The organism is Terrabacter sp. NPDC000476 (assembly GCF_040300125.1).
Lineage (GTDB): Bacteria > Actinomycetota > Actinomycetes > Actinomycetales > Dermatophilaceae > Terrabacter.
In genome coordinates, this window is sequence record NZ_JBEPDF010000001.1 from 115343 (window position 1) to 173013 (window position 57671).

Genomic DNA, 57671 nt, shown 5'->3' on the forward strand with positions numbered 1-57671 from the left:
GGCCTCGCCAAGGTCGAGTGCGGCCTCAGCAACACGAGCCTCTCGCTCTGCGACCCGAAGGTGCCCGGCCTGCTCGAGGGCGTCGACCTCGTCGACGCCGGCGTCGGCGCGCTCGTCGACGGCGTCGTGACGAAGGTCCAGGGCGGCATCGGTGGCACCGACGACAGCCCGAAGGACGCCACCCTGCGGGGCGGGGTCAACGGACTGCAGGACGGTGTCGACCTGCTCGGCCTCGGCGGGCTCGACCTGCTCGACGCCCTCGACCAGCTGACCGACGGCGCCGACCAGGTCCACGGCGGCACCTCGCAGGTGGCGGCCGGCGCGAAGGACCTCGCGGGTGGCACCGCGCAGGTCGCCGGCGGCGCGAAGGAGCTGGCGGGTGGCACCGCGCAGGTGGCCGGCGGCGCGAAGGAGCTGGCGGGTGGCACCGCGCAAGTGGCCGGCGGCGCGAAGGAGCTGGCGGGTGGCACCTCGCAGGTGGCCGGCGGCGCCGAGGAGCTCGCCGGCGGCACCGGCCAGCTGGCGGACGGCACGTCGCGCCTGCGCGACGGCACTCAGCAGCTCGCCGGCGGTGCGGGCGACCTCGCCGACGGTGCGGGCCGGCTCGACACCGGCCTCGGCGCGCTGGCCGACGGCGCGGGCAAGCTCGACGCCGGTGCCGGCAAGCTCGCCGACGGTGCGGGCCGGCTCGCCGACGGGCTCTCCGACGCGGCATCCGGTGCGAGCCAGATCTCCGCGGGCCTGACCGACGCGGCCGCAGGTGCGCCGAAGCTGCGCGACGGGGCGCAGCAGCTCTCCGACGAGGGCACGAAGAAGCTCGTCGTGGCGGGCAAGGAGACGGCGTCCGACTACGGCGCCAAGTACGCCCTGCTCGAGGTCGGCGCCCAGCGCGCCAAGGCCGAGGGCATGGCGTACGGCGCGCCCGAGGGTGCCGTCGGTGCGACGGCGTACTCCCTCGAGCTCGCGGGCGTCGACGGCGAGGGCTCGGCCAACCTCGGCCGTGCCGCCGGGGCCGCGGGCGTCTTCGCGCTCGCAGGCGGCGCCGTCCTGCTGCGACGTCGTTTCCTCTGAGCCGACCCCGACGGTGGCCACGGACCTCGGTCCGTGGCCACCGTCGCGTCGTCAGGCCCTTCGTCGGCGGCAGCGAACCGCCGGCGCGCTCGCGCGTAGTGCCTGGCCGCGCGCCGGCAGCGCTACGCGGGCTTGCGGCAGACGAAGATCGCGGTGCCCGGGATGACCCGCCCGCGCAGCGGCGACCAGCCGCCCCACGGCTCGTCGTGGCCCGCCGGCCACTCCGGCTCGACGAGGTCGAGCAGGACGAGCCCTGCCGCGGTGATCTCGCGCACCCGGTCACCGAGCGTGCGGTGGTGCTCGACGTACGTGGCGCGGCCCTGCTCGTCCTGCTCGACGTAGGGCGTGCGGTCGAAGTACGAGTGCCGCGCCTCGAGACCCGCCGGGCCCGGGTCGTCGGCGAAGGCCCAGCGGATCGGGTGCGTCGTGGAGAAGACGAACCGCCCGCCGGGGCGCAGCACCCGGGCGGCCTCGCGGAGCACGACGTCCGAGTCCGCCACGAACGGCACGACGCCGTATGCCGTGAACACCGTGTCGAAGCACGCGTCGGCGAAGGGGAGCGAGCGCCCGTCGCACTGGAGGAACGGCACCCGCGCGGCGGGATCGACGGCGCCGTTGACGGCCACCCCGGTGGCCACCATGCCGGCCGAGAGGTCGGAGGCCACGACCGTGGCGCCGTGGGCTGCGAGCCAGCGCGAGCACTGGCCCGAGCCGGCACCGATCTCGAGCACGCGCTGACCGTGCGGGTCGCCGAGCAGCCGGGCCTGCGCCTCGCGGAGCCGTTCCGGGCCCCAGACGAAGTCGGTGTCACCGAGGAACGAGCCGTGCTCGACGTAGTACGAGCCGGCCTCGCCGTCCCACCAGGTGCGGTTCGCCGTGGCGGTCTCGGCCGGCTGGGCGGCGCGGCGCGTGGCCTCGGTCGGGGTGCTCACGGCATACGTCCACTCTTTTGACCCGGTGTGAAGGGCGCGGATAGGATGACTGGGCGCATGCGTATGCGCATCATCACCGTTGCACCTGTCCACAAGACGATCGGGACGCCGGACCAACCGGTCCGTCGCCGCGGTGGTCTCAATCTAACTGTCCACAATCGGAGTTCCTACTACATGACTGCCAACACGGTCGAGAAGACCGCGCCTGAGATCGCCATCAACGACATCGGCTCTCAGGAAGACATCCTTGCGGCGATCGACGCCACCATCAAGGACTTCAACGACGGCGACATCGTCGAGGGTCGCATCGTCAAGGTCGACCGGGACGAGGTCCTGCTCGACATCGGCTACAAGACCGAGGGCGTCATCCCCTCGCGCGAGCTGTCCATCAAGCACGACGTCGACCCCGGCGAGATCGTCAAGGTCGGTGACGAGGTCGAGGCCCTCGTCCTCCAGAAGGAGGACAAGGAAGGCCGTCTCATCCTGTCCAAGAAGCGTGCGCAGTACGAGCGCGCCTGGGGCACGATCGAGAAGGTCAAGGAGGAGGACGGCGTCGTCACCGGCACCGTCATCGAGGTCGTCAAGGGTGGTCTCATCCTCGACATCGGCCTCCGTGGCTTCCTGCCCGCCTCGCTCGTCGAGATGCGCCGCGTGCGCGACCTCCAGCCGTACGTCGGCAAGGAGATCGAGGCCAAGATCATCGAGCTCGACAAGAACCGCAACAACGTGGTCCTGTCGCGCCGTGCCTGGCTCGAGCAGACGCAGTCCGAGGTGCGCACGACGTTCCTCAAGGAGCTCCAGAAGGGCCAGGTCCGTTCGGGCGTCGTGTCCTCGATCGTCAACTTCGGTGCGTTCGTGGACCTCGGCGGCGTCGACGGTCTCGTTCACGTCTCCGAGCTGTCGTGGAAGCACATCGACCACCCGTCCGAGGTCGTCGAGGTCGGCACCGAGGTCACCGTCGAGGTGCTCGACGTCGACATGGACCGTGAGCGTGTCTCCCTCTCGCTGAAGGCGACGCAGGAGGACCCGTGGCAGCACTTCGCCCGGACCCACGCCATCGGCCAGGTCGTCCCCGGCAAGGTCACCAAGCTCGTCCCCTTCGGTGCGTTCGTGCGCGTCGAGGACGGCATCGAGGGCCTCGTGCACATCTCCGAGCTGGCCGAGCGCCACGTGGAGCTGCCGGAGCAGGTCGTCAACGTCGGCGACGAGATCTTCGTCAAGGTCATCGACATCGACCTCGAGCGTCGCCGCATCTCGCTGTCGCTCAAGCAGGCGAACGACCAGGCCGTCGCGGCGTCGGAGTTCGACCCGACGCTCTACGGCATGGCCGCCGAGTACGACGAGCAGGGCAACTACAAGTACCCCGAGGGCTTCGACCCGGAGACGAACGAGTGGCTCGAGGGCTTCGACGCCCAGCGCGAGAAGTGGGAGCGCCAGTACGCCGACGCCCACGCCCGCTGGGAGGCCCACAAGGCCCAGGTCGACGCCGCGATCAAGGCCGACGCCGAGGCTGCCGCCAACGCCGGTTCAGCCACGTCGTACTCGTCCGCGACCGGTGACGTCGCCGACTCGGGCGACACCGACCGTGGCGAGCGCGCCCCGCGCAACGCCCCGGCCGTCGCCGAGGGCACGCTGGCCTCGGACGAGGCGCTCGCCGCGCTTCGCGAGAAGCTGACGGGCAACTGACGCCAGTCACCCCGAGCTGACCGCTCTGGAGGAGCCCCGGACCCCATGGGTCCGGGGCTCCTTCGTCGTCCTGCGGGCACCCGGACTGTTCAGACACGCGAGGAATGCTCGACACCTCAAAGCAACATCCGGTGCACCGGCCCGGCTAGGTTGGCCGGGTGCAGTCATCGGTGACCGAAACACGCAGCGCTCCACCCGACTCCGGCGGACCCCCACCGGCCGTCGGGACCCCGCCGAGGCGGTCGAGCGGTCGGGCCTGGGAGTGGACGCTCGCAGCGCTCCTGATCCTGCCCAACCTCGTGCTCCTCATCGTCTTCACCTACCGGCCGCTGCTCGACAACATCCGGCTGTCGTTCACCGACTGGAACATCTCCTCGCCCGTCGCCAACCCGGTGGGCCTCGCGAACTACGTCGAGTGGTTCGGTCGCGACGACACCCGAGTCGTCGTGCGCAACACGCTCGTCTTCACGGTCGCCACCGTGGGCATCTCGATGGCGGTCGGCCTCGGGCTGGCGCTGCTGCTCGACCAGAAGCTCAAGGGCCGCAACCTCGTGCGGTCGGTCGTCTTCGCGCCCTTCGTCATCTCCGGTGCCGCGATCGGCATCGCGTTCCAGTTCGTCTTCGACCCGAACTACGGCCTGATCCGCGACCTGCTCGTGCGCGTCGGCATCGGCGTGCCGGACTTCTACCAGGAGCCCGGCTGGGCGCTCTTCATGGTCACCGTGACCTACATCTGGAAGAACATCGGCTACACGTTCGTCATCTACCTCGCCGCGCTGCAGGGCCGGCGGGCCGACCTCGACGAGGCGGCCGAGATCGACGGCGCCTCGGCGTTCACGCGCTTCCGCCGCGTGCTGATGCCGCAGCTGCGCCCGACGACGTTCTTCCTGTCCATCACCGTGCTGCTCAGCTCGGTGCAGGTCTTCGACATCATCAACGTGATGACCCGCGGTGGGCCCCAGGGCAACGGCACCGCCACGCTCGTCTACCAGGTCTACCAGGAGACCTTCGTCAACCAGCGCGCCGGCTACGGCGCCACCGTCGCCACCGTCATGTTCGTCATCCTGCTTGCGGTCACCGTCGTGCAGGTGCGGTTCATGGACAGGGGGAAGAACGCATGAGCACGCCCACGGTCGTCGGCACCCTCGACGACGACGCCCCCGCGCCCGCGCGCCCGGGCCGCAAGCGCCGGCAGGCGCACAACGTCGAGGCCTCGAGCCACCACCGCGGCCCGGTCTGGACGGTCGCCGGCTACGCCGGCATGGTCCTCGTCGTCCTCGTCGTCGCGGTGCCGCTCTTCTGGATCCTCATCACCTCGTTCAAGGACCGCGGCGACATCTACGTGCGCCCGGCGCAGTGGTGGCCCAACCCCGCGACGACGCAGAACTACAGCGAGCTGACGACCCGCATCCCGTTCTTCGACTACGTGCGCAACTCCGTCATCATCACGGCCGCCACCTCGATCGCGAAGATCGTGCTGGGCGTGCTCAGCGCGTACGCGTTGTCGCTGCTGCGCTTCCCGGGCCGCTCGATCGTCTTCCTCGTCGTCATCGCGGCGCTCATGGTGCCCAACCAGATCACCGTCATCAGCAACTACGCCCTCGTCGCCCAGCTCGGCTGGCGCAACACCTACCAGGGCATCATCATCCCGTTGGCCGGCGTCGCCTTCGGCACGTTCCTCATGCGCAACCAGTTCCTCAACCTGCCCGGCGAGATCATCGAGGCGGCCCGCCTGGACGGCGCCGGCCCGATGAAGCTGCTGTGGCGCGTCGTCATGCCGATGTCGTGGCCGACGCTCGTGGCGTTCGCGCTCATCACCGTCGTCAACGAGTGGAACGAGTACCTCTGGCCCTACCTCATGTCGGACGACGAGACGACGGCGACGCTGCCGGTCGGCCTCACGTTCCTGCAGAACAACGACGGCGTGACGAACTGGGGGCCGGTCATGGCCGGCACGGTGCTCGCCATGCTGCCGGTGCTCGTGCTCTTCCTCTTCCTCCAGCGACAGATGATCAAGGGCCTCACGGCCGGAGCCGTCAAGAGCTGAGGCGTCCCCCGCACCATCCCGACCCCTTCGAAGCGACCTCAACCAGCACAGGGAAAGGCACCATCCATGAACGAGTTCTCACGCCGGGGCTTCCTCGGCCTCGCGGGCGTCGCCGGCGTCGCCGGCCTGGCGGCCTGCGCAGGCACCGGCACGGCGCCGTCCACCGGCAGCGGCGGCGGCTCGAGCAACACCATCGAGTTCTGGAGCAACCACCCCGGCAACAGCAAGCCCGTCGAGCAGGAGATCATCAAGGCCTTCGAGGCGGCCAACTCGGGCCTCAAGGTCAAGCTCGTCGACGCCGGCAAGAACTACGAGGAGGTCGCGCAGAAGTTCAACGCCTCCCTCGCCGGCGGGCAGCTGCCCGACGTCGTCGTCGTCTCGGACGTCACGTGGTTCAACTTCGCCCTCAACAAGCAGCTGAGCCCGCTCGACGACCTGCTGTCGTCGGCCAAGATCGAGACGACCGACTACGTCGACGCGCTCTACAACGACTACAACCTCGACGAGAAGCACTACGCGCTGCCGTTCGCCCGGTCGACGCCGCTCTTCTACTACAACAAGGACCTCTGGAAGGCCGCCGGTCTCGAGGACCGCGGCCCCAAGGACTGGGACGAGTTCCTCACGTGGGCGCCCAAGCTCAAGGCGGCCGCCGGCTCCGACAAGATCGTCATGGAGCTGCCGGACGGCTCGAACTACCTCGACTGGGTCTTCCAGAACATCGTCTGGGGCTACGGCGGTGCGTACTCCAAGGAGTGGACGCCGACCTTCTCCGACCCGAACACCGTCAAGGCCGGCACCTACCTGCAGAACCTCGCCAAGGACGGCTACCTCAAGCTGTCCAAGGACCCGGCGCCCGACTTCACCGCCGGCATCGTCGGCTGCAGCATGATGTCGACCGGGTCGCTCGGCGGCGTCGCCAAGGACGCGAAGTTCCCGGTGGGCACGGCGTTCCTGCCCGGTGACGGCAACTGCCCGACCGGGGGCGCCGGCGTCGGCATCCCCGCGAACATCTCGGACGACCGCAAGAAGAACGCGCTGAAGTTCATCGAGTTCCTGACGAACGCGCAGAACACCGTGACCTTCACCCAGGCCACCGGCTACATGCCGGTGCGCAAGTCGGCCGTCGACCTGCCGGCCGAGAAGACCTTCCTCGAGAAGAACCCCAACTCGCGCACGGCCATCGAGCAGCTGGCCAAGACCCGGTCGCAGGACAACGTCCGAGTGCTCCTGCCCGGTGGCGGCGCGCGCATCGGCAAGGGCCTCGACCAGATCGTGTCGGGCCAGGACGTCGCGACCGTCTTCAAGGGCCTCGACGCCGAGAGCCAGCAGGTCTTCGACTCGCAGATCAAGAGCAAGCTCGGCGCCTGAGGCGCCGCACGACCCCGGGCGTCGACGTGCCCGGGGTCGTGCCCCCACCACGTTCGGCACGACAGCAAAGGGCATCCATGGCCACCGTGTACTTCGACGAGGCGACTCGTCGGTTCTCCAAGGACGACACCCCGGCGGTCGACCGGATCACCCTCGACATCGCCGACGGCGAGTTCCTCGTGCTCGTCGGCCCCTCCGGCTGCGGCAAGTCGACGACGCTGCGCATGCTGGCCGGCCTCGAGCCGATCGACGGCGGGCGCATCCTCGTCGACGGGCACGACCAGAAGGGCGTGCGACCCCGCGACCGCGACATCGCCATGGTCTTCCAGAGCTACGCCCTCTACCCCAACATGACGGCCGCGCAGAACATGGCCTTCGCGCTCGACAACGCCAAGGTGAGCAAGTCCGAGACGAAGCAGCGCGTGGCCGAGGCTGCGAAGATCCTCGAGCTCGAGCAGCTGCTCGACCGCAAGCCCGGCCAGATGTCTGGTGGCCAGCGCCAGCGCGTCGCCATGGGCCGCGCCATCGTGCGCAACCCCAAGGTGTTCTGCATGGACGAGCCGCTCAGCAACCTCGACGCCAAGCTGCGCGTCTCGACCCGCTCGCAGATCGCCGGCCTCCAGCGCCGCCTCGGCATCACGACCGTCTACGTCACGCACGACCAGGTCGAGGCGATGACGATGGGCCACCGCGTGGCCGTGCTGCGCGACGGCAAGCTGCAGCAGGTGGACACCCCGGAGCGGCTCTACGACCGCCCCGTCAACACCTTCGTCGCCTCGTTCATCGGCTCGCCCGCGATCACGCTCGTCGAGTCGGGCGTGCGCGAGGGTGTGGCGAGCGTGCACGGCCTCGACGTGCCCCTCGACCGCGGTCTCGCGAGCCGCGCGGGGGAGCGGGTCGTCGTCGGCCTGCGCCCCGAGTCCTGGCACGTCGCGGAGTCGGCCACCGACGGCTCGGCCCTGCCGCTCACCGTCGAGCTCGTCGAGTCGCTCGGCGCCGAGTCGTTCGTCTACGGCCGCCCGACCGGTGCGCCCGACGCCGAGCGCGTGACGGTCCGCCTCGACAAGCGCACCCACCTCACGGTGGGCGACACGGTGCACGTGCAGCCGAACCGCGACGAGCTCCACCTCTTCGACGCCGCCTCGGGCGAGCGGATCGAGGCCTGAGCGTGGGAGGTCGACCCGGCCCCTGGGCCACCGGCCGCTTCGACGTCGAGGGCCACCGCGGTGCCAAGGGGCTCGTCGTCGAGAACACCCTCGAGAGCTTCGCCGCGGCCTACGACGCCGGGGTCACCGGCGTCGAGCTCGACGTCCGGATGACCGCCGACGGCGCCGTCGTCGTCTGGCACGACCCGGTGCTGCTCCCGGGCAAGTGCCTGCCGACCGGGCCCGACCTCGTCGGGGCGCGGGTGGCCGACCTCACCCTCGCGCAGCTGCGCACCGTCGACGTCGGCAGCCAGACCCTGCCGGGCTTCCCCGAGCAGCAGGCCGCCCCGGGGGCGCGCATCTCCACGCTCGACGAGGTGCTCGCGCACGGGCGCGAGCGCGCGCCCCACGTGTGGTGGACCGTCGAGCTCAAGGTCAACCCGACCGACCCGGCCGAGTCGGCCACGCGTCGTGACCTGCTCGAGCGCGTGCTCGCCAGCCTGCACGCGGCCGGCCTCGAGCGGCAGTGCCTCATCCACTCGTTCGACTGGGCCGTGCTCGAGCTCTCCGCGCAGCTGGCGCCCGACGTGCTCCGCTCGGCCCTCGTCGAGTCGACCGTGACGTGGGCGCCGGGGAGTCCGCTCACCGGCAGCGTGCGGGTGGGGGAGACCCACGACGACGTGTGCGAGGGCGCTGCCGCGGTCGGCGCCAGGGTCATCTCGCCGGAGCACGTCCTCGTCGACGCGGACTTCGTCGCGCGCGCGCACGCCGCCGGGCTGGCCGTGCTGCCGTGGACGGTCAACGACCCGGCGCGCATGGTCGAGCTCGTCGAGGCCGGCGTGGACGGCATCGTCTCCGACTACCCGGACCGGGCCCTCGCCACCGTCGCCGGCCTGACGCCCGTCGGGGCCTGAGGCGACCCGCGGGACCGACCGTCGCCGCACCGCGCGGGCCCGGACCGACCGGTCCGGGCCCGCGCCCCTCCGGAGGGTGCGCGCGCTGCTCGTGCCAGACTCGAGCCTGCGCACCTGCCGCGCCCCGTCGCACGTCCTGGGGGAAGCGAAGGGGTGGGGACCCCTGAACCCCACCCTTTGGCTGGAACCACGTTCCAGCGAAACCATGATCTGTCCGAAAGGTACCGATGTCAACCGACCGGCCGTACGACAACACGTCGCGTGCGGAGGCCGCCCTCGCCACCCGGCGACGGATCGTCGAGGCGGCGGGCGCCCTGCTGCTCGCCGAGGGGTACCACGCGATGTCGGTCACCGGTCTCGCGGCGCGGGCGGGGGTGAGCGCCCAGACCGTCTACAACGCCGTCGGTCCCAAGGCCGCGGTCGTCAAGGCCGTCTACGACGTCATGCTCGCGGGCGACGACGAGCCCGTCCCGATGCAGGACCGCCCGGAGTTCCGCACGATGTCGCAGGCGCCCGACCGCCCGTCGTTCGTGCGCGCGTACGCGGCGCTCTGCGCGACGATCTACGAGCGCGTCGGCCCGCTCCTCGGGGTGCTGCTCGCCCAGGGCGCCGGTGGCGACACCGGGCTGCAGGACTTCGTCGCGACGATCGACCGTGAGCGGCGCGCGGGCAACACCAACGCGCTCGCCGCGCTCGAGCGGGCCCACGGGCTGCCGGGGCACTTCGACCGGGAGCGCTTCCTCGACGTGTGCTGGACGCTGAGCGCCCCCGAGATCTACGACCGCCTCGTGCGCCGCTGCGGCTGGACGCACCCGATGTATGCCGCCTGGCTCGCCGACGCCCTCGTCGCGACCTTCGAGCGCTCCTGCCCGTCCACGACCCCCACCGAGGAGTAGACCGATGCCCCGACAGATCGCCACGAACACCGACGTCGACCGGGAGGCCCTGCTCGACTTCGTGCGCCCGCGCCACTCGATGGTGCTCATGACCGAGCGCTCCGACGGCCGCCCGCAGGCCTCGCCCGTCACCGGCGGCGTCGACGAGCAGGGTCGCATCGTCATCTCGACGTACCCGGAGCGCGCCAAGACGACGAACGCCCGCCGGCGCCCGCAGGTCAGCGTCCTTGTGCTCTCCGACGACTTCGGCGGCGCCTGGGTGCAGGTCGACGGCGACTGCGAGGTCATCGACCTGCCCGACTCGGTCGAGCCGCTCGTCGACTACTTCCGCGCCATCTCGGGCGAGCACCCCGACTGGGACGAGTACCGCCAGGCCATGCGCGACCAGGGCAAGTCCCTCCTTCGCGTGACCCCGACCCGCTGGGGCCCGATCGCGACCGGCGGCTTCCCGGCCCGTCTGGCCTGAGGCCACCCGTGCTGCGCGTCGGGGTCACGGGGGGCATCGGGTCGGGCAAGTCGACGGTGTCACGCCGGCTCGCCGAGCTCGGCGCGCACGTCGTGGACGCCGACGCGGTCGCGCGCGAGGTCGTCGAGCCGGGGGAGCCGACGCTGCAGCGCATCCGGGAACGCTTCGGCGAGGGCACGGTGCGGGGCGACGGCACCCTCGACCGGGCTGCCCTCGCAGCGATCGTCTTCCCCGACCGCGACGCGCTCGACGCGCTCGACGCGATCACGGGCCCGGCCATCGCGGCCCGGGCCGCGCTGCGCCGCCGCGAGGCGCCGGGCGACGGCGTCTCCGTCTACGACATGCCGCTCCTCGTCGAGCGCGGCCTCTGGGTGCACGAGCACCTGGCCGTCGTCGTCGAGGCCGACGTCGAGACGCGCGTGCGCCGGCTCGTCGGTCAGCGCGGTCTCGGAGAGGACGACGCCCGCCACCGCATCGCCGCCCAGGCCACCGACGCGCAGCGCCGGGCGGTGGCCGACGTCCTGCTCGACAACTCCGGCACGCCCGAGCAGCTCGTGGAGGCCGTCGATGCGCTGTGGCACGAGCGTCTTCGGCCGTATGCCGGCAACCTCGCGAGCGCGTCCCGCGCGCGCCGCCCCGACCTCGCCGCCGACGTCGTCGTCGAGCCACGCACCGACTGGGAGGCCCGCGCCGAGAGGGTCGTGGCCCGACTCGCCGCCGCGCTCGGACCGACGCACGTCGTCACCGAGGTCTCGCACGTCGGGTCGACGTCGGTGCCCGGCCTGCTCGCCAAGGACGTCATCGACGTGCAGGTGGGGGTGCGCCGGCTGGAGGACGCCGACCGCGACGACGTGCGCGCGGCGTTCGCCGCCGGCGGCTACGTCTTCTCGCACGGCAACCACGAGGACACCCCGCACCCGAGTGGGGCCGACCCGGCCGACTGGGCCAAGCGCTTCCTCGGCGGGTGCGACCCGGGCAACCACGTCCACGTGCACGTGCGCGAGAAGGACTCTCCCGGATGGCGTTTCGCGCTGCTCTTCCGCGACTGGCTGCGTCACGAGCCCGCCGAGCGGGACACCTACGCGCAGGAGAAGCGCCGGCTGCTCGGGCTGCACGCCACGACGTCCGGCTACGTCGAGGCGAAGGAGCCGTGGTTCGAGGGGGCCTGGCAGCGGGCGACGGCGTGGGCCGAGCGCACCGGCTGGTCGCCGCGGTAGGACGCACCCGGCATACGGGCGGGGTGGTCGGTGTTGTGGGTGTCATGCGTGGTGAGTACAAGGTTCCCGGTGGCAAGCTCGTGGCGGTCGACGTCGAGGAGGTGGACGGGCGGCTGGCGCGGGTCAGCGTCTCGGGCGACTTCTTCCTCGAGCCCGACGAGGCGCTCGACGACATCAACGCCGCCCTGACCGGCATGCCGGTGGAGGCGGGCGTCGAGCAGCTCGCCGGGGCGGTGACGGGCGCGCTGGCCGACGACGTGTCGCTCATCGGCTTCACCGCCGAGTCGATCGGCATCGCGATCCGGCGCGCGCTCGGCAAGGCGACGGGGTGGGACGACCACGTCTTCGACGTCATCCCCGCCCGCGTGCTCGACCCTGCGCTGCACGTCGCGCTCGACGAGGTCATCGGGCGCGAGGTCGCGGCGGGGGAGCGGCCCCCCACGCTGCGCTTCTGGGACTGGGACAGCCCGCTCGTCGTCATCGGCTCCTTCCAGTCGGTGCGCAACGAGGTCGACCCCGAGGGGGCGCAGCGTCACGGGATCGACGTCGTGCGCCGGGTCTCGGGCGGCGGGGCGATGTTCATGGAGCCCGGCAACACGATCACCTACTCCCTAGTCGTGCCGACCTCGCTCGTCGAGGGCCTCAGCTTCGAGCGCTCCTACTCCTTCCTCGACGAGTGGGTCATCGAGGCGCTCGCCGACATCGGCGTGCGGGCGCACTTCGTGCCGCTCAACGACATCGCGAGCGAGAAGGGCAAGATCGGCGGCGCCGCGCAGAAGCGCTTCGCGGCCGGCGCCGTGCTGCACCACGTGACGATGGCCTACGACATCGACGCCGACAAGATGCTCGAGGTGCTGCGGATCGGCCGCGAGAAGATGAGCGACAAGGGCACGAAGTCGGCCAACAAGCGGGTCGACCCGATGCGATCGCAGACCGGCATGACGCGCGACGCCATCCTCGAGTCGTTCGCCGCGACCTTCGCACGGCGCTACCGCTCGACCCTTGCGGACTACACGCCGGCCGAGCTCGAGGCGGCCCAGCGCCTCGTCGACGAGAAGTTCGCGACGGCGGGCTGGACGCACCGGGTGCCGTGAACCGGGCGGTGTCGAGGACGGCGCGTCGGCTCCGACGTCCCGGGTGAGGCGGCAGACTGGCCGCTCACGACCCGAAGGGACAGCCCGATGAAGTACGTCATCCTCATCCACTCGAACCCGCAGCCCTGGGGGCACCCGACCGGCAATTTCGTCGCCGAGGCGCAGGCCCGGCCGCAGGACGAGCGCGACGCCGGGGGCGCGGCGTTCGACGCGATGCTCGAGGAGCTCAGCAAGAGCGGCGAGCTCAAGGGCGGTGAGGCGCTCGGCGACCCCACGTCGGCGCGGATCTACCGGTGGGCCGAGAGCGGCACGGTCGCGACGGACGGGCCGTACGCCGAGAGCAAGGAGCACCTCGCCGGCTTCTTCCTCATCGACGTGGCCTCGCGCGAGCGGGCCGAGGAGCTGGCCCCGAGCTTCGCGGGCCCCGGCGACACCGTCGAACTGCGCCCGGCCTACGTCTGGGACGAGCCCGAGGGCTGACGGACCGCCCGGCGCGGGCGGCCCGTCACAGCCAGAGGGCCTGCCGCACGGCCACCACCAGGGCCGGCGCCAAGGGCAGGCGCGGGACGAGCGTGGCCCCAACAGCGTGGTAGAGGTCGGCCTTGCCCGCCCACACCGTGTCGGTCGGGGTGTTGTGCTCGTCGAGCTGGTGGTGCCACGAGCCGTGCTCGTCGTCGACGAGCACGCGCTGGACGTGGTCCCACCACGCTGCGTAGCGGTCGGCGTAGGCCCGCCGCCCGGTACGCCGGTGCAGGGCCGCGGCCGTCGCGGTGGCCTCGGCAGCCACCCAGTGCATCCGGTCGCGCACGACCGGTCGGCCCGACCAGTCCGTCGTGTAGACGAAGCCGGGGGCCCCGTCGACGTCCCAGCCGTCGGCGACCGCGCGGTCGAAGAGCGCCTCGGCGGCCGAGAGCATGGCGGGCGGCGCGGGCTCGCCGGCGGCGACGAGCGCCGCCTCGCCGTGCAGGAGCAGCCGGGCCCACTCGAGGCCGTGGCCGATCGTCGCGCCGTAGGGCTTGAACGGGTCGTCGGGCCGGTCGGCGTGGTGCTCGAGCTGGACCTGCCAGTCAGCGTCGAAGTGCTCCGGCACACGCCAGTCGTTCGCACCCGCCCAGGCGGCCACGCGGTCGAGGATGCCGACGGCGCGCCGCCGGCAGGTGGCTGCAGCGGCCGGGTCGCCGAGCACGTGGGCGAGCACGTCGGACGCCGCGAGCATCGCCTCGGTCGTGTGCATCGCGGCGTTGATGCCGCGGTAGCCGTCGAGCTCGGAGAAGGCGGTGTCCCACGTGTCGACCGGCAGCTGCTCGTCGGCGTCCCAGAAGTGCTCGTCGAAGACGGCGAGCGCCTCAGGCAGCAGCCGGACCGCCCCGGGGCGCTCGGCCGCCGTGGCGCTCGCGGCCGCGAGCACGACGAAGGCGTGGTCGTAGCACGCCTTGCCCTCGGCCGGGCGGCCGTCGGCGTCGAGCGACGGGAACCACCCGCCGTGCCCGGTGTCGCGCAGCGGGCCGGTGAGGCCCGCGAGCGCGGCGTCGGCGACCGGCCCGGCACCCGGCACCCCGAGCAGGGCGCCGAGGGAGTAGACGTGCACCATCCGGGCCGTGATCCAGGTGTGCAGCCCCCGCTCGGGCACCGGCGCGCCGGTGTCGTCGAGCCAGGCCGCCCCGCCTCCCGGCACGGCGCACCGGGAGCCGAAGGCGAGCAGCGACCGGCAGTGCTCGTCGAGCCAGGCCCGGTGCGTCGGCTGCCGCACCCAGGGCACCGGCCCGCTCTCGGGGACGGACCCGCTCATGGGCTCGGGCGGCGCGGCGTTCACGGGCACATGGTGGCACGGGATGGGCGCTGTCGGTGGAGCGACGTACGGTTGAGCCATGCGCCCCACGACCGACCTCCAGCGGACGGTGGCACCCTTCGAGGTGATCTCCGAGTACACCCCGAGCGGTGACCAGCCGACCGCGATCTCCGAGCTGGCCAAGCGGGTCAGGGCGGGCGAGACCGACACCGTGCTGCTCGGTGCGACCGGCACCGGCAAGTCGGCCACGACCGCCTGGCTCATCGAGCAGGTTCAGCGGCCGACCCTCGTCATGGCGCCGAACAAGACGCTCGCCGCGCAGCTCGCCAACGAGTTCCGCGAGCTGCTGCCCAACAACGCCGTCGAGTACTTCGTCAGCTACTACGACTACTACCAGCCCGAGGCGTACATCCCGCAGACCGACACCTACATCGAGAAGGACAGCTCGGTCAACGACGAGGTCGAGCGACTGCGGCACTCGGCGACGAACTCCCTGCTGACCCGACGTGACGTCATCGTCGTCGCGTCCGTGTCCTGCATCTACGGCCTCGGCACGCCGCAGGAGTACGTCGACCGGATGGCGCGGCTCAAGGTCGGGCAGGAGGTCGTCCGCGACGACCTGCTGCGCCGGTTCGTCGAGATGCAGTACACGCGCAACGACCTCGCCTTCACGCGCGGCACGTTCCGGGTCCGCGGCGACACCGTCGAGATCATCCCGGTCTACGAGGAGCTGGCGATCCGCATCGAGTTCTTCGGTGACGAGATCGAGCGCATCTACACCCTGCACCCGGTGACCGGCGAGGTCGTCGCCGAGGAGCAGGAGATGTACGTCTTCCCCGCCTCGCACTACGTCGCCGGCCCCGAGCGCATGGAGCGCGCCATCCGCGGCATCGAGCTCGAGCTCGAGGACCAGCTCGCGCTGTTCGAGAAGCAGGGCAAGCTGCTCGAGGCCCAGCGCCTGCGCATGCGCACGACCTACGACCTCGAGATGATGCGCCAGGTCGGCTTCTGCAACGGCATCGAGAACTACAGCCGCCACATCGACGGGCGCACCTCCGGCTCCGCGCCGAACTGCCTCCTCGACTACTTCCCCGAGGACTTCCTCCTCGTGCTCGACGAGTCGCACCAGACGGTGCCGCAGATCGGCGCCATGTACGAGGGCGACATGTCGCGCAAGCGGATGCTCGTCGAGCACGGCTTCCGGCTCCCGAGCGCCATGGACAACCGGCCGCTGAAGTGGGAGGAGTTCCTCGAGCGCATCGGGCAGACCATCTACCTCTCGGCGACGCCGGGGGAGTACGAGCTGGCGAAGTCGGGCCCGCCCGTCGAGCAGATCATCCGGCCCACCGGGCTCGTCGACCCCGAGGTCGTGCTCAAGCCCACGAAGGGCCAGATCGACGACCTCATGCACGAGATCCAGGAGCGCACCAAGCGCAACGAGCGCGTCCTCGTCACCACCCTGACGAAGAAGATGGCCGAGGACCTCACCGACTACCTCCTCGACAAGGGCATCCGGGTCCGCTACCTGCACAGCGACATCGACACCCTGCGCCGCGTCGAGCTGCTCCGCGAGCTGCGCACGGGCGTCTTCGACGTGCTCGTCGGCATCAACCTGCTCCGTGAGGGCCTCGACCTGCCCGAGGTCTCGCTCGTGGCGATCCTCGACGCCGACAAGGAGGGCTTCCTGCGCTCGGCGCGCTCCCTCATCCAGACGATCGGTCGCGCGGCGCGCAACGTGTCGGGCCAGGTCCACATGTATGCCGACAAGATGACCCCGTCGATGGAGCAGGCCCTCGACGAGACGAACCGGCGCCGCGAGAAGCAGATCGCCTACAACCTCGAGCACGGCATCGACCCGACGCCGCTGCGCAAGAAGATCGCCGACATCACCGACCTGCTCGAGCGCGAGGACGCCGACACGCAGGAGCTGCTCGGCTCGGGACGCATGCAGTCGCGTGGCAAGAGCGGCGCGGGGCGGGGCGCGATGGCCGCCGACGTGGGCGTGTCCGCCGGTGGTCGGGCCGAGCGGCCTGCCGACATGGCGGCAGCCGACCTCGCGGGGCTCATCCAGGAGCTCACGACGCAGATGCACCAGGCTGCGGCCGAGCTGCACTTCGAGCTGGCCGCCCGCCTGCGCGACGAGATCGGCGACCTGAAGAAGGAGCTGCGCCAGATGAGCGCGGCCACCCGCTGACGGTCCACCGAGCCGGACGACACGAGGAGCCGCACCCGGCCGGGTGCGGCTCCTCGTGGTCGCGACGGGTCAGCTCCTGGGCGAGGACTGCACGGCGGACTTCCACACGGCGACGCTCTTCGGCAGCGTCGGCGAGGGGGCGGCCTTCGAGCCGGCCGAGCCGCCGGCGGGCTTGGGCAGCAGGTTCCACGGGCCCAGGGCGCCGTTGTCGTTCTCGAAGTAGGCGACGGCCCGCACGTTGCGGCCGGCGTCGAAGAGCGACACGGCGTCCTTGAGGAACTTCGCGCGGCCGGCGTCGCTCAGCGTGTTGCGAGCGCCGAGCTCACCGACGACCAGACCCTTGCCCTTGGACTTCGCGGCGGCGATGACCGGGCTGATGACGGTGGCGGCCGAGTCGGCGGTGGCGTCGCTCTTGCCCCACTGGTAGATGTCCGCGCCGAGGGCGTCGACGTTCGTGAGGTCGAAGTCGAACCACGTCGTCCACGGCACGTTGCCCGGGGCGGAGACCGCATAGCGGTTGCTCATGTAGGTCGTGCCCATGAGGAGGGGCGCGAAGCGGACGTTGGTGGGGGCATACGTCGTCTTGAGCTTGGCGAGGCGCATCTGGGCCTGCTGCCAGGCGGCGACGGTGAAGCCGTCGTTCTCCGGCTCGTGGGCGAAGGAGAACCAGATCCAGCGGTCCCGCGGGGCGGTCTTGAGGATCTGGACGAAGGCCGCGTCGTAGGCCCCGCGGTTGACGCCGGCGACGTCCGAGCCGAGGTTGATGTAGACGGGGATCTTGGCGTCGTCGACGTACGTGGGGATGAGCCCGCCGCGCCACGTCGTCGTGAAGCGGTTGGGCCAGAGACGCATGAAACCGGGCTTGCCGAAGGCCGCGACGGCCTGGTCGTAGGCGCCCTGCGGCGTCTGCCCGGCGGTCTTCCACCAGCCACCGGCGTTGATGCCGTAGCGGACGCGTCCGCTCGTGGCGTCGGCCGCCTGGGCGGGCCCGACGAGGGGGAGGACGACCGCGGTCGCCAGAGCGGCGCTGACGACGGATCGGCGGGTGATGACAGGCATGGGGGAACCACCTAGAGGGACGGTGGGCGACAGGGGTCGCCCGCAGGGGAAACGGAGCGCGCCGACCCGGTGGGGGCTCTCACGACCGGTGGGACCGGATGGCGCAAGACGGACTGTAAGGGAGCAATCGGACAAAAAAGAAGAAAATCGCAATATCACAACAAGACGTCCTAAAGCGCGGCGGGTCCCTGTCACTTTGGGGCGCATCTGCGGTGGCGCGGTGCGTGGCTGGATCCGCATCCGCGGCTGCCGTCGCGGACGGCGAGGACCGATCCGCAAGGAACCTGCAAGATCTGGACCGTGTCCGGTGTGATGATGCGTGATCGGTGGGACGGGTGTGGCGACCGCGTGTGACGCAGATCACGCCTCTCGGGTGGCGTTCGGAGCGCCACGGGGCGGGACGGATTTGAGCACCGGGGTGCCGAGTGGGAGACTCGGGCGTTCGCGGAGGGGAGTATCCCCGACCACGACGGGCTCGTCATCACGGAGTGGACCCACCGCCGCTCCCGGTCCCGTCGGTCCGGCCATCGGCGCCGGGCGGGAGAGACCTCCGGTTGCTGATCGGTGACCGGAAGGTTGTGCCCATGAACGTTCCCACCTGGGGCTGGTTCCTGACGATCGGTCTGATGGCGGTGTTCCTCGCCGTCGACGTGTTCGTCATCGCCCGGCGTCCCCACGTACCGTCCATGGCCGAGGCCGGGAGGCACCTCGCCTTCTTCGTCGGCCTGGCCGTGCTCTTCGGCCTGTTCGTCTGGTTCGAGTGGGGTGGTCAGTACGCCGGCGAGTTCTACGCCGGGTGGCTGACCGAGTACTCGCTGTCGGTCGACAACCTCTTCGTCTTCCTGCTCATCATGGCGAGCTTCAAGGTGCCCCAGAAGCTGCAGCAGTCGGCCCTCATGGTCGGCATCGTCATCGCCATCGTGCTGCGCGGCATCTTCATCGCCCTCGGCGCGGTCGTCATCAACGCGTACGCCTGGGTCTTCTACATCTTCGGCGCGTTTCTCATCTACACGGCCGTCAAGCTGGCCACCGAGGGCGAGAGCGACGACGACGAGTACCACGAGAACCGGCTGCTGCTCTGGATCGAGAAGCGCTTCCCGGCCACCAAGGAGTGGAACGGCACGCGCCTGACCGTCATCGAGAACGGCAAGCGGCTCATCACCCCGATGCTCATCGTCATCCTCGCGCTCGGCACGACGGACCTGCTCTTCGCGCTCGACTCGATCCCGGCCATCTACGGCCTGACGAAGGAGCCCTTCCTCGTCCTCACGGCGAACATCTTCGCCCTGATGGGCCTGCGCCAGCTCTACTTCCTCATCGGCGGCCTGCTCAAGAAGCTCGTCTACCTCAGCATCGGCCTCTCCGTGCTGCTCGCCTTCATCGGCGTCAAGCTCGTGCTGCACGCGCTGCACGAGAACAACCTGCCGTTCCTCAACGGCGGCCAGCCGATCGAGGGCGTGCCCGACATCCCGATCCTCGTCTCGCTCGGCGCGATCGTGCTGATCCTCGGGGTGACGACGGTCGCCAGCCTCTGGAAGTCCAAGCGCGACGCGCGCCTCGAGGGTGCGGACGCCGGGGCCGACGAGTCCGTCGCGAGCTGACCTCAGCGCACCCGGTGGGCGACGAGCCAACCGGCCAGCGCGGGTAGCGCCATGACGGCGAACACCGCGACGTAGGCATCCGGCACCGCGGCTCCCGCGGCGGTGAAGACGATCGCCGACACGGCGATGGCCGTCGCGGCGCCGGATGAGTCGCCGATCTGCAGGGCCGAGCTGACGAACCCCTGCTCGGTGCTCCCGGCGCGCCCGAGCGCCTGGGCCGTGACGCGCGGGTAGAGGGTGCCGATGCCGAGGCCGAGCACCGGGAAGATGGCGATGACGACCCACGTCGGCACGTCCGTGGCGACGGCGACGGCGAGGCCGGCCAGGGTCAGCGTGATCGCGGCGAGCGAGATGGATGCCGTGCGGCCGATCTCGAAGCGCCGGTCCCACCGGCCCTGCACCCACGACCCGGCGAACCAGGTGACTCCGGTGATGGTGAGCGCGATGCCGGCGAGGCTCGGGCTGAGGCCGTCGCGCTCGGTGAGCAGTCGGGGGAGGTAGACCTCGGCGCCGCTGAAGGCCGCGAAGGCGAGCGCCCGCAGCAGCACGTCGGTCGGCAGGCCGCGGGCGGCCCGGAGCGTGCCGCGCGGCGTCAGCGGCAGGAGGGTCAGGCACACGACGACGAGGGCGGAGACCGCGAGCCCGACGCCGATGGCGTCGAGCCGGTCGGCGACCGCGTTGAGGGCCAGCACGGCGACGGCGAGCAGCACGGATGCCGCGATCGAGCGCCGTCGCCACGGCACGTCGACGAGCTCCTGGCGCAGGCCCGTGACGATGCGGCCGAGCAGGACCGCGGCCACGACGAGCACGATGACGGCGAGGCCGAAGACCCAGCGCCAGCCGATCGTCTGGGCGATGAGTCCGGCGACGAAGGGCCCGACGATCGAGGGCACGACCCAGGCGGCCGAGAAGCCCGCGAGGATGGCCGTGTGCAACCGCACGGGGTAGACCCGCGTGACGAGCACGTAGAGGGCGGTGCTCGTCATGCCCGCCCCGAGGCCCTGCACGACCCGGGCGCCGACGAGCACCTCCATCGTCGGCGAGAGGCCGGCGCCGACGAGACCGAGGGCGAAGAGGGCGAGGCCGAGGAGGAGCGGTGGCCGCGGACCGCGCCGGTCGGCGAGGTTGCCCGACCAGACGATGCTGACGATGCCGGCGGCCAGGGTCGCGGTGAACGCCATGGCGTAGAGGGCGGCCCCGTCGAGCTCGCGGGCGATCGTCGGCATCACCGTCGTCAGCGCCATCGCCTCGAACGCGTGGAGCGAGACGAGGGCGATGACGCCGACCGTGGTCGCGCGCAGGGCCGGGGACAGCAGCCCGCCGCCGGCGTCAGCGGGCTCGGTGGTCATCGCTGGTGGCGCTGACTTCGCGGGGTGCGCGGGCTCGTGGCCCACGGTGGGGGACGTCATCCGGCGACGGTAGGACTTCAGGTCCACCTGAGGTCAAGGCCGCTGCGCGACCCCGGCTCGAGGGTCCGCGACCCCGGCTCGACGGCCGCGACGTCACCCGGGACCCAGGGCGGCCTCGGGCGGCCCGGCCGAGCGGCGCGCGCCGAGGACGATGACGCTGGCGAGCACGACGAGCGCCATGCCGGCGACCTGGCGCGTGTCGAGCACCTGCCCGAGCACGAGGAGGCCGGCCAGCGCGGCGACGGCGGGCTCGAGGCTGAGGAGGATCCCGAAGACGTGCTGGGCCAGGTGCCGCAGCGCCATCAGCTCGAGCGAGTAGGGCAGCACCGACGACAGCACCGCGATGCCGAGGCCGAGGGCGACGTCGCGCGGGGTCCAGTGGCCGATCGACGGCAGCCCGAGCGGGGTGACGGCGACGGTCGAGACCACGAGCGCGAGGGCGAGGCCGTCGAGCCCGGCGAAGGCGCGGCCCGTGCGCTGGCTCAGCACGATGTAGGCCGCCCACATGACGCCGGCGAGTGCGGCGAACCCCACCCCGACGAGGTCGAGCCGTTGCAGCGAGGTCTCCAACACCCCGGAGACGAGCACGACCCCGAGCGCCGCGGCCGCGACGGCGGCGAGGTCGCGCGGCCGCCGGCTGAGCGCGGCGGCGAGACCGAGCGGGCCGAGGAACTCGATCGTCACGGCGACGCCGATGGGCAGGTGTGCGAGCGAGGCGTAGAACGAGGTGTTCATGGCCGCGAGCGCCAGCCCGAAGAGCAGCACGGTGAGCCACTCGGAGCGGGTGCGCCCGCGCCACGAGGGGCGCGCGACCGCGACGAGCACGACCATCGCGAAGAGGAGGCGCAGCAGCACCGAGCCGGGCGCGCCGATGCGCGGCACGAGCGTCGCGGCGAGGGCTCCGCCGAACTGCACCGAGACGACGCCCCCGAGCACGAGCAGGGGAGCGGTGCGGCGGTCGACCGTCACGGCATCGGCAGTCGCCCGGCCGCGACGAGGGTGGCGACGCGCTCGTCCGGCAGGTCTTCCTCGACGAGCACGCCGCCGGTCTCCGACGCGTGCACCATTCGTCCGGGACGCACGACGATGCCGACGTGGTGGATCCGGCGGCCGGGGCGGGCGAAGAAGTAGAGGTCGCCCGGCTCGACGGCATCGAGGGCGACCGGCTCGGCGACCTCCGCCTGCGCGTAGGCGTCACGAGCCACGACGATGCCGAGGCGGCGCCAGGCGTGCAGCACGAGGCCCGAGCAGTCGAAGCCGAGGGGCGTGAGGCCGGACCACAGGTAGGGCAGGCCGATGTGCCGCCGCGCCTCGGCGACGGCGGGGTGCACGCCGGAGTCGTCGGCCTCGTCGGTGGTCGTGTCGGCCGGAGCCGGGTCCGTGACGACGGCGCCGCCGGAGCCCTCGTCGCCCTCGTCGCCCTCGACGTGCTCGACGGGGGTGAGGTGTGCCGTGGGCACCCAGCCCGGGTAGCCGCGCGCGTCCTTGGGGGAGGCCTGCCACGGCGCGACGACGTGCGACCAGGCGCCCGTCGCGTCGGTCTCCGTGACGACGACCGGCTCCCCGGCGACGAGCTGCGTCTCGACGCGTCCGTGCAGGCCGAGGCGCCCGTCGCCGGACTCGTCGTCACGGCCACGGGGGTCCTTCGCGTCGTGCGCGTCGAGCGCCGCCAGCCAGGCGACGGCATCCGGCTGCTCGGCGACGGCCGGGGCGTCGACAGGGCGCGGGCTCGTCGGGCTCGTCCAGACGGTCGTCACGGGGACGCGGACGCGGTGGGTGGCGATGACGGCGACAGGCGTGCTCACGCCCGTCATCCTCGCACCCGGGACGCGTCCCGTTGCAGCCGGTCAGGTCGTGGGCGACAGGGCCGCTGCACGCCGGCTGGGAGGTGGCTGTCTCTTCGCTCACGAAACGGTGGGAACGGGCCTCGAGCCATGGTCAACCGGCATCCGCGGGTCGTACCGTCGAAGCATGGACGAGCGAGTGACCGAGCGTGTGACGCTCGAGGGTTTCAACCCCCCGAAGAACCGTCGTCACGGCCCTGACGGCGACATCGTCGACCTGCAGGGCTGGCTGCGCGCCCCGGTCGACTGGACCGGCGGACCGCTGCTCGAGCGCGCCTGGCGCCAGCGCCACGGGCGGTCACGCCTCGGCGTCGGCCTCTCGGTCGCGAACAACCCGCGGCGGCACATCCTGCTGACGAACGTGCCGCCCGAGACCGACTTCCTCTGCGAGGAGCTCACGGCCCTCATCGCCGAGCTCGAGCCGGACAGCGCTGGGCGCCTCGAGGAGGCCCAAGGAGCCTGACCGGCGCGGGTTTGTTGCGTTTTGCCCGATCCCACAGCGGACTCTGGCTAGCATCGGGCCCGCCGCGGCGGACCTGCTGACGGCGACCGTCGCCGAACAGGACCCACCGTCATGCGCCTTCTCGCGCGCGCCCTCGCCGTCACCGTCTCCCTGACGATGGCGGTGACGCTAGTCGTCCCTACCGCGACCGCCGAACCCGTGCCGGCGACGCTCCGGGCCCAGGTCGTCTCGCCCGTCGGCGAGGGCCGCGTCCTGTCCGGCATGCAGCCGGTGGTCCTGCGCGTCACTGCGACCGGCGGGGTCACCCCCGGCGTGGCGGCGGTCACCGTCAGCTCTCTCAACGAACCCACGATCGCGCGCACCGGCAGCCTCCGAGTCGCGCCGGGGTGCGCACACACGTGCGACGTGACGGTAATGGTCGACACCCTGTCCTGGATGGACCGTGGCCCGGAGCCCGGCCCCGGCGACACCATGCTGCCCGACGGACCCGCCACGATGTCCGTGGTGCTGGAGGGTACGACGACCAGCGGGTCGCTCGTCCGGACGACCGTCGCGGCCGGTGCGATCGACGTCGACAACCACCGGCCACAGCTCTGGGTCGGCAGCGACGACCAGTACCTCCAGGAGCCGGTCGTCGGGGCCGACCCGATTCCCGTGGACGCCGTCCTGACGCCCGTCGCGGACGGCGCCGGCCGGCTCCAGGCGACCGTCACGGGCGCCGGCGTCTCCCGGACCACCCAGTTCGCCGGCACGCCGCTCGACGGCAACCACCAGTCCCGTGTCCTCGGCAGCATCCCCACGACGGGGCTGCCGACCGGGCGGTACACCCTTCGCTTCATCGCGTTCGACGACCTCGGCACCCCGTCCGTCGCCGTGACGCGTGAGCTGGTGCGATACAGCGGCCCGCAGGTGCGTGCCAGCCGACTCGTGGCCCAGCAGCCCTCCGACGCGAACGGGTGGAAGGGTGGCATCGCCGAGGTCACCCTGAGCGTGGGGCCCGACTGGTCACCGTTCCAGCCCAAGAGGGTCGAGGTCTTCCTCGACGGCGCCACGACGCCCGCAGGCACCATGACGTACTTCCCCCGAGTCGACTACTGCACCGTCAACCCCGCCGGCTCCGAGGTGTGCCCATCGACGGTCAAGGTCAACGTGCCGCTCAGCACCCCTGCCGTGAACGACGGGATCTACGACTACGGCGCACCGATGAGCGCCGGGGTCCACCGTGTCGTCGCTCGGTACACGGAGGCGACGGGCTTCCAGGACTGGCGGGGCGACTCACGGACGGCCACCGCCGAGACGACCTCCACCCTCGCCTCCGCGGGTGTCACGGCGACGACGACCGTCAACGGGCCTGTCGTCCAGAACGCGTCGGGCTCCCTTGCCTTCACGCTGGTTTCCACGTCCGGCACGGGTGTGGCGGCCCCGCAGGTGCGGACGTGGAAGGTGGCGGTGGTCGGTGGAAGGACGCTTGCCTCGGGAGCGTGCGCCGGCGCCTCGTGCCTGACCGTCAAGGGCTCGGTGTCCTTGACGTCCCTGGTCGGCGGCTACCGGGGGATCGTGCCCGACTTCCACCTCGTTCCCGTGATGCTCACCTCGACCGACAGTGTCGGGGTGGTGCGGACCACGACCCTCGAGATCCCTGTCGACCCTGCCGTCCGCACCGCGGTGGTGGCGCCGACTTCGGGGGTCGCCGGGAGCACGGCGTCCCTGACCGTGACGGTGCAGCAGCTGAACAACGAGATGCTGCCCGGCATCCCCCTCGTGCTCCAGACCCGCACCGTCGGTTCCTCGGTCTGGCGGACCGTCACGTCCACGCGGACGACGTCCTCAGGCATCGTCCGGGTGCCTGTCGCCCTGAAGGACAACGCCGTGTGGCGCAGCGTCGTCCCCGCGCGGCCGAGCTGGAACGGTGGTGCCACGTCGGCCGAGGTCTCCACGAAGGTGGCGGCCCGGGTCACGGTCTCTGGCGTTCCCGGTCGTGGATCAGCCGGACGCCTCTATCCGGTCAAGGCGACCGTCTACCCCGTGTCTGCGGGGCGTCGGATGGCGGTGCAGGTCCGCGCCGTCAAGGCGTCGGGCAGCGCGGTCCCGTGGCGGACCGTCGCGCGGCCGATCACGAACCGCTCTGGTCAGATCAGCACGGCCCTGAAGTTCACGAGGGGCACCTGGCAGGTTCGGATCGTCGCCGAAGCCACGAGCACCAGCTCGCCCGGAGCCTCGACGACGCTGACGAGCAAGGTGTCCTGACAGCTGGATCCCGCGCCTCTGCCCCCAGTCGGCTACGGGTCCGCGAGGATGGGCCGATGAGTGACATGCCGGTCGCTCTCGACCTGGTCGAGAGGCTGCGCAGCTGGACGCCTCGCTCCGCCGGCGATGACACCCACGTCGATGCGGTCGAGGAGCCGCACCCCCAGACGAACGTGGGCGTACGCGAGGTCTTCCGCACGTGTCCGTGACCGCCTGGATGGCTCTCCTCGGGGCGCGTCGGGCGCGGGTGCGCGGAGCCCTGGGGCGACGGACCACGGCCATGGCAGCCGGTGGGGCGCTGCTCCTGCTGCCCGGCTGCGGCCAGGCCTCCGGGCCCACGCCCGGGAGCACGGTCGACGCCGTGGCGTGCCCGGGCGCCGGGCCCGTCAAGGCCTCGGAACTGGCACGGCTCGCGCCGTGCGACCTGTCCGGCATGCAGATCGTCGTCGACGTCGGGTCCTTCACCGAGGTCGGTGGCGCGGTGCAGAACCGCGACGAGTGCAGCTCCGCCGGGGAGGGCCCGAGCGTCGTCATCTGCACCTTCGCGTCGCCGGTCGGCACGGGCGGCTTCGTGGGTGACGGGCCGGACCGCGTGTACTTCGGGACGGAGGATGCGATCGCCCGGGTGAAGACGCATACGCCGGGATGACGACGTGCGTCAGGGTGGCGCCATGGTGCTGACGGTCGAGGTCTCGAACTGGGAGCTCGAGGAGAGCGGCCGCATCGTGCGCGTCGGCGACGACGTGCGGCTCTGGCTCACCTTCGAGGAGGCAGCGCGACGGTTTCCGGGAACGCTGCCGGCCAGCGTGCTTCGCGGCCTCGCCGTTCCTCTGGCGAGCTGGCCGGGCGCCGAACTCGGACGCCACCCGACCCGGATCGACGTCGAGGGCGGCGCCCTGTACTGGGATGCTCCGGAGCTCGTCAGTGGTCCGATCGAAGCGGTGGGCACCATCCGCTCCGACACCGTCGATGCTCCGGACGGTCTTCCGGAGACGTCAGGCGTCGTGCGCCGGGTCCGCATGGTCTGGGCGGACGTCAGGTGGGCCCGGACGGCGGCCCCGTCGTCACCGCAACGCGCCATGAGGACGTGGCCTCGACGTACCTCCCCCGTCGGCGGGCGGCCCGTCCGGCAGGCGAGGCGGCAGTCGATCGGCGATGGGCCGGCGTCCTCATGGACCTCGAGACCGCCGGCGCTCGCTAGGTGGCGGTGCCCGCGCTGGTACGGGGGTGATCGGTGCGCGGAGGGTGGGCAGACCCCGGATCCGTGGACAGGGACCTCACGAAGGTAGGCGTGACCACCCGTACACCTTCGACCGGAACGCCGCCTCACACGGCAGCGTGAATGACCAGGCGCTGCCGGGTGTGGCGCAGGTGTCGGCCAAGACCACGACGGAGGGCTCCCGTGTGGCAGCCTTCGATGGGTGCCTGTGACTGAGACGTGTTCGCGACCCATCCCCGGCGGCCGTGCCTTCTGGTGGACGAAGACGTGGTGGACGGCGGCTGCCGGGCTGCCGGTCCGGGTCGTTCCGATAGCCGACATCAGCGAGTTCGACGAGGACTGTTGGTTCGACGGCCGTTCCCCCAGCTGCCGCGAGGTCGCCGAGCACTCGCGGCGCATTCAGGAGGCCGACCTCCGTCACCCCGTCATCCTGGCGTCGGACGGCACGCTCGTGGACGGTGGGCACCGCATCGCGAAGGCCTGGCTCGAGGGACGTGAAGCTGTCGACGCCGTTCGCCTCGCCTCCGACCCCGAGCCCGACTGGGTGGTCACGGCGCCTGACGAGAAGGATGCCTCAGGGTGAGCCGTCAGCCCTGTCGGGCGTGATGTCGGCTCACCCACGCAGCGCGTCCGGTATCGACAGCGCTCGTGTCAACGACGCCGGTCCCCAGCGCGTCGACCGGGTCGGGGTCGCGAAGTGCTCGGCAGGCAGGAGGACCGACAGGGGCTCGAGGGAGTCGGCCGGTGCCGGATCCGGAGCCGACTCCCACAGCACCCCGACGCGCGTGGCCGTGACTCGCCGGGCCGGCAGCAGGGATGCGACCTCCCGGTAGGGCGTCCCCAGCCACGTCCACCACGGTGTCCGGGGCGGTAGTCCCATCCAGCTGTCCTGTCGCTCGAGAGGGCGATGAACCGACTCGGTGCGGCCGTCGGCCCTTAGCGACCGCCCGGACCAGATGTGGTCCCGCGTGACGGTCGCGCAGGCGTAGAAGGCAGGAAGTCCGTCAGCCAGCGCGAGGAAGACCCTCCGCGCGGCCTCGCGCCAGTCGGGCGACCGAAGGGCTTCGGCGTGCACGCTCAGCGACATCGACCAGAACGGGCCGGAGAACTCGTCAGCCGGGCCGGCATCCATGGCTCCGTCCGCGCACACTCCTGTCCCCGTGAACGAGATGAAGGAAGTGGCGTCTCGCCAGGACCGGAGAAAGCCCTCAGCACCGCCGTCGTCATATCGACCCTGCAACGGCTCGTGCTCCCCGAACCTGCGCGGAAGGGCCTCGGGCAGGTGCCGCTCGACGGTCTCGAGGAACACGGTCGGCGTGCCGTCGTCGATGTCGGCCCGCAGGCAGAACCATTCCAGCTCCACGACGTCGACCCGCGTGGTGGGTTCGGGTCGTCGGAACGACCGCGATCGCGACCTCGACCACACCCGTTCGGTCTGCTGGTCGACGACGGCGCCGTCGGTCGACTCCGCCAGGCGTCTGGCGAAGCGGATGGCGTGCTGGATGCTGACCTCCGCACTCCCCTCCACGGCGGCGATGCGGTAGAGGTACGAGGCGTCGAGCAGCACGGCTGACACCTCGGCCGGCACGTCCTCCGGATCGATGGGGGCCGGGCCGTCGAGGGTGAAGCAGTCGTTCCCTCGCGCGCCGCGCAACACGGTCAGGCACCCCGGCGTCGACGGTCCGACGTGGAGGCCGGAGCTGGCGGCGAGCAGATCGCGGAGCCCGTCGCTCGCGAGCGGTCGCCGAGCGAACACCTCGAGGTCGTACGACATGGCCGCATGCTGTCACGGGCGACGGTGGAAGGGCGTCGATCGGGGTGTGCGCACGGTGGCGGTGGCCGACGAGAGCTAGCTCTCGGAGACCGCCGCGGACAGAGCCTCGCCGAGGATGCGGCCGGCCTCGGGGAAGCGGGCCGGGTCGGCGCCGGAGTAGTTGAGGCGGACGAAGGGGCCGGTCGGCTCTGCCGGGAACCACTCACCGCCGGGCGCGACGACGAGGTCGCGTAGCTCGCACTCGCGCACCAGGTCACTGACGTCGGTGCCCTCGGGCAGCCGGGCCCAGAGGTTGAGCCCGCCCGGAGGCAGCTGCTGGAGGTGGACCGTGGGTGCCCCGTCGCGGACGCTCTGGACGAGCAGGTCGCGGCGGGCCCTGAGCTGGTTGCGCATCGCGCGAAGGTGGGTGCTCCACCCGGGCTGGGTGACGACGTCGAGTGCGGCCGCCTGCAGCACGCCGCTCACGTACATCGTCTCGGCGGCCCGGTCGGCGAGGAGCCGTTCACGGGCCGGCCCGCGGGCGATGACGGCGGCGACGCGCAGGGCCGGGGAGACGCTCTTGGTCAGGGACCGGAGGTAGACGACGTGACCGTCGCCGTCGTGGCCGACGAGCGGCGCGGGGTCGGTGTCGATGCCCAGGTCGTGGGCCCAGTCGTCCTCGACGAGGAAGGCGTTGCGGGCGCGGACGATGTCGAGGATGGCTCGTCCGGTGTCCGGGGACCACTGTGCCCCGGTCGGATTGGCGAAGTTGGGCTGCGCGTAGAACGCGCGCGCACCGGTCAGCGCGAAGGCCCGCTCGACCTCTTCGGGGTCTGGACCGGACGGGCCGCTCGGGACCGGCACGAGGACGACCCCCGCCTGCTCGGCGGCGAGGATCGCGCCCCAGTAGCTGGGAGACTCGATGACGAGCGGCTGCCCCGGGCCGACGAGCGCCCGGAAGATGGAGCTGAGCCCGCTCTGGCTGCCGGCGACGACGAGGGCGTCCCGGGGCGAGGGCGGGGCGAGTCCCGTCGGCGTGGCCTCGGCGACCTGGCCGACGAACCAGGCCTGCAGCTCGGGCAGGCCGGCGGTCGGGGTGCGCGTCACGGCGGCCTCGGTGCGGGCCGCGCGCGTGAGGGCCGCGCGGACGAGCCGTTCGGGCAGCAGCTCTCGGGCGGGGTAGCCCGAATGGAGCTGGATGGCGTCCGGGGCCGATGTGCGCTGGGTGGAGGACAGCTCGCCACCCCGGGTGCGTGGCGCGCCGAGGGCGGCGGTCTGCCAGCCGAAGTCGGGCGGCCGCGCCGTCACTGTCGCACGCGTGAACGCGCCCACCCCGGGTCGGGTCTCCACGAGACCCTCCGCCGTGAGCCGCCGCAACGCCTTCTGCACCGTGATCGGGCTCGCGCCGTGCTGCTTGACCAGCGCCCGGGTCGAGGGCAGCCGGCTCCCGGGTGGCGCGGTCCGTGCCCAGGAACGAAGTGCCGCGGTGATCCTCGCTGCGCTATCGTGGTCCATGAATCGACAGAGTAGCGCTATCGCTGCCGTTCGACCGCCGCTATCGACCCAGCGGGCCACCTCCGGCCCTGGCTGGGGCCTGGTGGGAGTCGTCGCCTTCTCCTTCACCGTGCCGTTCACCCGGGTCGCCGCGCACGACGGGCTCTCACCGCTGTTCATCGGCGCGGGGCGGGCCGTGGTGGCCGCCGCCCTGGCTGCTGCCGTGCTGACCCTGACGCGGCAGGCCAGACCGACCGGGCGCCAGTGGCTCCGGCTCGCGGTCGTGGCGGCCGGGGTCGTGGCGGGGTTCCCCCTGCTGACCTCCTACGCCCTGCAGACCGCGCCGGCCAGCCACGGCGCCGTCGTCGTCGGGCTGCTACCGGCGGCGACGGCGGCGGTGGCGGTGCTGCGGGGCAAGGAGGGCGTGTCGCGGGCGTTCTGGCTCTTCGCGGCGCTCGGTGCCGTCGCGGTCGCCGCATTCGCGGCCGTGCAGGGGGGCGGGCTGGGCGGCCTCCACGGCTCGGACGCGCTGCTCGTCGGGGCCGTGCTCGCGGCCGCGGTCGGCTACGGCGAGGGCGGCCTGCTCGCGCGGGAGCTCGGATCCTGGCAGACGGTCTCCTGGGCCCTCGTCCTGTCGGCCCCGCTGATGCTGGCGCTGACCGTCCGTGCCGTCGTCGACGAGCCACCGGCGGCGTCGGGGTCGCAGTGGCTGGCCTTCGCGTACCTGTGCGTCGTGTCGATGTACCTCGGCTTCTTCGCCTGGTACCGCGGGCTCGCCATCGGTCCCATGGCGCAGGTGAGCCAGGTGCAGCTGGTGCAACCCGTGCTGAGCATCCTCTGGGCGGCCCTGCTGCTGGGTGAGACGGTCACCGCGCCGACGGTCCTCGGCGGGCTGGTCGTCATCGCCTGCGCCTGCCTCGCCGTGCGCGCCCGCTTCCGCGGCGACCGCGGCGACCGCGCCCACGGCGCGCCGGGCCGAGTCGCGACGGGCTGAGTCGCGACGAGGGCTACTCGACCGTGAACTCGACCGCGTACGAGTCGCCGACCTCCGACTGCAGCCGCTGCGAGAGCTCCCACCCTCGCCGACGCCAGACCCGGTAGGCGGCCTCGTCGACGACGGCGTACCGGTGCTCGCGCACCCCAGGAGCTCCTCCCAGTCCCGCGCCCACGCGCGGAGCTCGTCGCGCAGCCAGTCCGACACGCCCAGCGTGTCGAGGTCGGCCATGCCGGTGTCGACCCACACCGGGTCGGCGCAGTAGTCCGGGAACACCCGCAGCACGGCAGCACGTTCGGCAGATCTCGACACCCCGGCATCCTCCCTCTCGTCGGGTGTGGTCACCAGCCTCGCGCGCGCCACTGCGGCAGGTGGGGACGCTCGGCGCCCAGCGTCGAGTCGTCGCCGTGGCCGGGGTAGAACCACGTCTCGTCGTCGTAGACGTCGAAGACGCGCGTCGTCACGTCCTCGATGAGCGACTCGAAGCTCTGGCCGGGGTTCTTCGTGTTGCCGATGCCGCCGGGGAAGAGGCTGTCGCCGGTGAAGAGGTGGGTGCGCCCGTCCGGGTCGCCGGCGTCCTCGTAGGCGAGCGCGATCGACCCGGGAGTGTGGCCGCGCAGGTGCACGACGTCGAGTGTGACGTCGCCGAAGGCCACGGTGTCGCCGTGCTCCACGCGCACGTCGACGGGCACGGGCAGGGCGTCCGCGTCGTCGGCGCCGGCGATGGTGCGCGCGCCGGTGGCGGAGACGACGGCGGCGAGCGCACCGACGTGGTCGTGGTGCGAGTGCGTCGTGACGACCGCGTCGAGCCGACCCGACCCCGTGGCGCCGACGAGCTCGAGGAGTCGCTCGGCCTCGTCGGCGGCGTCCACGAGCAGCTGTGCGCCGGTCGCGCGGCAGGTGAGCAGGTAGGCGTTGTTGCCGAACCCGCCGACCTCCGCCTTGCGGATCGTCAGCGCCGGCAGCTCCCGCACCCCCGCGGGCCCGTTCGCCTCGACGTGGCCGGTGTAGTCGCCGGTGCTGTCGCGGGTGCTGTCGCCGAGGTCGTCGTCGCGTGTGCTCATGGTCATCCTCCGAAGGGCAGGGTCGGGACGGGGCCGTCGAACGCGACGCCGTCGGTGCGTCCGCGGGCGAGCCACATCAGCACGTCCGCGCGGGAGCCGGAGACGCGCGTGCGGCCGTCGCCGACGACGTGCTCGTCGCCCTCCGTCGTCGTGATGCGCAGCGAGGGCGGCTCGTCGTCGTGGGCGAGACGGTTGGCGGCGTCGCGCAGGAAGAGGGCGGCCACCTCGGGCGGCGCGTCGGCGAAGCCGTACCCGGCGTCGAGGTCGACGTGGTGGTAGACGAGCTCGCGCAACCGCATGAACGGCACCATCGTGACGGCGATGGGGAAGCCGCCTGGGGTCCGCTCGACCTTCACTTCTTGGTGCCGATCGCCCTCTGCCGCAAGCTTTTCGAGCCGTTCCGCGAGTCGCTGCGCCGAGTCGCGCAGGTCGGTTCCGTGCTCGGATGCCGACCGCGCCGCGCCCGCGTCGATGTCGGCGTCGCGGGTGGCGACGTCGTCGTACATCGTGTCGGGCCGGCCGGTGAGCGCCACGTCGCCGACCCGCACGAGGGCGTCGGCGTTGCGGGCCAGGTGCGCGAGCACGTGACCCCGCGTCCAGCCCTCGCAGAGCGACGGAGCGGCCAGCGCGTCGTCGTCGAGACCCTGCACGGTCGTGAGCAGGCGGGCGGTCGCCTCCTCCACGAGGGCTGGTGTGACGTCGGCGTGCTTCATGGCTCTCCTTCGGTCGGGCTTCGGTCGGGCGTCGGTCGGGCGTCGGTCGGCCGGGTCAGGTGGCGGTCGCCCGGGCCAGCGCCAGGGCGGCGCCGACGAGCGTCAGGTGCGAGAACGCCTGCGGGAAGTTGCCGACCATCCGCTGCGCGACGGGGTCGTACTCCTCTGACAGCAGCCCGACGTCGTTCGTCAGGGCGACGAGGCGGTCCATGAGCTCCGTCGCCTTCTCGACCATCCCCGCCTTGGCGTATGCCGTCACGAGCCAGAACGAGCACGCGAGGAAGGGGTGCTCGTCGCCGGGCAGTCCGTCGACGCCGGCCTCGGTGCGGTAGCGCATCACGAGGCCGTGGCGCAGCAGGTCGCGCTCGACGGCCTCGATCGTGCCGAGCATCCGGGGGTCGTCGCCCGCGACGAAGCCGACGGCGGAGAGGGTGAGCAGCGAGGCGTCGACCTCGGTCGTGTCGTAGTGCTGCACGAAGGTGTTGGTCTCCGTGTCGAAGCCCTTGCTCAGCACCTCCTCGCGCACCCGGTCGCGCAGCTCGCGCCACTGGTCGACGGGACCGTCGAGGCCGTGCTGCTCGACGGCGCGGATCGCGCGGTCGAACGCCGCCCACACCATGACGCGGGAGTGCGTGAAGTGGCGCAGCGGGCCGCGGATCTCCCACAGCCCGTTGTCGGCCTCCTGCCAGTGCTCGGCGAGGTGGTTGACGAGGGCGCGCTGCAGGTGCCACGAGTCGTCGTTCTCCTCGAGCCCGCGGGCCCGGGCGTGGTCGAGCGAGATCATCACCTCGCCGAGCACGTCGGTCTGGCGCTGGTCGACGGCCGCGTTGCCGACGCGCACAGGCCACGACCCGGCATACCCGGGCAGGTGCTCGAGGATGCGCTCGGGAAGGTCGCGACCGCCGTCGACGCGGTACATGATCTGCATGTCCTCGGGGTCACCGGCGACGGCGCGCAGCAGCCAGTCGCGCCAGAGCGCGGTCTCCTCGATGTAGCCGCAGCCGAGGAACGCCTCGAGCGTCAGCGCGGCGTCGCGCAGCCAGCAGAAGCGGTAGTCCCAGTTGCGCTCGCCGCCGAACTCCTCGGGCAGCGAGGTCGTCGCGGCCGCCACGATGCCCCCGGTCGTCGCGTGCGTCAGCGCGCGCAGGACCAGGAGCGAGCGGGTCACGTGATCGGCATACGGCCCCTCGTAGTCGCTGTGCCGGGCGTACTCCTCGCTCAGCGCGATCGTCTCCTCGATGCGGGCGCGCACCCGGAGCGGGGGAGGGATCTCCTCGTGGCTGCGGAACCACGTCGTCGAGAAGGTGTAGGTCTGACCCGCGGTGACGTCGAACTCGTCGACGTGGTGGCCGTCCTGCGCGTGCGGCAGGCGCGCCCCGCGCAGCACGAGCATGTCGGGCCCGGCGATGGCGGTGATGATCTCGTCGGTGTGGTCCTCGCGGTCCTCCGTGTGGCGCATCACCCAGGGTCGGGTGCGCCCGTAGTTGAAGCGCACCGTCCACTCGTGCACCATCCGCACCGTGCCCTCGAGCCCCTCGACCCGGCGCAGCACGTCGGACCGGCCGTCACCGAGCGGCATGACGTCGGTCACCCGCACCCGGCCCGTCGCCGTCTCGTGGATCGTCTCGAGCACGAAGGAGTCGCCGACGTAGCGGCGCGTGGTCGTCGCGTCCGGGTCGACGGGGGCGAGCAGCCAGCGGCCGTTGTCGGGCGTGCCGAGCAGCGCGGCGAAGCAGGCCCGCGAGTCGAACCGCGGCAGGCACAGCCAGTCGATGGAGCCACGCCGGCTGACGAGGGCGGCGGTGCCGAGGTCGCCGAGCACGGCGTAGTCCTCGATCGGGGTCGGCACGGGCTTGCTCATGGGCCGAGTATGCCGTCCGCGCCGTCGCGGGGCGCGACCCCCCGCCGCGCGGGGGGGCGTCCGCCGGCGACCGCCGATACGAGGACTGTCGGTGGGCGCACCTAGCATGTTGCGCGTGACTGTTACGCCCACCGGCAACGCCCATTCCCTCGTCGTCCGCGGCGCGCGCGAGCACAACCTGCGCGACGTCTCCGTCGACCTCCCCCGAGACAGCCTCATCGTCTTCACGGGGCTCTCCGGGTCGGGCAAGTCGAGCCTCGCGTTCGACACGATCTTCGCGGAGGGCCAGCGCCGCTACGTCGAGTCGCTCTCGGCGTACGCCCGGCAGTTCCTCGGCCAGATGGACAAGCCCGACGTCGACTTCATCGAGGGCCTCTCGCCCGCCGTCTCGATCGACCAGAAGTCGACGAACCGCAACCCGCGCTCGACGGTCGGCACCATCACCGAGGTCTACGACTACCTCCGACTGCTCTTCGCGCGTGCGGGCCGCCCGCACTGCCCCGTCTGCGGCGAGCCGGTCACCCGGCAGTCGCCGCAGCAGATCGTCGACCAGCTGCTCACCCTCGAGGACCGCACCCGCTTCCAGGTGCTCGCGCCCGTCGTCCAGGGCCGCAAGGGGGAGTTCGTCGACCTGTTCGCCGAGCTCCAGACCAAGGGCTTCTCGCGCGCGCGGGTCGACGGCGAGGTCGTCTCGCTCGCCGAGCCGCCCGCCCTCGAGAAGCAGCGGAAGCACACGATCGAGGTCGTCGTCGACCGCCTCGTCGCCAAGGGCGACGACGCCGGCTCCAAGCGTCGCCTCACCGACTCCGTCGAGACCGCCCTCGGCCTCGCCGGCGGCGTCGTCATCATCGACTTCGTCGACCGGGAGCCCAAGGCGAAGGACCGCGAGCGCCGCTTCAGCGAGAAGATGGCCTGCCCGAACAACCACCCGCTCGGCATGGACGAGATCCAGCCGCGCTCGTTCTCGTTCAACTCGCCGTTCGGCGCGTGCCCCGAGTGCACGGGCATCGGCACCGAGCTCGAGGTCGACCCCGAGCTCGTCGTGCCCGACGACGACCTGTCCCTCGCCGACGGCGCCATCGCGCCGTGGGCGCAGGGCTCCGGCTCGGCCGAGTACTTCCAGCGCGTCATGGGGGCGCTCGCCGAGGACATGAAGTTCTCCATGGACGCGCCGTGGCGCGCCCTGCCGGCCCGGGCCAAGGAGGCCCTGCTGCACGGCCAGAACTACAAGGTGCATGTCAAGTACAAGAACCGCTACGGCCGCGACCGCTCCTACACGACCGGCTTCGAGGGGGTCGTGCCCTTCATCAAGCGGCGCCACTCCGAGACCGACTCCGAGTGGAGCCGCGACCGCTACGAGGGCTTCATGCGCGAGGTGCCGTGCCCCGTCTGCTCCGGCGCGCGCCTCAAGCCCGAGTCGCTGGCCGTGCTGCTCGGCGGCAAGAACATCTCCGAGGTCTGCGGGCTCGCGATCCGCGACGCCGCCGGCTTCCTCGACACCGTCGACTTCACGCCCCGCGAGCGGCAGATCGCCGAGCGCGTCATCAAGGAGATCGACGCCCGCCTCGGCTTCCTGCTCGACGTCGGCCTCGACTACCTCTCGCTCGACCGGCCCGCCGGCACGCTCTCGGGCGGCGAGGCGCAGCGGATCCGGCTCGCGACGCAGATCGGTTCGGGCCTCGTCGGCGTGCTCTACGTCCTCGACGAGCCCTCGATCGGCCTGCACCAGCGCGACAACCACCGCCTCATCGAGACCCTGACCCGGCTGCGCGACCTCGGCAACACGCTCATCGTCGTCGAGCACGACGAGGACACCATCGCGACCGCCGACTGGGTCGTCGACATCGGCCCCGGTGCGGGCGAGCACGGCGGCCACGTCGTGCACTCCGGACCGGTCAAGGGCCTGCTCGAGCACCCCGACTCGCTCACCGGCATGTACCTCTCCGGGCGTCGGGAGATCCCGTCGCCCGAGGTCCGCCGCGGCCACGACGGGCGGCAGATCACCGTCAGCGGCGCCCGCGAGAACAACCTGCAGAACGTGTCGGTCGACTTCCCGCTCGGCAACCTCGTCGCCGTCACCGGCGTCTCCGGCTCGGGCAAGTCGACGCTCGTCAACGACATCCTCTACAACGTCCTCGCGAACAAGCTCAACGGCGCACGCCACGTGCCGGGCCGGCACAAGACCGTCACGGGCCTCGACCAGCTCGACAAGGTCGTGCACGTCGACCAGAGCCCGATCGGGCGCACCCCCCGATCGAACCCGGCCACCTACACCGGCGTCTTCGACAACATGCGCAAGCTCTTCGCCGAGACGACCGAGGCCAAGGTGCGCGGCTACCAGCCGGGCCGGTTCTCGTTCAACGTCAAGGGCGGGCGCTGTGACGCGTGTTCCGGCGACGGCACGATCAAGATCGAGATGAACTTCCTGCCCGACGTCTACGTCCCGTGCGAGGTGTGCCACGGGGCCCGGTACAACCGGGAGACGCTGGAGGTGCACTTCAAGGGCAAGACGATCGCGGACGTGCTCGACATGCCGATCGAGGAGGCCGCCACGTTCTTCGAGGCGGTCCCCGCGATCGCGCGTCACCTCAAGACCCTCAACGACGTCGGCCTGGGCTACGTGCGCCTCGGCCAGCCGGCGCCGACCCTCTCCGGTGGTGAGGCCCAGCGCGTCAAGCTCGCGAGCGAGCTGCAGAAGCGATCCACCGGACGCACCATCTACGTCCTCGACGAGCCGACCACCGGTCTGCACTTCGAGGACATCCGCAAGCTGCTCGACGTGCTCCAGGGCCTCGTCGACAAGGGCAACACCGTCATCGTCATCGAGCACAACCTCGACGTCATCAAGAACGCCGACTGGATCATCGACATGGGGCCCGAGGGCGGCTCCGGCGGTGGCACGGTCATCGCCGAGGGCACCCCCGAGGACGTCGCCGAGGTGGCCGCCAGCCACACCGGCCGCTTCCTCAAGCCGATCCTCGAGCGCACGGCACGCACGACCACCCGGGCGACCGCGCGCAAGGCGGGCTCCCAGGGTGCTGACGGCGCGCGCACAGCCGCGTCGCGCACCGTGAAGAAGACGGCGACGGCTGCGGCCGGCAAGTCCACCACGTCCAGCAAGGCCACCACGGCACCCAAGGCACCCAAGGCGAGCGGTCGCGCACGAGGGGGTGCCACGACCGCCGCCGCGAAGAAGACCACGTCGAGCACGACCGTCAGCAAGACGAGGTCCAACGCCACGACCCGGAAGAGGAACGCATGACCCAGGCCACGCACTCCAGTCCCACCGAGCCGAACCCGAACGACCGCATCTCCTCCCTCACCGACCGCCGCAACGTGCTCAAGGTGGTCGGCGTCGTCGCCGGCGCCGGTGCGCTCGCGGCCTGCAGCAGCCCGCCCGTGCCCGCCGCCACCCCGGACACCTCCGTCGGCGCCTCGTCGACCCCCGCTGGATCCTCGTCGTCGGCGGCGGCGACGACCGAGGCCGGCTCGGGAGGCGGTGCGGCCGGCGGCCAGCCCACCTCCGAGATCCCCGTCGGCGGCGGCAAGATCTTCGCCGACACCAAGACGGTCGTCACCCAGCCGACCGCCGGCACCTTCAAGGCGTTCGACGCGGTGTGCCCCCACCAGGGCTGCACGGTCGGGTCCGTCGACGGCGGGCAGATCGTCTGCCCGTGCCACCAGAGCCACTTCGACATCGCCACGGGCGACCGCGTCTCCGGGCCGGCCCAGACCGGCCTGACCGCGAAGACGATCACCGTGAGCGGCGACTCCTTCACCGTCAGCTGACACGCGCGTCGTATGCCGCCCGCCCGGGTCGGGAGGGCGGCATACGGCGTCGTCGGTGGGCCGACATAGGGTGGTGGCGTGGCGCATCCGAGCACCTACCGACCGAAGCCGGGGGAGATCCCGACCGATCCGGGGGTCTACCGGTTTCGGGACGCCCACGGCCGGGTCATCTACGTCGGCAAGGCCAAGTCGCTGCGCCCGCGGCTCTCGTCCTACTTCCAGGACATCACCGCGCTGCACCCGCGCACCGCGACGATGGTCACGACCGCCGCCTCCGTCGAGTGGACGGTCGTGCGCACCGAGGTCGAGGCGCTCCAGCTCGAGTACTCCTGGATCAAGGAGTTCGACCCGCGCTTCAACGTCAAGTACCGCGACGACAAGTCCTACCCCTTCCTCGCCGTCACGATGGGGGAGGAGTACCCCCGCGCGCAGGTCATGCGCGGCGCCAAGCGCAAGGGCACGCGCTACTTCGGCCCCTACGGCCACGCGTGGGCGATCCGGGAGACGCTCGACCTGCTGCTGCGCGTCTTCCCCGTGCGCACCTGCTCGTCCGGGGTGTTCAAGCGGGCCGCCGCGAGCGGGCGCCCGTGCCTGCTCGGCTACATCGACAAGTGCTCGGCGCCCTGCGTCGGCCGGGTCAGCGCCGACGAGCACCGCGCCATCGCGGAGGACTTCTGCGACTTCATGACGGGCAACACGACGCGGTTCGTCAAGCGCCTCGAGACCCGCATGAAGGAGGCGGCCGCGGAGCTCGACTTCGAGCAGGCCGCCCGGCTCCGCGACGACATCGGGGCGCTCAGCAAGGCGCTCGAGAAGCAGTCCGTCGTGCTCGGCGACGCGACCGACGCCGACGTCTTCGCGCTCGCCGACGACGACCTCGAGGCGGCGGTCCAGGTCTTCCACGTGCGCGGCGGCCGCATCCGCGGTCAGCGCGGCTGGGTCGTCGAGAAGGAGAGCGAGGACCTCCCGAGCCTCGTCGAGCACCTGCTGCTGCAGGTCTACGGCGACGTGGAGCGCGAGGCGATCCCGCGTGAGGTGCTCGTGCCGACGCTCCCCGCCGATCCCGAGGCCGTCACCGAGTGGCTCTCGTCGGTGCGTGGCTCGGCCGTGTCCGTGCGGGTGCCCCAGCGCGGCGACAAGCGGACCCTGAGCGAGACGGTGCGCCGCAACGCCGAGCAGTCGCTCGCCCGGCACAAGGTGGCCCGCGCGGGCGACCTGACGCTGCGCAGCAAGGCCCTGCAGGAGCTGCAGGAGTACCTCGGGCTCGACGACGCGCCGCTGCGCATCGAGTGCTACGACGTCAGCCACGTGCAGGGCACCAACGTCGTGGCCTCGATGGTCGTCTTCGAGGACGGCCTGCCCCGCAAGAGCGAGTACCGCCGGTTCATCGTGCGCGGCACGGCGTCGGGCGCCGACGACGAGCCGGTGACCGTCGACGACACCGCCGCGATGCGCGAGGTGCTGACCCGCCGGTTCCGGCGCTACCTCGAGGACGCCGAGGGCGCCGGAGACCTCGACCTGTCTTCCGGCGTCGTCGGTGGGGACACCGCCGGCGGTGCCACCCCGGGCACCGGGGACGACGACGGTGATGCGTCACCGTCGGGGCCGATCGACCCCGAGACGGGCCGGCCGCGGCGTTTCGCCTACCCGCCCAGCCTCGTCGTCGTCGACGGCGGCCTGCCGCAGGTCAACGCCGCCCAGGCCGTGCTCGACGAGCTCGGCATCGAGGAGGTCGCACTCGTGGGCCTCGCCAAGCGGCTCGAGGAGGTGTGGCTGCCCCGCGACGACCACCCGGTCATCCTGCCGCGCACGAGCGAGGGTCTCTACCTGCTCCAGCGACTCCGCGACGAGGCGCACCGCTTCGCCATCACCTTCCACCGCCAGCGCCGCTCCAAGGCGATGACGACCTCGCAGCTCGACGGCATCCCGGGCCTCGGGGAGAGCCGGCAGAAGGCGCTGCTGCGACACTTCGGTTCGGTGAAACGACTTCGGGCGGCGGAGGAGACGGACATCATGGCCGTACCCGGCATCGGACCGTCGCTCGCCTCCGCCATCGTCACGCACCTGGCCCAGGGCGCCGCCCCGGAGCCGGCCGTGAACCTCACGACGGGAGAAGTGCTCGAATGACCGCCGACCCAAGCCCCGACCCGGGTGCATCCCTGGCCGACGCGCCCATCGTCATCGTCACCGGCATGAGCGGTGCCGGTCGCAGCACGACCGCCAACGTCCTCGAGGACCTCGGCTGGCTCGTCGTCGACAACCTGCCTCCGCAGCTGCTCACGCACCTCACCGAGCTGCGCGACCAGGCGCGGCAGCGCGACCCCGCGGTGCGCCCGCAGCAGGTGGCGGTCGTCGTCGACGTGCGCACCGGGGGCTGGTTCGCCCAGCTCGACGACGCCATCCGCGCGGCCCGCAGCCGCGGCGAGCGGCCGAGCCTCGTCTTCCTCGACGCCACCGACGAGGCGCTCGTGCGCCGCTTCGAGAGCGTCCGTCGCCCGCACCCGCTGCAGGGACAGGGCCGGCTGCTCGACGGCATCCAGCGTGAGCGCGAGCTGCTGCTCGACCTGCGGTCGTCGGCCGACGTCGTCATCGACACCTCCGGCCTCAACGTCCACCAGCTGAGCGCCAAGCTCTCGTCGCTGTTCGCCGGCGACCGCCAGGTGCAGCTGCGGATCGCGGTCATGTCGTTCGGGTTCAAGTACGGCCTGCCGCTCGACGCCGACGTCGTCTTCGACATGCGGTTCCTGCCCAACCCCTACTGGGTGCCCGAGCTGCGCGCCCTCACCGGACGTGACCGGCCGGTGAGCGAGTTCGTCATGAAGCAGCCCGGGGCGGGGGAGTTCATCGACCGCGCGGCCGACCTGCTCGACACGATGATCGACGGCTACGTCCGCGAGGGGCGCCGCTACGTCACGGTCGCCGTCGGCTGCACCGGCGGCAAGCACCGTTCGGTGGCGACGGCCGAGGCGCTGAGCGCCCGGCTCGGGGGTCGCGACCGCGTCGACACCTTCGTCGTCCACCGCGACCTCGGCCGGGAGTAGCCTCCGCCCGTGACCATCCGCACCCCCCTCGCCTCGGCGCACCACCGGCGCATCGTCGCCCTCGGAGGTGGCCACGGACTCGCCGCGGCCCTGACCGCCCTGCGCCTGCTCACCGACGAGGTGACCGCCGTCGTCACCGTCGCCGACGACGGCGGATCGAGCGGGCGGCTGCGCGAGGAGTTCGACGTGCTGCCACCCGGCGACCTGCGGATGGCGCTGTCGGCCCTCTGCGACGACAGCGACTGGGGGCACACGTGGCGCGACGTGCTCCAGCACCGTTTCGCGGGCTCCGGGGAGCTCAACGGCCACGCCCTCGGCAACCTCATGATCGTCAGCATCTGGGAGCTGCTCGGCGACACCGTGGCCGGTCTCGACCTCGTCGGCCGGCTCCTCGGGGCGCGGGGTCGCGTGCTGCCGATGGCGGCCGAGCCCCTGCAGATCGTCGCGGAGATCCACGGCCACGACCCGGACCGGCCCGACGCGACGGTCGAGGTGCGCGGCCAGCACCGCGTCGCGTCGTCGCCCGGGGTCGTGTCGTCGATCGGCATCGTGCCGACCTGCCCCGAGCCGTGCGCCGAGGCGCTGGCGGCCGTCGGCGAGGCCGACTGGGTCATGCTCGGGCCCGGCTCGTGGTTCACGTCGGTCATGCCGCACCTGCTCGTCCCCGGCCTGGCCGACGCCCTCGTGGCCACCCCGGCCCGTCGCCTGCTCAACCTCAACCTCGAGGTCGGCAAGGGCGAGACACGCGACTTCCGGGCGGAGGACCACCTCGCCTCGTTCGCCGCGAACGCCCCCGACCTGCGCCTCGACGTCGTGCTCGCCGACCCGAGCGTCGTCTCCGACCCGGCCTCGCTGCAGGCCGCGGCGACCGACCTCGGGGCCGAGCTCGTCGTCGCCCCGGTGTCCGCGCGGGGCGAGCCGGGGGTCCACGACCCCCTGCGGCTCGCGGCAGCGCTCAGGGACGTCATCGACTGACCGTCGAAAGGCCACTCTTTGCGGGTCCCCCACTGTCGAAAGGCCACCGCTTGCGGGTCCCCAACCGTCGAGGGGCCACCGCTTGCGGGTCCCCAATCGTCGAGGGGACAAGCTTCGCGGTGACCAAGCGGTCGAGTGGCCACCGTTCGTGACGAGGTATGCCACCCGGTGCCGATCCGCTGGTGCGTGCGGGCGTGGCTCCGGCTGCGGACGGCATACGACCTCGGTGGGCTGGTGACTGCTCGGGCGTGCGGGACGCGCAGCAGACCCGCACGGACTGGCCTCCCGACGGTGGGGGACCCGCAGACTCTGGCCTTTCGACGGTGGGGGACCCGCAGACTCTGGCATTTCGACGGGGGAAGGGGCTCGCGGTCTCGGGTGCTTGATCCGGGTGGCAGGATGGCGGGCATGGCCATGACAGCAAAGGTGAAGGACGAGCTCTCCCGCCTCGAGGTGACCAAACCCTGCTGTCGCAAGGCCGAGGTGTCCACGATGCTGCGCTTCGCCGGGGGTCTGCACATCATCGGCGGCCAGATCGTCGTCGAGGCCGAGCTCGACACCGCGAACGCCGCGCGCCGGCTGCGCCGCAACATCGCGGAGGTCTACGGGCACAAGAGCGACGTCCTCGTGCTCGCCGCCGGCGGCCTGCGCCGCAGCTCGCGCTACGTCGTCCGGGTCGTCGAAGAGGGCGCCACCCTCGCCCGCCAGACCGGGCTCATCGACTCGCGGGGCCGGCCGGTGCGCGGCCTGCCGCCCAAGGTCGTCAGCGCGGCGACATGCGACTCCGAGGCTGCGTGGCGCGGCGCGTTCCTCGCGCACGGCTCGCTCACCGAGCCCGGCCGCTCGTCGGCCCTCGAGATCACCTGCCCGGGCCCGGAGGCAGCGCTCGCCCTCGTCGGTGCGGCCCGTCGCCTCGGCATCCAGGCCAAGGCCCGTGAGGTGCGCGGCGTCGACCGCGTCGTCATCCGCGACGGCGACGCCATCGGCGCCATGCTCATCCGCCTCGGGGCGCACGACGCCGTGCTCGCCTGGGAGGAGCGCCGGATGCGCCGCGAGGTGCGCGCGACGGCCAACCGGCTCGCCAACTTCGACGACGCCAACCTGCGCCGGTCGGCCCGCGCCGCCGTCGCCGCCGGGGCCCGCGTCGAGCGCGCCATGGAGCTGCTCGGCGAGGAGATCCCCGACCACCTGCGCGAGGCCGGGGTGCTGCGCCTCGAGCACAAGCAGGCGAGCCTCGAGGAGCTCGGCCAGCTCGCCCAGCCGCCGATGACGAAGGACGCCGTGGCGGGCCGCATCCGGCGGTTGCTCGCGATGGCCGACAAGCGTGCCGAGGAGCTCGGGGTGCCCGGCACCGACGCCAACCTCACCGCCGACATGCTCGAGAGCTGACCGGCCGCACTCGACGGGCCCCGGGAGGGCTGAGCGCACGCTCACCCGACCCTGAGACTCCCGGGTCGCCAGCAGAGGTGACGCACTAGGGTGGACGTGATCGAGGTCGCAACGGGGCGACCGTTGGTCTGGCAGTTCGTCCGACACACAGTCTCACCGAAGAGGTGCACAGCAGTGACCGTTCGCGTTGGTATCAACGGCTTTGGCCGCATCGGCCGCAACTTCTTCCGCGCCATCGTGGCGTCCGGAGCCGACATCGAGGTCGTGGCCACCAACGACCTCATGGACAACAAGACCCTCGCCCACCTGCTCAAGTACGACTCGATCCTGGGCCGCTTCCCCGGCGAGGTCACCTACGACGACACGTCGATCATCGTCGACGGCAAGGCGATCCGCGTCTTCGAGGAGCGCGACCCCGCCGCCATCGACTGGGCCGGTGTCGGCGCCGACGTCATCGTCGAGTCCACCGGCTTCTTCACCGACGCGCAGAAGGCGAAGGCGCACATCGACGGTGGAGCCAAGAAGGTCATCATCTCGGCCCCGGCCAAGAACGAGGACATCACCATCGTCATGGGCGTCAACCACGACCTCTACGACGCCGAGAAGCACACCGTCATCTCCAACGCCTCGTGCACGACGAACTGCCTCGCGCCGATGGCCAAGGCCCTCAACGACGAGTTCGGCATCGTCAAGGGGCTCATGACGACGATCCACGCCTACACGCAGGACCAGAACCTGCAGGACGCCCCGCACAAGGACCTCCGCCGCGCCCGCGCCGCCGCCCTCAACATCGTGCCCACCACGACGGGTGCGGCCAAGGCCGTCTCGCTCGTGCTGCCCGAGCTCAAGGGCAAGCTCGACGGCTACGCGCTGCGCGTGCCGGTGCCGACCGGCTCGGCCACCGACCTCACCTTCGAGGCCGGCCGCGAGACGACGGTCGAGGAGGTCAACGCCGCGGTCAAGGCCGCCGCCGAGGGCCCGCTCAAGGGCTTCCTCGTCTACACCGAGGACGAGATCGTCTCCAAGGACATCGAGACCGACCCCGCCTCGTGCATCTTCGACGCCGGCCTCACCAAGGTCATCGGCAACCAGGTCAAGGTCGTCGGCTGGTACGACAACGAGTGGGGCTACTCCAACCGCCTCGTCGACCTCGTCGCGCTCGTCGGCAAGAGCCTCTGAGCCACTCGGCCACCGCCCCGGCGCTCCCGCCGTCGACACCGGAGCGCGTCGGGGCGGTGGCCGCCTCCATGCCCGGCTGCACCACCAACTGACGAAGAGGCATCCCGCGTGAAGACCACCAGCGACCTCGGCGACCTGCGCGGCAAGCGCGTGCTCGTCCGGTCCGACCTCAACGTGCCGCTCGACGGCACGACGATCACCGACGACGGCCGCATCCGCGCGTCGGCCCCGACGATCAAGGGCCTGACGGACGCCGGCGCGCGCGTCGTCGTCTGCGCCCACCTCGGCCGCCCCAAGGGCGCGCCGGAGGCCAAGTACTCGCTCGCCCCCGTGGCGAAGCGCCTCGGCGAGGTGCTCGGCACCGACGTCGTCTTCGCCGAGGACACCGTCGGCGACGACGCCAAGGCCAAGGCCGCGGCGCTCGAGGACGGCCAGGTGCTGCTCCTCGAGAACCTCCGCTTCAACGCCGGCGAGACCGCCAAGACCGACGAGGAGCGCGCCGAGTTCGCCGGCGAGCTCGCCTCTCTCGCAGACGTCTTCGTCTCCGACGGCTTCGGCGTCGTGCACCGCAAGCAGGCGTCGGTCTACGACGTCGCGCGCCTGCTGCCGCACGCCACCGGCCAGCTCGTCTCCACCGAGGTCGACGTGCTGCGTCGCCTCACGCAGGACCCCGAGCGGCCGTATGCCGTCGTGCTCGGTGGCGCGAAGGTGTCCGACAAGCTCGGCGTCATCGGCAACCTGCTCGGCACCGCCGACCGTCTGCTCATCGGCGGCGGCATGGTCTTCACCTTCCTCGCGGCGCAGGGCCACGAGGTCGGCAAGAGCCTGCTCGAGGCCGACCAGATCGACACGGTCAAGGGCTACCTCGAGCGTGCCGAGAAGGAGGGCGTCGAGATCGTGCTCCCCGTCGACGTCGTGGCCGCCGACGCGTTCAGCGCCGACGCCGACCACGAGGTCGTCGCCGTCGACGCGATCCCGGCCGAGCGGATGGGCCTCGACATCGGACCGGCGTCGAGCCGTCTCTTCGCCGAGAAGCTCACCGACTGCCGCACCGTCTTCTGGAACGGCCCGATGGGCGCGTTCGAGATGGCGCCCTACGCCGACGGCACCAAGGCCCTCGCCGAGGCGCTCGTCGACATCACCGCGCGCGGCGCGCTCACCGTCGTCGGTGGCGGCGACTCGGCCGCGGCCGTGCGCCAGCTCGGCTTCGACGACGAGCAGTTCGGCCACATCTCGACCGGTGGCGGCGCGAGCCTCGAGTACCTCGAGGGCAAGGAGCTGCCCGGTCTGACCGTTCTCGAGGAGGGTGGCGCCTGATGGCGAAGGACAGCAAGCAGGTCGGCCGCGTGCCGCTCATGGCCGGCAACTGGAAGATGAACCTCGACCACTTCCAGGCCACGCACCTCGTGCAGAAGCTCGACTGGACGCTGCGCGACGCCAAGCACGACCACACGGCCGTCGAGGTCGCCGTGCTGCCGCCGTTCACCGACCTACGCTCCGTGCAGACGCTCGTCGAGGGCGACAAGCTCGAGCTGCGCTACGGCGCGCAGGACCTCTCGCCCCACACGTCCGGTGCCTACACGGGCGACATCTCCGGCGCGTTCCTCGCCAAGCTCGGCTGCACGTACGTCGTCGTCGGCCACAGCGAGCGTCGTGAGGGTCACGGCGAGACCGACGAGGTCGTCGGCGCGAAGGTGCGGGCGGCATACGCCCACGGGCTGACGCCGATCCTCTGCTGCGGCGAGGCGCTCGAGGTGCGCAAGGAGGGCGGCCAGGTCGAGCACGTCGTCGCCCAGCTGCGCGCGGCGCTCGAGGGCGTCACCAAGGAGCAGGCCGCCACCATCGTCATCGCCTACGAGCCCATCTGGGCCATCGGCACCGGCGAGGTCGCCACCCCGGACGACGCGCAGGAGGTCTGCGCAGCCGTGCGCAACCTGCTCGCCGACCTCTACGGCGGCGACGTCGCCGACGCCGTGCGCGTGCTCTACGGCGGCAGCGTCAAGGCGAACAACGTGGCCTCGATCATGGCCCAGGAGGACGTCGACGGCGCGCTCGTGGGCGGCGCCTCGATCGACCCGACCGAGTTCGCGTCGATCTGCCGCTACCGCGACCACCTCGCGACGTCCTGACGAGCCGCCGTCGGCCGGACGCACCCGAGTGGTGCGTTCGGCCGACGGGCGTGCGGGCAGGTATCCTTGCCCGAGCCCCGGAACACGACCGGGACCAGCCCGGAACGCGCGGGCGGCGGGCTGCGGCCCGCAAGCCCCGAGAGCCCGACGATTTGGAGTGACCACGTGGATGCGGTTCGCATCGTGCTGCAGGTCCTGCTGGTGCTGTCCAGCATGGTCCTGACCCTGTTCATCCTGTTGCACAAGGGCAAGGGTGGTGGCCTGTCCGACATGTTCGGCGGCGGCATGTCGACCTCGCTCGGCGGCTCCTCGGTGGCCGAGCGCAACCTCGACCGGTTCACCGTGGCCGTCGCGGCCGTCTGGGCGGCATCCATCATCGGTCTGGGCCTCCTGGCCCGTTTCGCGAGCTGAGAGGAACCCACACATGGCAAGCGGAAACGCCATTCGCGGCAGCCGGGTCGGCGCCGGCCCCATGGGCGAGGCCGAGCGCGGCGACGCCGCCCCCCGCGTCCACATCTCGTACTGGTGCTCCAACGGGCACGAGACGCGCCCCAGCTTCGCCGAGGAGCCCGGCATGGTGCTCCCCGAGACGTGGGACTGCCCCCGCTGCGGCTTCCCGGCCGGGCAGGACAAGGACAACCCGCCGGCCCCGCCGAAGGTCGAGCCCTACAAGACGCACCTGGCCTACGTGAAGGAGCGGCGCAGCGACGCCGACGGCGCGGCCATCCTCGACGAGGCCCTCAGCACGCTGCGCGAGCGCGGCCTCATCCAGTGACCTGACGGTCGCCTCGCGACCAGACACGACGAAGGGCCCGGGAGCGATCCCGGGCCCTTCGTCGTGTCACTGCGGCTGTCGGTCGTCGCCGAGGCCGGATGCCGCGGGCTCGTCGACGAGCCACAGCGTGGCCTCGCTGCCCCGCGGTCCGGCGGCCGGCACGTCCCAGCGGTCGGCGCCCGGTGCCTGGGCGGCGGCGACGGCCTCTGCCTTGTCGGCGCCCGAAACGAGGAACCAGACCTGCCGGCTGCGCTCGAAGCACTCGAACGTCAGGCTGACGCGGTCGGGCGGCGGCTTGGGGGAGTCGTGCACCGCCACGGCGATCGCGTCGGTGACGCGCTGGGCGGGGTGGTGCGGGAAGAGCGAGGCGACGTGCCCGTCCGGACCGACGCCGAAGAGCACGACGTCCCAGCCGCCCTGGCCGTGCTCGCGGATCGAGCGGGCGTAGGCGTCCGCGCTCTCCTCGGCGCTGCCGGACGCGTCCGGGCCGGCCACCCGGTGCACCTTGGCGGGGTCGAGCCCGAGCCCGAGCAGGCCGGCCTCGTCGTTCTGGGTGTCGTTGCGGTCGGGGTCGCCGGCCGGCAGGTAGCGCTCGTCGCCCCACCACACCCGCACCCGCTGCCAGTCCACCGTGTCGCGCTCGGGCAGGCGGGCCACCGCGGCGATGATCGCCGAGCCCATCGACCCACCCGTCAGCGCGACCTGCGCCTCGGGCGTGCGCGACTGCGCCTCCTGCAGCGCCACGACGAACCGGGCCGCGGCCGCGTCGGCGAGCGCCTGCTTGTCCGCGTGGACGAGCACCTGCGGGTCGGCGGTCACGACGACGCCTGTGGTGCCGTGCCGGTCTTCGCCGCAGCCGACCTCGTGGCGGAGGTCTTCCGGGCGCCGGCGGTCTTCTGCGTGGCCGCGGACTTCTTGGCTCCGGCGGTCTTCTTCGTGGCCGCGGACTTCTTGGCGCCCGCGCTCTTCTTCGTGGCCGCGGTCTTCTTCGTGGTCGCGGACTCCTTGGTGCCCGCGGTCTTCGTGGCCGCCTTCTCACGGCTGCGCGCCGTCTCCTTCTCGCGCTGGGTGCGCTTGCCGGCGAGCTTGCGCGCGGCCGCGACGTGCACCTGCTCGGTCTCGGCGTGCTCCGGCGCGGGCGGCGCCGTGATCATCGCCGAGGCCTCGCGCGCCGAGTCGTCCCGGCCGAGGCGGGCCGCGAGCTTGCGGGCCTCCTCGGGGTCGGGAGCCTTGCCGGCCTTGGCCGCCGCACTCGCGGTGAGGCGGACGGGCAGCAGCTTCTTGAGGCCCTGCACGAGCGCGGCCTCGTAGGTCTCGTCGGGGTCGAGGCGGCGCAGCTCGTCGGCGAGGCTCTCGGGGAGCTCACGCCGGGGCAGGCTGATCCGACGGTCCGGCTGGCCGTACTGCGAGAGCGTCGCGACGACGTCGCCGGGGCGCACGAGGTCGACGGGGCCGCTCTTGCGCTCGAGGCGCACGGCCGTGATGCCGGAGCCTCGCGGGGTCGACACCCGGTGCACCGGCACCTTGAGCTGCACGGAGAGCCAGCCGGCGAGCAGGTCGGCCGACGGGGAGTCGGGCGCCCCACTGACGACGGCCCCGGTGATCGGCTCGTAGGGCGGCTGGTCGAGCGCGGCCGCGAGCAGGCCGCGCCAGTGCGTCACCCGCGTCCACGCGAGGTCGGTGTCGCCGGGCCTGTAGCTCGCCGCCCGCTTCTTGAGCATGAGCCGCGGGTTGCGGTGCTCGGCGGCGTCGGTGATGCGGCGCTGCGCCATCGCCCCGATGGGGTCCTTGGCGACGTCGGCCGGGGCCTCGCCCGGCCACCACGCGACGATGGGGGAGTCGGGCAGCAGCAGCGGAACGACGACGCTCGGGCCGTGGTTGGCGAGGTTGCCGTAGAGGCGCAGCACGACGATCTCGCTCGCGCCGGCGTCGCCGCCGAGGCGGATCTGCGCGTCGAGGCGGTTCTTGCCGCGGCGGTCGCCGGAGATGACGACGATGATGCGGCAGGGGTGCTGCCGGCTCGCCTGGTTGGCGACGTCGATGGCGCGCTGGGCGTCGGTGTCCTCGACGACGACGACGAGGGTGAGCACCCGGCCGAGCGCCATGGCGCCGACCTCGTTGCGCAGCCGCACGAGCGTCTTGCTGATGCCCGTCGTCGTGGTGTCGGTCAGGTCGCGGATCACGGCATCCTCCACGTGCGTCCGTCGCGTTCGAGCATCCGGTCGGCCGAGGGCGGCCCCCACGTGCCGGCGGGGTACTGCTCCGGCTTGCCCGACTTGGCCCAGTGCTTCATGAGCGGGTCGAGGATCCGCCAGGACGACTCGACCTCCTCGTGCCGCGGGAAGAGCGGCGGGTCGCCGAGCAGCACGTCGAGGATGAGCCGCTCGTACGCCTCGGGCGAGGCCTCGGTGAACGACGAGCCGTAGCCGAAGTCCATCGTCACGTCGCGCACCTCCATCTGCGCGCCGGGCACCTTGGAGCCGAAGCGCAGGGTGACGCCCTCGTCGGGCTGCACGCGGATGACGATCGCGTTCTGGCCGAGCTCCTCCGTCGCGGTGTGCTCGAAGGGCAGGTGCGGCGCCCGCTTGAACACGACGGCGATCTCGGTGACGCGCTTGCCGAGGCGCTTGCCGGTGCGCAGGTAGAACGGCACGCCGGCCCAGCGTCGGGTGTCGACCTCGAGGGTCACCGCCGCGAAGGTCTCGGTCGTGGAGGCCGCGTCGACGCCGTCCTCGGCGAGGTAGCCGACGACCTCCTCGGCGCCCTGCCACCCCGACCCGTACTGGCCGCGCGCGGCACCCTTGTCGAGGTCGGCGGGCAGGCGGACGGCCGAGAGCACCTTCTCCTTCTCCGCGCGAAGGTCCTTGGCGTCGAAGGAGACCGGCTCCTCCATCGCGGTCAGGGCCAGCAGCTGGAGCAGGTGGTTCTGGATGACGTCGCGAGCCGCGCCGATGCCGTCGTAGTAGCCCGCGCGGCCCGCGATGCCGATGTCCTCGGCCATCGTGATCTGCACGTGGTCGACGTAGTTGGCGTTCCACACCGGCTCGAAGAGCTGGTTGGCGAAACGGAGCGCCAGCAGGTTCTGCACCGTCTCCTTGCCGAGGTAGTGGTCGATGCGGAAGACCGAGTCCGGCGGGAAGACGCCCTCGACGATCTCGTTGAGCTCCTGGGCGCTCTTGAGGTCGTGGCCGAAGGGCTTCTCGATGATGACGCGGCGCCAGCTGTCGCCGTCGGCGCTCGTCAGGCCGCACCGCTCGAGCTGCTCGCACACCGTCGCGAAGAAGCTCGGCGGGATCGAGAGGTAGAACGCGTGGTTGCCGCCGGTGCCGCGGTCGCGGTCGAGGTCGGCTACGGTCTTGGCGAGCAGGTCGAAGGCGACCGGGTCGTCGAACGTGCCGGGCACGAAGCGGAACCCCTCGGAGAGGTTGCGCCAGACGTCCTCGCTGAAGGGCGTCCGCGCGTGCTGCTTCACGGCGTCGTGGACGACCTGGCCGAAGTCCTGCGTGGCCCAGTCGCGCCGGGCGAACCCGATGAGCGAGAAGCCCGGCGGCAGCAGCCCGCGGTTCGCGAGGTCGTAGATGGCCGGCATCAGCTTCTTGCGGGCGAGGTCACCCGTCACGCCGAAGAGGACGAGGCCGCACGGCCCCGCGATGCGGGGCAGGCGCTTGTCCTCTGCGGTGCGAAGCGGGTTCTGGCCGTGGGCGATCCGCGCCGGGCTCATGCACGCCCTCCGCCGGCCAGCACCTCGCGCAGCTGCGCGAGACCGGCGTCGTGGTCGGTGAGGTGCAGCTGCAGCACGGGGCGACCGTGCTCGGCGAGCACGGCGGCGTCGCCGCCGGCCTGCGAGCCGATGAAGTCGCCGAAGGTGAACTCGCGGCCGGGGATGGCGAGGTCCTCCTTGGGGGCCGTCGTCACCTGGAGGTAGACGCCGAGCGCGGGGCCGCCCTTGTGGAACTGGCCGGTGGAGTGCAGGAAGCGCGGGCCCCAGCCGAAGGTCGTCGGGCGCTCGGTGCGCCGCGCGAGCGGCACCCGGCACTCGGCGAGGTCGGCGTCCGCGAGGCGGTCGAGGTAGGCCATGACGGCGACGTAGCCGCGGTCGGCGTCGAGCTGGGCGAAGAGCGCGTCGAGCGCCGCGGGCACGGTGGTCGCGTCGCCGAGCCAGCCGCCCGAGCCGTCGCTGCCACCGAGGGCGCGGATCTCGACCGCACCGTCGGTGGCGGCCGGGGCCTCGCTCGCGCCGGTGCCCTGGTCGAGCAGGGCGCGCGCGGCCTTCTTGGCGCTCTCGACGTCCGGCTGGTCGAAGGGGTTGATGCCGAGCAGGCGCCCGGCGACCGCGGTGGCGACCTCCCAGAGGAGCAGCTGGGCACCGAGCGCCCCGCCGACCCGCACCTCGGAGGCGGCGCCGTCGCCGGCGCCCTCGGCATCCGCGTCGACGAGGCGCGCCACCGTGACGTCGGCGGCAGGCCAGGTGACCTCGGGGTCGGAGTCGCCGCCGACGACGACGGGCAGCACGCCCGTGCCGTTCTTGCCGGTCGACTCGGCGATGAGCTGCTCGGCCCAGTCGGCGAAACCGACGATGCCGGAGCCGTCGTCGACGAGCACGAGCTTGTCGCGCAGCGGGTCGGTGCCCCCCATGGCCGCGCCCAGGCGCAGCCCGGGGTTGGCGTCGTCGTCCTCGGCGAGCAGGTCGGCCACCGACTCGGCGTCGTCGAGGAGGCCCTCGACGTCGACGCCGGCCAGGCCGCTCGGCACGAGGCCGAAGGCGGTGAGGGCGGAGTAGCGCCCGCCGACCTCGGGGTCGGCGTTGACGACGCGGTAGCCCTTCTCCCGCGACTCGGCGTCGAGCGGGCTGCCGGGGTCGGTGACGACGACGATGCGCGCGGCCGGGTCGATGCCGGCGTCGGTGAACGCCTGCTCGTAGGCGCGGCGCTGCGAGTCGGTCTCGACCGTGGAACCCGACTTGCTCGAGACCACGACGACGGTGTGCTCGAGGTCGTCACCGAGCGCGCGGCGCACGTAGTCGGGGTCGGAGGAGTCGAGCACGACGAGCGGCTTGCCGGCGGTGGCGCAGATGACTTCGGGGGCGAGCGACGAGCCACCCATGCCACAGAGCACGACGTGCGTCAGGCCCTGCTCGGCGAACGACTCGCGCATCGCGGCGATCTCGCCGACGAGCGGGCGCGAGGAACGGGGGAGGCCCACCCAGGAGAGGCGGATCCGCGACTCGGACTCGGCATCCGGACCCCACAGGGTGGCGTCCTTGGCGAAGAGGCGGCTCGCGACGGCGTCCTCGACCAGGCCCGGCACGTGCCTCCCGATCGCGTCCGCCGCAGCTCCTGATGCGCTGACGGACAGCGAGCTCATGCGGTCACCTTCTCCATCTCCGCGGTGACGCCGTCGAGCAGCTCGCCCCAGGCCTTCTCGAACTTCTCGACGCCCTCGGTCTCGAGCAGGTCGACGACCTCGGTGTAGGAGACGCCGACGCGCTCGAGGTCGTCGAGCAGGTTGCTCGCGAGCTCGTAGCCACCGGTCACGGTGTCGCCGTGCACGTCGCCGTGGTCGGCGGTCGCCTCGAGCGTCGCGCCGGGCATCGTGTTGACGACGTTCGCCGTGACGAGCTCGGTGACGTACATCGTGTCGGGGTAGGCCGGGTCCTTGACGCCGGTCGAGGCCCAGAGCGGGCGCTGCGCGTTGGCGCCGGCCTCGGCGAGCGTGCCCCAGCGCGGCGTCGAGAAGACCTCCTCGAACGCCTGGTAGGCGAGGCGGGCGTTGGCCAGGCCGGCCTTGCCCTTGAGGCCCCTGGCCTCGTCGGTGCCGATGGCGTCGAGCCGCTTGTCGATCTCGGTGTCGACGCGCGAGACGAAGAACGAGGCGACCGAGTGGATCTTCGACAGGTCGTGGCCGGCGGCGTGCGCCTTCTCGAGGCCCTCGAGGTAGGCGTTCATGACGGCCCGGTAGCGCTCGAGCGAGAAGATCAGCGTCACGTTGACGCTGATGCCCTCGGCGATGACGGCGGTGATGGCCGGCAGGCCGGCCTTCGTCGCGGGGATCTTGATGAGGACGTTCTCGCGGCCGACGGCGTCGTGGAGCGACTTCGCCTGCGCGACGGTCTTGTCCGTGTCGTGGGCCAGGCGCGGGTCGACCTCGATCGAGACGCGGCCGTCGACGCCCTTCGTGGACTCGTAGAGCGGGAGGAAGAGGTCGCAGGCGTTGCGCACGTCGGACGTCGTCAGCTCGTGCACGACCTCCTCGACGTTCTTGCCGTCCTTGGTCAGGGCGGCGAGGTCGTCGTTGTAGCGCTCGCCCTTGGAGAGCGCGGCCTGGAAGATCGACGGGTTCGACGTCAGGCCGACGACGTTGCGCTCGGTGATGAGGTCGGAGATCTTGCCGGTCTCGATGAGCTCGCGGGACAGGTCGTCGAGCCAGATGGAGACTCCGGCGTCGGACAGGGCCTGGGTGTTCGGGTTGGTCATGCTGTTCACTTCCCCTTGCTCGTAGCGGATGCGGCTGCCGCGCCGGCGGCGTTGCCGCTGCCGGTCCCCGCGTCGCCACCCATGACGTCCGTGGACGCGCTTTGGGCCGCGCGGGCCGGGTTGGTCTCGGTGACACCGGGCGCCTTCGTGGCGGCGCGACCGGCGGCCTTGAGGGAGTCCTTGGCGGCCTTGACGACGGCCTCGGCGGTGATGCCGAACTCGCGGTAGAGGGTCGCCTGGTCGGCCGAGGCGCCGAAGTGCTCGATGCTGACGATGCGCCCGGCGTCACCGACGACGTCGTGCCAGCCCATCGAGATCCCCGCCTCGACGCTGACACGGGCGCGGACTGCCGGCGGCAGAACCTTGTCCTGGTAGGAACGGCTCTGCTTCTCGAACCATTCCCGGCACGGCATCGACACGACGCGCGTCGAGATGCGCGACTTCTCGAGCTTCTCGGCCGCGGCCACGGCGAGCTGCACCTCGGAGCCGGTGGCGACGAGGACGACGTCCGGGTCACCCGCACGCGACTCCTCGACGAGCACGTAGGCGCCCTTGGCGACACCGCTCGTCTTCCCGTACTTCTTCCGGTCCCACGTCGGCACCGGCTGACGGGTGAGGCACAGGGCGGCCGGGCCGTCGGTGTTGGTGAGGATCTGCGCCCACGCCGCCGCCGTCTCGTTGGCGTCCGCGGGGCGCACGACGTCGAGGCCGGGGATCGCGCGGAGCGAGGCGAGGTGCTCGATCGGCTGGTGCGTCGGGCCGTCCTCGCCGAGGCCGATGGAGTCGTGGGTCCACACGTACGTCACGGGCGCCTGCTGGATCGCCGCGAGGCGCACGGCCGGTCGCATGTAGTCGGAGAAGACGAGGAAGGTGCCGCCGTAGGGCCGGGTCAGGCCCTCGAGCGCGATCCCGTTGAGGATCATGCCCATCCCGTTCTCACGGATGCCGAAGTGCAGCGTGCGCCCGAAGGGGCCGCCCTTCCACGTCGACGTCTGCTTGCCCGACGGGATGAAGGAGGGCTGGCCCTCCATCGTCGTGTTGTTCGACTCGGCGAGGTCGGCGGAGCCGCCCCAGAGCTCGGGCATGACGTCGGCGAGCGCGGTCAGCACCTTGCCGGAGGCGGCGCGCGTGGCGACGCCCTTCTCGTCGGCGGGGAACGTCGGCAGCGCCTTGGCGAGCCCCGCGGGGGCGTCGCCGGCGAGGATGCGGTCGAGCAGGGCCGCACGGTCCGGGTTGGCCTTGCGCCACGCCTTGAACGAGGTGTTCCACTCGCGGTGCGCGGCCTTGCCGCGCTTGACGACGTCGCGGGCGTGCTTGAGCACTGCCGGCTCGACGGCGAAGGACTTCTTCGGGTCGAAGCCGAGCAGCTCCTTCGTCGCGCCGATCTCCTCGTCGCCGAGGGCCGAGCCGTGCGACTTGCCGGTGTTCTGCTTCGTCGGGGCGGGCCACGCGATGATCGTGTGGAGCACGACGAGGGTCGGCTTGTTCGTCACCTTGTCGCCGGAGCGGATGGCGGCGAGCAGGGCGTCGACGTCCTCGACGTAGGTCGCGCCGTTCGCGTCCTGGCGCCAGTCCACCTCGACGACGTGCCAGCCGTACGCCTCGAAGCGCGCCGCGACGTCCTCGCTGAAGGCGATGTCGGTGTCGTCCTCGATGGAGATTTGGTTGGCGTCGTAGACGACGGTGAGGTTGCCGAGCTCCTGGTGGCCCGCGAGGGCGCAGGCCTCGTGCGAGACGCCCTCCTGCATGTCGCCGTCGGAGGCGATGACGTAGACCGAGTGGTCGAAGGGGCTGGTGCCGGGCTTGGCGTCCGGGTCGAAGAGGCCGCGCTGGCGGCGCTGGGCCATCGCCATGCCGACGGCGGAGGCGAGGCCCGAGCCGAGCGGCCCGGTCGTGATCTCGACGCCGGGGGTGTGGTGCACCTCGGGGTGGCCGGGCGTCAGCGAGCCCCACGTGCGCAGCGACTTGAGGTCGTCGAGCGAGAGGCCGTAGCCGCTGAGGTAGAGCTGGACGTACTGCGTCAGGCTCGAGTGGCCGCACGAGAGCACGAAGCGGTCGCGCCCGAGCCACGTCGGGTCGGACGGGTCGTGCGTCATGACGTTCTGGTAGAGCAGGTAGGCGAGCGGTGCGAGCGACATGGCCGTTCCGGGGTGGCCGTTGCCGACCTTCTGCACGGCGTCGGCCGCGAGGAGGCGCGTCGTGTCGACGGCCCGGACGTCGAGGTCGCTCCAGCCGGCCTTCTTCGCGCGGGGGAGCGGGAGGCCCGGGTCACGCTGTGCCAGCACGCCCTTCGCCTTTCCCGTTCTCGCGGTGCTGGATCGGGTGGGCTTCTTCGCCGGGGCGGTGGTGCTGGACGCAGCGGTGGGCACGGAACGGTTCTCCTTCGACACGGCGGATCGCGTACGGGATCGAGCCTAGTCCCCGGCTCGGAGGGGACGACACCTCGCCCGAGGGGCGGTACGTGCTCGTGCTGGTGCGGTGCCGACCGTCCGCGCCGACGGTCTAGACTTGCGACGCAACGGTTCCGTACCCCCCGGTCGGAGCGACGTACCAGCGGTGAGGATGTCAGTGACAACGGTGGACCCCCGCGCCGACCTCTCGGCGCTGAACGGTCCGGACGGCAGTGGACTGAAGTTCCTGATCGGACAGTACGTCTCGCTGATGAAGCCGCGGATCATCGAGCTGCTCCTCATCACGACGATCCCCGTCATGTTCCTCGCGGAGCAGGGCGTGCCGGACCTCTGGCTCGTCGTCGCGACGGTCGTCGGCGGCACCCTGTCGGCGGGCGCGGCGAACACGCTCAACTGCTACATCGACCGCGACATCGACGCGGTCATGCACCGCACGAGCAAGCGCCCCCTCGTCACCGGCACGGTGAGCCCGCGCGCGGCCCTCGTCTTCGGCGTCGGCCTCGCCGTCGCCTCGACGCTGTGGCTCGGCCTGCTCGTCAACTGGCTGAGCGCCTGGCTCGCCCTGGCGGCGCTGCTCTTCTACGTCTTCGGCTACACCCTGCTGCTCAAGCGCCGCACGGCGCAGAACATCGTGTGGGGCGGCGCGGCCGGCTGCATGCCGGTGCTCATCGGCTGGTCGGCCGTCACCGACTCGCTCAGCTGGTCGGCATTCATCCTCTTCCTCGTCATCTTCTTCTGGACGCCGCCGCACTACTGGCCGCTGTCGCTGCGCTACAAGGACGACTACGCGTCGGCGCACGTGCCGATGCTGCCGGTCGTCGAGCGCTTCGTCGTCGTCGCGCGCCAGATCGTCGTCTACTCGTGGGCCATGGTGCTGACGTCGCTCGCGCTCATCCCGGTGCAGCAGGTCGGCTGGGTCTACACCGTGGCCGCGGTCGTCTCGGGCGCGCTCTTCCTCCTGGAGGCGCAC

50 protein-coding genes (2 of these 50 running past the window's edge) are annotated in these 57671 nt (G+C 71.9%); 32 read left to right on the forward strand and 18 right to left on the reverse strand.

What is annotated here, in order from left to right:
* Nucleotides 1-1071, forward strand: the final stretch of a protein-coding gene (locus ABT295_RS00520) for a hypothetical protein (RefSeq protein ID WP_352392473.1). 2139 nt of this gene lie to the left of the window's left edge; 1071 of the gene's 3210 nt are visible here — the last part of the coding sequence; the start codon falls outside the window, past its left edge; the stop codon is at nucleotides 1069-1071.
* Between the two features lie 122 nt (nucleotides 1072-1193).
* Here ABT295_RS00520 and ABT295_RS00525 read toward each other — a convergent pair whose 3' ends face one another.
* Nucleotides 1194-2003: a class I SAM-dependent methyltransferase gene (locus ABT295_RS00525; protein WP_352392474.1), complete on the reverse strand. Its 810-nt coding sequence runs from the start codon at nucleotides 2001-2003 to the stop codon at nucleotides 1194-1196.
* A 174-nt stretch (nucleotides 2004-2177) separates the two neighbouring features.
* On the opposite strand from ABT295_RS00525, the gene rpsA reads away from it, so the two are divergent.
* The 11 genes from rpsA to ABT295_RS00580 all read left to right on the forward strand — a co-directional run bounded on the left by rpsA (nucleotide 2178) and on the right by ABT295_RS00580 (nucleotide 13316).
* The gene (gene rpsA / locus ABT295_RS00530) at nucleotides 2178-3689 is read left to right on the forward strand and encodes a 30S ribosomal protein S1 (protein WP_352392475.1); all 1512 of its coding nucleotides are present in this window, start codon (nucleotides 2178-2180) and stop codon (nucleotides 3687-3689) included.
* A gap of 170 nt (nucleotides 3690-3859) precedes the next feature.
* Nucleotides 3860-4810 carry a carbohydrate ABC transporter permease gene (locus tag ABT295_RS00535; protein ID WP_352392476.1) on the forward strand — a complete coding sequence of 317 codons (951 nt, stop codon included), beginning with the start codon at nucleotides 3860-3862 and terminating at the stop codon, nucleotides 4808-4810.
* A complete protein-coding gene (locus ABT295_RS00540) occupies nucleotides 4807-5736 on the forward strand; it encodes a carbohydrate ABC transporter permease (protein WP_352392477.1) in 930 nt (309 codons plus the stop codon). Before ABT295_RS00535 ends, ABT295_RS00540 begins: the two co-directional genes overlap by 4 nt.
* A 66-nt stretch (nucleotides 5737-5802) precedes the next feature.
* On the forward strand, nucleotides 5803-7104 hold the full coding sequence (locus tag ABT295_RS00545; protein ID WP_352392478.1) for an ABC transporter substrate-binding protein: 1302 nt from the start codon (nucleotides 5803-5805) through the stop codon (nucleotides 7102-7104).
* Nucleotides 7105-7181: 77 nt separating this feature from the next.
* On the forward strand, nucleotides 7182-8270 hold the full coding sequence (locus ABT295_RS00550; RefSeq protein ID WP_352392479.1) for an ABC transporter ATP-binding protein: 1089 nt from the start codon (nucleotides 7182-7184) through the stop codon (nucleotides 8268-8270).
* A gap of 2 nt (nucleotides 8271-8272) precedes the next feature.
* Nucleotides 8273-9163: a glycerophosphodiester phosphodiesterase family protein gene (locus ABT295_RS00555; protein ID WP_352392480.1), complete on the forward strand. Its 891-nt coding sequence runs from the start codon at nucleotides 8273-8275 to the stop codon at nucleotides 9161-9163.
* A 227-nt stretch (nucleotides 9164-9390) separates the two neighbouring features.
* Entirely contained in the window at nucleotides 9391-10059 is a 669-nt protein-coding gene (locus tag ABT295_RS00560; RefSeq protein ID WP_352392481.1) for a TetR/AcrR family transcriptional regulator, read from the forward strand.
* 4 nt (nucleotides 10060-10063) lie between these two features.
* The gene (locus ABT295_RS00565; protein ID WP_352392482.1) at nucleotides 10064-10525 is read left to right on the forward strand and encodes a PPOX class F420-dependent oxidoreductase; all 462 of its coding nucleotides are present in this window, start codon (nucleotides 10064-10066) and stop codon (nucleotides 10523-10525) included.
* A gap of 8 nt (nucleotides 10526-10533) precedes the next feature.
* A complete protein-coding gene (gene coaE, locus ABT295_RS00570; protein ID WP_352392483.1) occupies nucleotides 10534-11742 on the forward strand; it encodes a dephospho-CoA kinase in 1209 nt (402 codons plus the stop codon).
* Nucleotides 11743-11786: 44 nt separating this feature from the next.
* A complete protein-coding gene (lplAB, locus tag ABT295_RS00575) occupies nucleotides 11787-12836 on the forward strand; it encodes a lipoate-protein ligase LplAB (RefSeq protein ID WP_352392484.1) in 1050 nt (349 codons plus the stop codon).
* An 87-nt stretch (nucleotides 12837-12923) separates the two neighbouring features.
* The gene (locus ABT295_RS00580; RefSeq protein WP_352392485.1) at nucleotides 12924-13316 is read left to right on the forward strand and encodes a YciI family protein; all 393 of its coding nucleotides are present in this window, start codon (nucleotides 12924-12926) and stop codon (nucleotides 13314-13316) included.
* Nucleotides 13317-13341: 25 nt separating this feature from the next.
* Here the strand turns inward: ABT295_RS00580 and ABT295_RS00585 are convergent, their stop codons facing one another.
* Nucleotides 13342-14649, reverse strand: coding sequence for an AGE family epimerase/isomerase (locus ABT295_RS00585; RefSeq protein WP_352392486.1), 1308 nt, complete (start codon nucleotides 14647-14649; stop codon nucleotides 13342-13344).
* A gap of 55 nt (nucleotides 14650-14704) precedes the next feature.
* Here ABT295_RS00585 and uvrB point away from each other — a divergent pair, with 55 nt between their 5' ends.
* Complete coding sequence (uvrB, locus tag ABT295_RS00590; protein ID WP_352392487.1) at nucleotides 14705-16819, forward strand: excinuclease ABC subunit UvrB; 2115 nt, start codon at nucleotides 14705-14707, stop codon at nucleotides 16817-16819.
* 69 nt (nucleotides 16820-16888) lie between these two features.
* On the opposite strand, the gene ABT295_RS00595 is transcribed toward uvrB, so the two are convergent.
* Nucleotides 16889-17878: a hypothetical protein gene (locus ABT295_RS00595; protein ID WP_352392488.1), complete on the reverse strand. Its 990-nt coding sequence runs from the start codon at nucleotides 17876-17878 to the stop codon at nucleotides 16889-16891.
* A gap of 584 nt (nucleotides 17879-18462) precedes the next feature.
* Between ABT295_RS00595 and ABT295_RS00600 the strand changes: the two genes are divergently transcribed.
* A complete protein-coding gene (locus ABT295_RS00600; protein WP_352392489.1) occupies nucleotides 18463-19479 on the forward strand; it encodes a TerC family protein in 1017 nt (338 codons plus the stop codon).
* Between the two features lie 2 nt (nucleotides 19480-19481).
* Here ABT295_RS00600 and ABT295_RS00605 read toward each other — a convergent pair whose 3' ends face one another.
* From ABT295_RS00605 to ABT295_RS00615, 3 genes are all read right to left on the reverse strand, one after another.
* The gene (locus ABT295_RS00605; protein ID WP_352392490.1) at nucleotides 19482-20888 is read right to left on the reverse strand and encodes an MFS transporter; all 1407 of its coding nucleotides are present in this window, start codon (nucleotides 20886-20888) and stop codon (nucleotides 19482-19484) included.
* Nucleotides 20889-20981: 93 nt separating this feature from the next.
* Complete coding sequence (locus ABT295_RS00610; RefSeq protein WP_352392491.1) at nucleotides 20982-21857, reverse strand: EamA family transporter; 876 nt, start codon at nucleotides 21855-21857, stop codon at nucleotides 20982-20984.
* Entirely contained in the window at nucleotides 21854-22693 is an 840-nt protein-coding gene (locus tag ABT295_RS00615) for a C40 family peptidase (protein ID WP_352392492.1), read from the reverse strand. Before ABT295_RS00615 ends, ABT295_RS00610 begins: the two co-directional genes overlap by 4 nt.
* Nucleotides 22694-22859: 166 nt before the next feature.
* On the opposite strand from ABT295_RS00615, the gene ABT295_RS00620 reads away from it, so the two are divergent.
* The 5 genes from ABT295_RS00620 to ABT295_RS00640 all read left to right on the forward strand — a co-directional run bounded on the left by ABT295_RS00620 (nucleotide 22860) and on the right by ABT295_RS00640 (nucleotide 27244).
* Nucleotides 22860-23195, forward strand: coding sequence for a hypothetical protein (locus tag ABT295_RS00620; RefSeq protein WP_352392493.1), 336 nt, complete (start codon nucleotides 22860-22862; stop codon nucleotides 23193-23195).
* 111 nt (nucleotides 23196-23306) lie between these two features.
* Complete coding sequence (locus ABT295_RS00625; RefSeq protein WP_352392494.1) at nucleotides 23307-25442, forward strand: hypothetical protein; 2136 nt, start codon at nucleotides 23307-23309, stop codon at nucleotides 25440-25442.
* 56 nt (nucleotides 25443-25498) lie between these two features.
* Nucleotides 25499-25651, forward strand: coding sequence for a hypothetical protein (locus tag ABT295_RS00630; RefSeq protein ID WP_352392495.1), 153 nt, complete (start codon nucleotides 25499-25501; stop codon nucleotides 25649-25651).
* A 71-nt stretch (nucleotides 25652-25722) separates the two neighbouring features.
* Nucleotides 25723-26091, forward strand: coding sequence for a hypothetical protein (locus ABT295_RS00635; RefSeq protein WP_352392496.1), 369 nt, complete (start codon nucleotides 25723-25725; stop codon nucleotides 26089-26091).
* A gap of 772 nt (nucleotides 26092-26863) precedes the next feature.
* Nucleotides 26864-27244: a hypothetical protein gene (locus tag ABT295_RS00640; RefSeq protein WP_352392497.1), complete on the forward strand. Its 381-nt coding sequence runs from the start codon at nucleotides 26864-26866 to the stop codon at nucleotides 27242-27244.
* Nucleotides 27245-27274: 30 nt separating this feature from the next.
* On the opposite strand, the gene ABT295_RS00645 is transcribed toward ABT295_RS00640, so the two are convergent.
* The gene (locus tag ABT295_RS00645; RefSeq protein WP_352392498.1) at nucleotides 27275-28435 is read right to left on the reverse strand and encodes a hypothetical protein; all 1161 of its coding nucleotides are present in this window, start codon (nucleotides 28433-28435) and stop codon (nucleotides 27275-27277) included.
* Nucleotides 28436-28510: 75 nt separating this feature from the next.
* Complete coding sequence (locus ABT295_RS00650) at nucleotides 28511-29929, reverse strand: aminotransferase-like domain-containing protein (protein WP_352392499.1); 1419 nt, start codon at nucleotides 29927-29929, stop codon at nucleotides 28511-28513.
* Between ABT295_RS00650 and ABT295_RS00655 the strand changes: the two genes are divergently transcribed.
* Entirely contained in the window at nucleotides 29928-30902 is a 975-nt protein-coding gene (locus tag ABT295_RS00655; protein WP_352392500.1) for a DMT family transporter, read from the forward strand. The genes ABT295_RS00650 and ABT295_RS00655 overlap by 2 nt on opposite strands.
* 13 nt (nucleotides 30903-30915) lie before the next feature.
* Here the strand turns inward: ABT295_RS00655 and ABT295_RS00660 are convergent, their stop codons facing one another.
* The 4 genes from ABT295_RS00660 to ABT295_RS00675 form a co-directional block, all read right to left on the reverse strand.
* The gene (locus ABT295_RS00660) at nucleotides 30916-31047 is read right to left on the reverse strand and encodes a hypothetical protein (protein WP_352392501.1); all 132 of its coding nucleotides are present in this window, start codon (nucleotides 31045-31047) and stop codon (nucleotides 30916-30918) included.
* A gap of 196 nt (nucleotides 31048-31243) precedes the next feature.
* Nucleotides 31244-31966 carry an MBL fold metallo-hydrolase gene (locus ABT295_RS00665; RefSeq protein ID WP_352392502.1) on the reverse strand — a complete coding sequence of 241 codons (723 nt, stop codon included), beginning with the start codon at nucleotides 31964-31966 and terminating at the stop codon, nucleotides 31244-31246.
* Nucleotides 31967-31968: 2 nt separating this feature from the next.
* Nucleotides 31969-32679: a maleylpyruvate isomerase family mycothiol-dependent enzyme gene (locus ABT295_RS00670; RefSeq protein ID WP_352392503.1), complete on the reverse strand. Its 711-nt coding sequence runs from the start codon at nucleotides 32677-32679 to the stop codon at nucleotides 31969-31971.
* A 55-nt stretch (nucleotides 32680-32734) separates the two neighbouring features.
* Nucleotides 32735-34540, reverse strand: coding sequence for a glycoside hydrolase family 15 protein (locus ABT295_RS00675; protein ID WP_352392504.1), 1806 nt, complete (start codon nucleotides 34538-34540; stop codon nucleotides 32735-32737).
* A 106-nt stretch (nucleotides 34541-34646) separates the two neighbouring features.
* On the opposite strand from ABT295_RS00675, the gene uvrA reads away from it, so the two are divergent.
* The 11 genes from uvrA (at nucleotide 34647) to ABT295_RS00730 (ending at nucleotide 47817) form a co-directional block, all read left to right on the forward strand.
* Nucleotides 34647-37802 carry an excinuclease ABC subunit UvrA gene (gene uvrA / locus ABT295_RS00680; protein ID WP_352392505.1) on the forward strand — a complete coding sequence of 1052 codons (3156 nt, stop codon included), beginning with the start codon at nucleotides 34647-34649 and terminating at the stop codon, nucleotides 37800-37802.
* On the forward strand, nucleotides 37799-38329 hold the full coding sequence (locus ABT295_RS00685) for a Rieske (2Fe-2S) protein (RefSeq protein WP_352392506.1): 531 nt from the start codon (nucleotides 37799-37801) through the stop codon (nucleotides 38327-38329). The genes uvrA and ABT295_RS00685 overlap by 4 nt, the downstream gene beginning before the upstream one ends.
* Nucleotides 38330-38407: 78 nt before the next feature.
* The gene (uvrC, locus tag ABT295_RS00690) at nucleotides 38408-40456 is read left to right on the forward strand and encodes an excinuclease ABC subunit UvrC (RefSeq protein ID WP_352392507.1); all 2049 of its coding nucleotides are present in this window, start codon (nucleotides 38408-38410) and stop codon (nucleotides 40454-40456) included.
* Nucleotides 40453-41370: an RNase adapter RapZ gene (rapZ, locus tag ABT295_RS00695; protein WP_345505499.1), complete on the forward strand. Its 918-nt coding sequence runs from the start codon at nucleotides 40453-40455 to the stop codon at nucleotides 41368-41370. Before uvrC ends, rapZ begins: the two co-directional genes overlap by 4 nt.
* Nucleotides 41371-41379: 9 nt before the next feature.
* Nucleotides 41380-42345: a gluconeogenesis factor YvcK family protein gene (locus ABT295_RS00700; RefSeq protein ID WP_352392508.1), complete on the forward strand. Its 966-nt coding sequence runs from the start codon at nucleotides 41380-41382 to the stop codon at nucleotides 42343-42345.
* 408 nt (nucleotides 42346-42753) lie between these two features.
* Nucleotides 42754-43734, forward strand: coding sequence for a DNA-binding protein WhiA (gene whiA / locus ABT295_RS00705; protein WP_352392509.1), 981 nt, complete (start codon nucleotides 42754-42756; stop codon nucleotides 43732-43734).
* Between the two features lie 174 nt (nucleotides 43735-43908).
* A complete protein-coding gene (gene gap / locus ABT295_RS00710) occupies nucleotides 43909-44913 on the forward strand; it encodes a type I glyceraldehyde-3-phosphate dehydrogenase (RefSeq protein ID WP_352392510.1) in 1005 nt (334 codons plus the stop codon).
* 108 nt (nucleotides 44914-45021) lie between these two features.
* Nucleotides 45022-46230: a phosphoglycerate kinase gene (locus tag ABT295_RS00715; RefSeq protein ID WP_352392511.1), complete on the forward strand. Its 1209-nt coding sequence runs from the start codon at nucleotides 45022-45024 to the stop codon at nucleotides 46228-46230.
* Nucleotides 46230-47042 (forward strand): triose-phosphate isomerase, encoded by an 813-nt coding sequence (gene tpiA, locus ABT295_RS00720; RefSeq protein WP_352392512.1) that lies wholly within the window; start codon nucleotides 46230-46232, stop codon nucleotides 47040-47042. The genes ABT295_RS00715 and tpiA overlap by 1 nt, the downstream gene beginning before the upstream one ends.
* 165 nt (nucleotides 47043-47207) lie before the next feature.
* Entirely contained in the window at nucleotides 47208-47453 is a 246-nt protein-coding gene (gene secG / locus ABT295_RS00725; protein WP_188031918.1) for a preprotein translocase subunit SecG, read from the forward strand.
* A 13-nt stretch (nucleotides 47454-47466) separates the two neighbouring features.
* The gene (locus tag ABT295_RS00730; protein ID WP_081633871.1) at nucleotides 47467-47817 is read left to right on the forward strand and encodes an RNA polymerase-binding protein RbpA; all 351 of its coding nucleotides are present in this window, start codon (nucleotides 47467-47469) and stop codon (nucleotides 47815-47817) included.
* Between the two features lie 66 nt (nucleotides 47818-47883).
* On the opposite strand, the gene pgl is transcribed toward ABT295_RS00730, so the two are convergent.
* The 6 genes from pgl to tkt are packed head-to-tail and all read right to left on the reverse strand — an operon-like array spanning nucleotide 47884 to nucleotide 56575.
* Entirely contained in the window at nucleotides 47884-48636 is a 753-nt protein-coding gene (pgl, locus tag ABT295_RS00735) for a 6-phosphogluconolactonase (protein ID WP_352392513.1), read from the reverse strand.
* A complete protein-coding gene (locus tag ABT295_RS00740; RefSeq protein ID WP_352392514.1) occupies nucleotides 48633-50000 on the reverse strand; it encodes a glucose-6-phosphate dehydrogenase assembly protein OpcA in 1368 nt (455 codons plus the stop codon). The genes pgl and ABT295_RS00740 overlap by 4 nt, the downstream gene beginning before the upstream one ends.
* A complete protein-coding gene (gene zwf, locus ABT295_RS00745; protein WP_352392515.1) occupies nucleotides 49997-51538 on the reverse strand; it encodes a glucose-6-phosphate dehydrogenase in 1542 nt (513 codons plus the stop codon). The genes ABT295_RS00740 and zwf overlap by 4 nt, the downstream gene beginning before the upstream one ends.
* Nucleotides 51535-53181 (reverse strand): phosphoglucose isomerase-related protein, encoded by a 1647-nt coding sequence (locus ABT295_RS00750; protein ID WP_352392516.1) that lies wholly within the window; start codon nucleotides 53179-53181, stop codon nucleotides 51535-51537. The genes zwf and ABT295_RS00750 overlap by 4 nt, the downstream gene beginning before the upstream one ends.
* Nucleotides 53178-54290 (reverse strand): transaldolase, encoded by a 1113-nt coding sequence (tal, locus tag ABT295_RS00755; protein ID WP_352392517.1) that lies wholly within the window; start codon nucleotides 54288-54290, stop codon nucleotides 53178-53180. Before tal ends, ABT295_RS00750 begins: the two co-directional genes overlap by 4 nt.
* 5 nt (nucleotides 54291-54295) lie before the next feature.
* Nucleotides 54296-56575: a transketolase gene (tkt, locus tag ABT295_RS00760; protein ID WP_352392518.1), complete on the reverse strand. Its 2280-nt coding sequence runs from the start codon at nucleotides 56573-56575 to the stop codon at nucleotides 54296-54298.
* 271 nt (nucleotides 56576-56846) lie between these two features.
* On the opposite strand from tkt, the gene ABT295_RS00765 reads away from it, so the two are divergent.
* Nucleotides 56847-57671, forward strand: partial view of a heme o synthase gene (locus ABT295_RS00765; RefSeq protein WP_502991061.1) — the 5' portion only. Its footprint extends 150 nt past the window's final position; the window shows 825 of its 975 coding nt (coding positions 1-825); the start codon lies at nucleotides 56847-56849; its stop codon lies beyond the right edge, outside the window.

Excerpts from the sequence above, each read along its gene's own strand:
- rpsA (WP_352392475.1), top strand. The coding sequence starts at position 2,178 with ATGACTGCCAACACGGTCGAGAAGACCGCGCCTGAGATCGCCATCAAC.
- ABT295_RS00540 (WP_352392477.1), top strand. The coding sequence starts at position 4,807 with ATGAGCACGCCCACGGTCGTCGGCACCCTCGACGACGACGCCCCCGCG.
- ABT295_RS00545 (WP_352392478.1), top strand. The coding sequence starts at position 5,803 with ATGAACGAGTTCTCACGCCGGGGCTTCCTCGGCCTCGCGGGCGTCGCC.
- ABT295_RS00550 (WP_352392479.1), top strand. The coding sequence starts at position 7,182 with ATGGCCACCGTGTACTTCGACGAGGCGACTCGTCGGTTCTCCAAGGAC.
- ABT295_RS00560 (WP_352392481.1), top strand. The coding sequence starts at position 9,391 with ATGTCAACCGACCGGCCGTACGACAACACGTCGCGTGCGGAGGCCGCC.
- ABT295_RS00565 (WP_352392482.1), top strand. The coding sequence starts at position 10,064 with ATGCCCCGACAGATCGCCACGAACACCGACGTCGACCGGGAGGCCCTG.
- lplAB (WP_352392484.1), top strand. The coding sequence starts at position 11,787 with ATGCGTGGTGAGTACAAGGTTCCCGGTGGCAAGCTCGTGGCGGTCGAC.
- ABT295_RS00580 (WP_352392485.1), top strand. The coding sequence starts at position 12,924 with ATGAAGTACGTCATCCTCATCCACTCGAACCCGCAGCCCTGGGGGCAC.
- uvrB (WP_352392487.1), top strand. The coding sequence starts at position 14,705 with ATGCGCCCCACGACCGACCTCCAGCGGACGGTGGCACCCTTCGAGGTG.
- ABT295_RS00595 (WP_352392488.1), bottom strand. The coding sequence starts at position 17,878 with ATGCCTGTCATCACCCGCCGATCCGTCGTCAGCGCCGCTCTGGCGACC.
- ABT295_RS00600 (WP_352392489.1), top strand. The coding sequence starts at position 18,463 with ATGAACGTTCCCACCTGGGGCTGGTTCCTGACGATCGGTCTGATGGCG.
- ABT295_RS00605 (WP_352392490.1), bottom strand. The coding sequence starts at position 20,888 with ATGACGTCCCCCACCGTGGGCCACGAGCCCGCGCACCCCGCGAAGTCA.
- ABT295_RS00620 (WP_352392493.1), top strand. The coding sequence starts at position 22,860 with ATGGACGAGCGAGTGACCGAGCGTGTGACGCTCGAGGGTTTCAACCCC.
- ABT295_RS00625 (WP_352392494.1), top strand. The coding sequence starts at position 23,307 with ATGCGCCTTCTCGCGCGCGCCCTCGCCGTCACCGTCTCCCTGACGATG.
- ABT295_RS00630 (WP_352392495.1), top strand. The coding sequence starts at position 25,499 with ATGAGTGACATGCCGGTCGCTCTCGACCTGGTCGAGAGGCTGCGCAGC.
- ABT295_RS00635 (WP_352392496.1), top strand. The coding sequence starts at position 25,723 with ATGGCAGCCGGTGGGGCGCTGCTCCTGCTGCCCGGCTGCGGCCAGGCC.
- ABT295_RS00645 (WP_352392498.1), bottom strand. The coding sequence starts at position 28,435 with ATGTCGTACGACCTCGAGGTGTTCGCTCGGCGACCGCTCGCGAGCGAC.
- ABT295_RS00655 (WP_352392500.1), top strand. The coding sequence starts at position 29,928 with ATGAATCGACAGAGTAGCGCTATCGCTGCCGTTCGACCGCCGCTATCG.
- ABT295_RS00650 (WP_352392499.1), bottom strand. The coding sequence starts at position 29,929 with ATGGACCACGATAGCGCAGCGAGGATCACCGCGGCACTTCGTTCCTGG.
- ABT295_RS00665 (WP_352392502.1), bottom strand. The coding sequence starts at position 31,966 with ATGAGCACACGCGACGACGACCTCGGCGACAGCACCCGCGACAGCACC.
- ABT295_RS00670 (WP_352392503.1), bottom strand. The coding sequence starts at position 32,679 with ATGAAGCACGCCGACGTCACACCAGCCCTCGTGGAGGAGGCGACCGCC.
- ABT295_RS00675 (WP_352392504.1), bottom strand. The coding sequence starts at position 34,540 with ATGAGCAAGCCCGTGCCGACCCCGATCGAGGACTACGCCGTGCTCGGC.
- uvrA (WP_352392505.1), top strand. The coding sequence starts at position 34,647 with ATGTTGCGCGTGACTGTTACGCCCACCGGCAACGCCCATTCCCTCGTC.
- ABT295_RS00685 (WP_352392506.1), top strand. The coding sequence starts at position 37,799 with ATGACCCAGGCCACGCACTCCAGTCCCACCGAGCCGAACCCGAACGAC.
- rapZ (WP_345505499.1), top strand. The coding sequence starts at position 40,453 with ATGACCGCCGACCCAAGCCCCGACCCGGGTGCATCCCTGGCCGACGCG.
- whiA (WP_352392509.1), top strand. The coding sequence starts at position 42,754 with ATGGCCATGACAGCAAAGGTGAAGGACGAGCTCTCCCGCCTCGAGGTG.
- tpiA (WP_352392512.1), top strand. The coding sequence starts at position 46,230 with ATGGCGAAGGACAGCAAGCAGGTCGGCCGCGTGCCGCTCATGGCCGGC.
- ABT295_RS00730 (WP_081633871.1), top strand. The coding sequence starts at position 47,467 with ATGGCAAGCGGAAACGCCATTCGCGGCAGCCGGGTCGGCGCCGGCCCC.
- zwf (WP_352392515.1), bottom strand. The coding sequence starts at position 51,538 with ATGAGCCCGGCGCGGATCGCCCACGGCCAGAACCCGCTTCGCACCGCA.
- ABT295_RS00750 (WP_352392516.1), bottom strand. The coding sequence starts at position 53,181 with ATGAGCTCGCTGTCCGTCAGCGCATCAGGAGCTGCGGCGGACGCGATC.
- tal (WP_352392517.1), bottom strand. The coding sequence starts at position 54,290 with ATGACCAACCCGAACACCCAGGCCCTGTCCGACGCCGGAGTCTCCATC.